General features: G+C 45.5%; 54 protein-coding genes and 1 pseudogene (2 of these 55 running past the window's edge). 32 read left to right on the top strand and 23 right to left on the bottom strand.

The genetic code is table 11. The features are described from left to right. The 5 genes from NSU05_RS05820 to NSU05_RS05800 all read left to right on the top strand — a co-directional run. Positions 1-137, top strand: the 3' end of a protein-coding gene (locus NSU05_RS05820) for a GNAT family N-acetyltransferase (protein WP_015715658.1). The gene continues 313 nt to the left of window position 1, outside the view; the window shows 137 of its 450 coding nt (coding positions 314-450); the start codon falls outside the window, past its left edge; it ends in the stop codon at positions 135-137. A 4-nt stretch (positions 138-141) separates the two neighbouring features. Then, entirely contained in the window at positions 142-990 is an 849-nt protein-coding gene (locus NSU05_RS05815) for a GNAT family N-acetyltransferase (protein ID WP_038428772.1), read from the top strand. A 111-nt stretch (positions 991-1,101) separates the two neighbouring features. Beyond that, positions 1,102-2,370 carry an MFS transporter gene (locus tag NSU05_RS05810; protein WP_038428771.1) on the top strand — a complete coding sequence of 423 codons (1,269 nt, stop codon included), beginning with the start codon at positions 1,102-1,104 and terminating at the stop codon, positions 2,368-2,370. A gap of 8 nt (positions 2,371-2,378) precedes the next feature. Next, entirely contained in the window at positions 2,379-3,494 is a 1,116-nt protein-coding gene (locus NSU05_RS05805; RefSeq protein WP_038428770.1) for a mandelate racemase/muconate lactonizing enzyme family protein, read from the top strand. Between the two features lie 95 nt (positions 3,495-3,589). Then, the gene (locus tag NSU05_RS05800) at positions 3,590-4,219 is read left to right on the top strand and encodes a YitT family protein (RefSeq protein ID WP_009966972.1); all 630 of its coding nucleotides are present in this window, start codon (positions 3,590-3,592) and stop codon (positions 4,217-4,219) included. Positions 4,220-4,263: 44 nt separating this feature from the next. Here the strand turns inward: NSU05_RS05800 and NSU05_RS05795 are convergent, their stop codons facing one another. Continuing rightward, the gene (locus NSU05_RS05795; RefSeq protein ID WP_003233048.1) at positions 4,264-5,022 is read right to left on the bottom strand and encodes a phosphosulfolactate synthase; all 759 of its coding nucleotides are present in this window, start codon (positions 5,020-5,022) and stop codon (positions 4,264-4,266) included. Beyond that, positions 5,019-5,705 (bottom strand): 2-phosphosulfolactate phosphatase, encoded by a 687-nt coding sequence (locus tag NSU05_RS05790; RefSeq protein WP_003233050.1) that lies wholly within the window; start codon positions 5,703-5,705, stop codon positions 5,019-5,021. Before NSU05_RS05790 ends, NSU05_RS05795 begins: the two co-directional genes overlap by 4 nt. 185 nt (positions 5,706-5,890) lie before the next feature. Between NSU05_RS05790 and NSU05_RS05785 the strand changes: the two genes are divergently transcribed. The 3 genes from NSU05_RS05785 (at position 5,891) to cysC (ending at position 8,479) form a co-directional block, all read left to right on the top strand. After that, on the top strand, positions 5,891-6,601 hold the full coding sequence (locus NSU05_RS05785) for a phosphoadenylyl-sulfate reductase (protein WP_015715655.1): 711 nt from the start codon (positions 5,891-5,893) through the stop codon (positions 6,599-6,601). A gap of 112 nt (positions 6,602-6,713) precedes the next feature. Continuing rightward, on the top strand, positions 6,714-7,883 hold the full coding sequence (gene sat, locus NSU05_RS05780; protein ID WP_038428769.1) for a sulfate adenylyltransferase: 1,170 nt from the start codon (positions 6,714-6,716) through the stop codon (positions 7,881-7,883). After that, complete coding sequence (gene cysC / locus NSU05_RS05775) at positions 7,880-8,479, top strand: adenylyl-sulfate kinase (RefSeq protein ID WP_038428768.1); 600 nt, start codon at positions 7,880-7,882, stop codon at positions 8,477-8,479. The genes sat and cysC overlap by 4 nt, the downstream gene beginning before the upstream one ends. Before the next feature lie 27 nt (positions 8,480-8,506). On the opposite strand, the gene NSU05_RS05770 is transcribed toward cysC, so the two are convergent. After that, positions 8,507-9,313, bottom strand: a complete 807-nt coding sequence (locus NSU05_RS05770) for an alpha/beta hydrolase (protein WP_038428767.1) — start codon at positions 9,311-9,313, stop codon at positions 8,507-8,509. Positions 9,314-9,518: 205 nt separating this feature from the next. Here NSU05_RS05770 and NSU05_RS05765 point away from each other — a divergent pair, with 205 nt between their 5' ends. Beyond that, positions 9,519-10,157, top strand: coding sequence for a pentapeptide repeat-containing protein (locus NSU05_RS05765; RefSeq protein ID WP_014479410.1), 639 nt, complete (start codon positions 9,519-9,521; stop codon positions 10,155-10,157). A gap of 7 nt (positions 10,158-10,164) precedes the next feature. Here NSU05_RS05765 and NSU05_RS05760 read toward each other — a convergent pair whose 3' ends face one another. Then, the gene (locus NSU05_RS05760) at positions 10,165-11,619 is read right to left on the bottom strand and encodes a PLP-dependent aminotransferase family protein (RefSeq protein WP_072557141.1); all 1,455 of its coding nucleotides are present in this window, start codon (positions 11,617-11,619) and stop codon (positions 10,165-10,167) included. A 66-nt stretch (positions 11,620-11,685) separates the two neighbouring features. Between NSU05_RS05760 and NSU05_RS05755 the strand changes: the two are divergent. Both NSU05_RS05755 and NSU05_RS05750 read left to right on the top strand, forming a co-directional pair. Beyond that, positions 11,686-12,338 (top strand): annotated as a pseudogene (locus tag NSU05_RS05755) (LysE/ArgO family amino acid transporter). 49 nt (positions 12,339-12,387) lie between these two features. After that, positions 12,388-12,897 carry a DinB family protein gene (locus tag NSU05_RS05750; RefSeq protein ID WP_029317591.1) on the top strand — a complete coding sequence of 170 codons (510 nt, stop codon included), beginning with the start codon at positions 12,388-12,390 and terminating at the stop codon, positions 12,895-12,897. Between the two features lie 52 nt (positions 12,898-12,949). On the opposite strand, the gene iolX is transcribed toward NSU05_RS05750, so the two are convergent. The 3 genes from iolX to NSU05_RS05735 form a co-directional block, all read right to left on the bottom strand. Then, on the bottom strand, positions 12,950-13,978 hold the full coding sequence (gene iolX, locus NSU05_RS05745) for a scyllo-inositol 2-dehydrogenase (protein ID WP_038427588.1): 1,029 nt from the start codon (positions 13,976-13,978) through the stop codon (positions 12,950-12,952). A gap of 208 nt (positions 13,979-14,186) precedes the next feature. After that, the gene (gene degA, locus NSU05_RS05740; protein WP_015715647.1) at positions 14,187-15,200 is read right to left on the bottom strand and encodes a transcriptional regulator DegA; all 1,014 of its coding nucleotides are present in this window, start codon (positions 15,198-15,200) and stop codon (positions 14,187-14,189) included. Positions 15,201-15,217: 17 nt separating this feature from the next. Next, positions 15,218-16,081: an AraC family transcriptional regulator gene (locus NSU05_RS05735; RefSeq protein ID WP_038428766.1), complete on the bottom strand. Its 864-nt coding sequence runs from the start codon at positions 16,079-16,081 to the stop codon at positions 15,218-15,220. Positions 16,082-16,204: 123 nt separating this feature from the next. On the opposite strand from NSU05_RS05735, the gene NSU05_RS05730 reads away from it, so the two are divergent. Beyond that, positions 16,205-17,572, top strand: coding sequence for an MATE family efflux transporter (locus NSU05_RS05730; protein WP_003233074.1), 1,368 nt, complete (start codon positions 16,205-16,207; stop codon positions 17,570-17,572). A 29-nt stretch (positions 17,573-17,601) separates the two neighbouring features. On the opposite strand, the gene farP is transcribed toward NSU05_RS05730, so the two are convergent. Then, on the bottom strand, positions 17,602-18,426 hold the full coding sequence (gene farP / locus NSU05_RS05725) for a farnesyl diphosphate phosphatase (RefSeq protein WP_080010592.1): 825 nt from the start codon (positions 18,424-18,426) through the stop codon (positions 17,602-17,604). A gap of 231 nt (positions 18,427-18,657) precedes the next feature. Here farP and NSU05_RS05720 point away from each other — a divergent pair, with 231 nt between their 5' ends. After that, on the top strand, positions 18,658-19,137 hold the full coding sequence (locus NSU05_RS05720; protein ID WP_021479592.1) for a DinB family protein: 480 nt from the start codon (positions 18,658-18,660) through the stop codon (positions 19,135-19,137). A gap of 129 nt (positions 19,138-19,266) precedes the next feature. Here NSU05_RS05720 and asnB read toward each other — a convergent pair whose 3' ends face one another. Further along, positions 19,267-21,111, bottom strand: coding sequence for an asparagine synthase (glutamine-hydrolyzing) (gene asnB / locus NSU05_RS05715; protein WP_033883622.1), 1,845 nt, complete (start codon positions 21,109-21,111; stop codon positions 19,267-19,269). A gap of 145 nt (positions 21,112-21,256) precedes the next feature. Here asnB and NSU05_RS05710 point away from each other — a divergent pair, with 145 nt between their 5' ends. After that, positions 21,257-21,838 carry a DUF2777 domain-containing protein gene (locus NSU05_RS05710; protein WP_082201000.1) on the top strand — a complete coding sequence of 194 codons (582 nt, stop codon included), beginning with the start codon at positions 21,257-21,259 and terminating at the stop codon, positions 21,836-21,838. Between the two features lie 30 nt (positions 21,839-21,868). Here NSU05_RS05710 and wprA read toward each other — a convergent pair whose 3' ends face one another. From wprA to NSU05_RS05695, 3 genes are all read right to left on the bottom strand, one after another. Next, positions 21,869-24,553, bottom strand: coding sequence for a cell wall-associated protease WprA (wprA, locus tag NSU05_RS05705; protein WP_038428763.1), 2,685 nt, complete (start codon positions 24,551-24,553; stop codon positions 21,869-21,871). A gap of 167 nt (positions 24,554-24,720) precedes the next feature. Next, positions 24,721-25,077, bottom strand: coding sequence for a YisL family protein (locus NSU05_RS05700; RefSeq protein ID WP_003244937.1), 357 nt, complete (start codon positions 25,075-25,077; stop codon positions 24,721-24,723). A gap of 115 nt (positions 25,078-25,192) precedes the next feature. Next, positions 25,193-26,098 carry a fumarylacetoacetate hydrolase family protein gene (locus tag NSU05_RS05695; protein ID WP_003245441.1) on the bottom strand — a complete coding sequence of 302 codons (906 nt, stop codon included), beginning with the start codon at positions 26,096-26,098 and terminating at the stop codon, positions 25,193-25,195. Between the two features lie 154 nt (positions 26,099-26,252). Here NSU05_RS05695 and NSU05_RS05690 point away from each other — a divergent pair, with 154 nt between their 5' ends. From NSU05_RS05690 to NSU05_RS05655, 8 genes are all read left to right on the top strand, one after another. Beyond that, on the top strand, positions 26,253-27,176 hold the full coding sequence (locus NSU05_RS05690) for a CotH kinase family protein (RefSeq protein WP_029726290.1): 924 nt from the start codon (positions 26,253-26,255) through the stop codon (positions 27,174-27,176). Positions 27,177-27,320: 144 nt separating this feature from the next. Next, complete coding sequence (gene yisI / locus NSU05_RS05685) at positions 27,321-27,491, top strand: aspartyl-phosphate phosphatase YisI (protein WP_003233086.1); 171 nt, start codon at positions 27,321-27,323, stop codon at positions 27,489-27,491. A 422-nt stretch (positions 27,492-27,913) separates the two neighbouring features. Further along, positions 27,914-28,135: a spore germination protein gene (locus NSU05_RS05680; RefSeq protein ID WP_003233088.1), complete on the top strand. Its 222-nt coding sequence runs from the start codon at positions 27,914-27,916 to the stop codon at positions 28,133-28,135. Between the two features lie 14 nt (positions 28,136-28,149). Next, positions 28,150-28,383 carry a spore germination protein GerPB gene (gene gerPB, locus NSU05_RS05675; RefSeq protein ID WP_003233090.1) on the top strand — a complete coding sequence of 78 codons (234 nt, stop codon included), beginning with the start codon at positions 28,150-28,152 and terminating at the stop codon, positions 28,381-28,383. 22 nt (positions 28,384-28,405) lie between these two features. Continuing rightward, entirely contained in the window at positions 28,406-29,023 is a 618-nt protein-coding gene (locus NSU05_RS05670; RefSeq protein WP_015252404.1) for a spore germination protein GerPC, read from the top strand. Next, entirely contained in the window at positions 29,020-29,196 is a 177-nt protein-coding gene (gerPD, locus tag NSU05_RS05665) for a spore germination protein GerPD (RefSeq protein WP_003233093.1), read from the top strand. The genes NSU05_RS05670 and gerPD overlap by 4 nt, the downstream gene beginning before the upstream one ends. Then, entirely contained in the window at positions 29,196-29,597 is a 402-nt protein-coding gene (locus NSU05_RS05660; protein ID WP_010886467.1) for a spore germination protein GerPE, read from the top strand. The genes gerPD and NSU05_RS05660 overlap by 1 nt, the downstream gene beginning before the upstream one ends. A gap of 31 nt (positions 29,598-29,628) precedes the next feature. Then, positions 29,629-29,847, top strand: a complete 219-nt coding sequence (locus NSU05_RS05655) for a spore germination protein (RefSeq protein WP_003233096.1) — start codon at positions 29,629-29,631, stop codon at positions 29,845-29,847. Between the two features lie 36 nt (positions 29,848-29,883). Here NSU05_RS05655 and hlpB read toward each other — a convergent pair whose 3' ends face one another. From hlpB to addB, 5 genes are all read right to left on the bottom strand, one after another. Continuing rightward, positions 29,884-30,186 carry an HNH nuclease-like protein HlpB gene (gene hlpB, locus NSU05_RS05650; protein ID WP_015252406.1) on the bottom strand — a complete coding sequence of 101 codons (303 nt, stop codon included), beginning with the start codon at positions 30,184-30,186 and terminating at the stop codon, positions 29,884-29,886. Between the two features lie 13 nt (positions 30,187-30,199). Then, positions 30,200-33,592 carry an exonuclease subunit SbcC gene (gene sbcC / locus NSU05_RS05645; protein WP_038428760.1) on the bottom strand — a complete coding sequence of 1,131 codons (3,393 nt, stop codon included), beginning with the start codon at positions 33,590-33,592 and terminating at the stop codon, positions 30,200-30,202. Next, positions 33,589-34,764 carry an exonuclease subunit SbcD gene (sbcD, locus tag NSU05_RS05640; protein WP_038428758.1) on the bottom strand — a complete coding sequence of 392 codons (1,176 nt, stop codon included), beginning with the start codon at positions 34,762-34,764 and terminating at the stop codon, positions 33,589-33,591. The genes sbcC and sbcD overlap by 4 nt, the downstream gene beginning before the upstream one ends. Before the next feature lie 71 nt (positions 34,765-34,835). After that, positions 34,836-38,534: a helicase-exonuclease AddAB subunit AddA gene (gene addA, locus NSU05_RS05635; RefSeq protein WP_038428757.1), complete on the bottom strand. Its 3,699-nt coding sequence runs from the start codon at positions 38,532-38,534 to the stop codon at positions 34,836-34,838. Beyond that, complete coding sequence (gene addB / locus NSU05_RS05630; protein WP_339204549.1) at positions 38,521-42,021, bottom strand: helicase-exonuclease AddAB subunit AddB; 3,501 nt, start codon at positions 42,019-42,021, stop codon at positions 38,521-38,523. The genes addA and addB overlap by 14 nt, the downstream gene beginning before the upstream one ends. A gap of 183 nt (positions 42,022-42,204) precedes the next feature. On the opposite strand from addB, the gene NSU05_RS05625 reads away from it, so the two are divergent. Together NSU05_RS05625 and NSU05_RS05620 are read left to right on the top strand one after the other, a co-directional pair. After that, a complete protein-coding gene (locus tag NSU05_RS05625) occupies positions 42,205-42,642 on the top strand; it encodes a ferritin family protein (RefSeq protein WP_003245806.1) in 438 nt (145 codons plus the stop codon). A 117-nt stretch (positions 42,643-42,759) separates the two neighbouring features. Beyond that, positions 42,760-43,086: a four-helix bundle copper-binding protein gene (locus NSU05_RS05620; protein ID WP_038428754.1), complete on the top strand. Its 327-nt coding sequence runs from the start codon at positions 42,760-42,762 to the stop codon at positions 43,084-43,086. Positions 43,087-43,115: 29 nt separating this feature from the next. Here NSU05_RS05620 and NSU05_RS05615 read toward each other — a convergent pair whose 3' ends face one another. Further along, positions 43,116-44,843, bottom strand: coding sequence for an SgrR family transcriptional regulator (locus NSU05_RS05615; RefSeq protein ID WP_038428752.1), 1,728 nt, complete (start codon positions 44,841-44,843; stop codon positions 43,116-43,118). 113 nt (positions 44,844-44,956) lie between these two features. Here NSU05_RS05615 and NSU05_RS05610 point away from each other — a divergent pair, with 113 nt between their 5' ends. Together NSU05_RS05610 and NSU05_RS05605 are read left to right on the top strand one after the other, a co-directional pair. Next, positions 44,957-46,162 carry an MFS transporter gene (locus NSU05_RS05610; RefSeq protein WP_038428751.1) on the top strand — a complete coding sequence of 402 codons (1,206 nt, stop codon included), beginning with the start codon at positions 44,957-44,959 and terminating at the stop codon, positions 46,160-46,162. Between the two features lie 106 nt (positions 46,163-46,268). Beyond that, entirely contained in the window at positions 46,269-47,423 is a 1,155-nt protein-coding gene (locus tag NSU05_RS05605; RefSeq protein ID WP_015383286.1) for an AbrB family transcriptional regulator, read from the top strand. Positions 47,424-47,636: 213 nt separating this feature from the next. Here NSU05_RS05605 and ntdR read toward each other — a convergent pair whose 3' ends face one another. Beyond that, positions 47,637-48,626: an NTD biosynthesis operon transcriptional regulator NtdR gene (ntdR, locus tag NSU05_RS05600; RefSeq protein ID WP_029317580.1), complete on the bottom strand. Its 990-nt coding sequence runs from the start codon at positions 48,624-48,626 to the stop codon at positions 47,637-47,639. Between the two features lie 103 nt (positions 48,627-48,729). Between ntdR and ntdA the strand changes: the two genes are divergently transcribed. From ntdA to glcP, 4 genes are all read left to right on the top strand, one after another. Beyond that, complete coding sequence (gene ntdA, locus NSU05_RS05595) at positions 48,730-50,055, top strand: 3-dehydro-glucose-6-phosphate--glutamate transaminase (protein WP_038428749.1); 1,326 nt, start codon at positions 48,730-48,732, stop codon at positions 50,053-50,055. Next, on the top strand, positions 50,027-50,875 hold the full coding sequence (gene ntdB / locus NSU05_RS05590; protein ID WP_038428748.1) for a kanosamine-6-phosphate phosphatase: 849 nt from the start codon (positions 50,027-50,029) through the stop codon (positions 50,873-50,875). Before ntdA ends, ntdB begins: the two co-directional genes overlap by 29 nt. 13 nt (positions 50,876-50,888) lie before the next feature. Then, the gene (gene ntdC, locus NSU05_RS05585) at positions 50,889-51,941 is read left to right on the top strand and encodes a glucose-6-phosphate 3-dehydrogenase NdtC (RefSeq protein WP_024572384.1); all 1,053 of its coding nucleotides are present in this window, start codon (positions 50,889-50,891) and stop codon (positions 51,939-51,941) included. A 71-nt stretch (positions 51,942-52,012) separates the two neighbouring features. Further along, complete coding sequence (gene glcP, locus NSU05_RS05580) at positions 52,013-53,218, top strand: glucose/mannose transporter GlcP (protein ID WP_038428746.1); 1,206 nt, start codon at positions 52,013-52,015, stop codon at positions 53,216-53,218. Positions 53,219-53,364: 146 nt separating this feature from the next. On the opposite strand, the gene NSU05_RS05575 is transcribed toward glcP, so the two are convergent. The 4 genes from NSU05_RS05575 to NSU05_RS05560 all read right to left on the bottom strand — a co-directional run bounded on the left by NSU05_RS05575 (position 53,365) and on the right by NSU05_RS05560 (position 56,780). Beyond that, positions 53,365-53,892, bottom strand: a complete 528-nt coding sequence (locus tag NSU05_RS05575) for a MarR family transcriptional regulator (RefSeq protein ID WP_003245853.1) — start codon at positions 53,890-53,892, stop codon at positions 53,365-53,367. Positions 53,893-53,968: 76 nt separating this feature from the next. Beyond that, positions 53,969-55,468, bottom strand: a complete 1,500-nt coding sequence (locus tag NSU05_RS05570) for a monooxygenase (RefSeq protein ID WP_082200938.1) — start codon at positions 55,466-55,468, stop codon at positions 53,969-53,971. A gap of 180 nt (positions 55,469-55,648) precedes the next feature. After that, positions 55,649-56,155 carry a signal peptidase I gene (lepB, locus tag NSU05_RS05565; RefSeq protein ID WP_003233128.1) on the bottom strand — a complete coding sequence of 169 codons (507 nt, stop codon included), beginning with the start codon at positions 56,153-56,155 and terminating at the stop codon, positions 55,649-55,651. A gap of 1 nt (position 56,156) precedes the next feature. Beyond that, positions 56,157-56,780, bottom strand: a complete 624-nt coding sequence (locus NSU05_RS05560) for a VTT domain-containing protein (RefSeq protein WP_010886465.1) — start codon at positions 56,778-56,780, stop codon at positions 56,157-56,159. Positions 56,781-56,931: 151 nt separating this feature from the next. Between NSU05_RS05560 and NSU05_RS05555 the strand changes: the two genes are divergently transcribed. Together NSU05_RS05555 and NSU05_RS05550 are read left to right on the top strand one after the other, a co-directional pair. Beyond that, positions 56,932-57,303 (top strand): hypothetical protein, encoded by a 372-nt coding sequence (locus NSU05_RS05555; protein WP_014476361.1) that lies wholly within the window; start codon positions 56,932-56,934, stop codon positions 57,301-57,303. A 198-nt stretch (positions 57,304-57,501) separates the two neighbouring features. After that, positions 57,502-57,671, top strand: the 5' portion of a protein-coding gene (locus NSU05_RS05550; protein WP_003224377.1) for a DUF3311 domain-containing protein. Its footprint extends 31 nt past the window's final position; 170 of the gene's 201 nt are visible here — the first part of the coding sequence; it begins with the start codon at positions 57,502-57,504; the stop codon falls past the right edge of the window.

Raw genomic sequence — 57,671 nt, 5'->3', positions numbered from 1 at the left:
CGGTATGGTGCAACGCAAGACACCATGTCAAGGGCTACTATGCCAAGCTTGGCTGGAAGGAACTTGGCGAACCATTTGACATTCCCGGCATTGGCAATCATATTGTCATGTACAAAACACTTAGAACAAGCAGGTGATCTTATGGACGTAGTAGATGAACTGATTAAGCTTCATGAAGAACACGTTTCCGGCTTATTGCGGCTTTGCGGGCAAGCCGGGTGGCCGGATTATGGCGAACAAGAGCTGAAACTGCTTGTTCAGCAGGGACGCTTTTTCGGTTATCAAAATGTCAGCGGTGAGATGATTTCCTGCATCGGCTTGTTTTTGTTTGGCCGTCTTACTTCTATCGGCCTTGTTATCGTTGACAAGGAATATAAACGGCTTGGTCTCGGCAGGCGTATGGTAAACGCCTGTATCACCCAAACGGATGAAAACACAGCCATCAGGCTTTGCGCCACAAAGGAAGGTTTGCCGCTTTATGAAAAAGCAGGTTTTCATACGGCAGGTTCAGTGCGAAAGTACAGCTGTCACAGTTTTCAACCTTATACAAAAAAGCTTGATGCTGAACTGACATCCTTTAGAGAACAAGACTTTCACGACTTAACCGCGGCGGATCTGGCTGCCTTTGGCGGAGATCGATCAAACCTTTTGCAGCAGCTTATTTCTGCTTCATGCGAATGTATCATCGCCCGAAATCAGGACGGACAGCTCATTGGCTACGGACTTTCTGTACAGACACCGGCCAATTTGAAATTCGGCCCCATCATCGCTCCATCATCAGATGTTGCAGCACAGATAATTAACAGGCTGGCGGCCGGCAAACAAGGGCCGATGCGAATTGATATACCGAGTGAACACACGTCTCTGCATGACAGCCTGATAGAAATGGGATTTCGTAAAGATGATGAACCTCCGCTTTTGTTCTATCAGAAAAAAGCGCCTATTCAAAATGGACACTTATATGCTTTGATTTCACAGGCTCTCGGTTAACCCTCTTTTTTCCCGAACAGGTATCTTCTGTTCGGTTTTTTGCTGTCTGATCGCTGAATAAACGAAGCCATCAGGGACATTCTAAGCAGAAGAAAAGGAGTGTGCTCTGAGATGGAATCATCAAAACAAAATAACGGAATGACGATTGTAGCAATCGGTTCAATCCCTTTAATATTAACCCTAGGAAACTCGATGCTTATTCCGATTTTGCCAAAAATGAAATCTGAACTTCATTTATCACAATTTCAAGTCAGTCTCGTGATCACAGTATTTTCCTTGATTGCAGCATTTGCGATTCCGATTGTCGGTTATCTCGCAGACCGATTCTCAAGGAAAGTCATCATTATTCCCTGCTTAATTTTGTATGGTGCCGGCGGTTTGTTAGCCGGGTTTGCGGCAGGTTTTTTTGACAATGCCTATCCTTGGGTCATGGCAGGACGAGCGTTACAGGGAATCGGGGCAGCCGGAACCGGCCCAATTGCCATGGCACTGACGGGAGATCTGTTTAAAGGCGCCCAGGAGAGCAAGGTGCTGGGCCTTGTTGAAGCTTCAAACGGCATGGGGAAAGTGCTTTCACCGATCATTGGCTCGCTTATCGCCCTGCTTGTCTGGTATGGCGCGTTTTTTGCCTTCCCTGTGTTTTGTATCATTTCAATCGTGCTGACTTGGATTTTTATTAAAGAGAAGAAAAAGGAAAAAGAACCGCCACCTATCGGAAAATATGCGAAAGGGCTGTTAAGTGTTTTTAAACATGAAGGCAGATGGCTGTTTACCGCTTATTTAGCCGGTGCGACCTGTTTGTTTACTTTATTCGGCATCCTGTTTTATCTCTCAGATGTTCTTGAAAAAACATACGACACCGACGGCGTGAAAAAAGGCTTGATTTTAGCGATTCCGCTTTTGGTTATGTGTGTGACGTCCTATACAACAGGAAGCAAAATCGGGCAAAAGCAATCGTTAATGAAAAAGCTGATCGTACTTGGATTGGCGTTCATGACCGTATCCTACGCGGCACTGTCATTCATTGAAAATCTTGTCCTCTTTATCAGTGTTCTCGTGCTGAGCAGTATCGGCTCAGGTCTTGTCCTTCCTTGTGTGAACAGTTTCATTACCGGGGCTGTCGGCAAGGAAAGACGGGGATTTGTCACCTCGCTGTACGGATCTGTACGCTTCTTAGGGGTAGCAATCGGCCCTCCGATTTTCGGCCGCCTGATGCAATGGTCCAGACCCGGCATGTTTTTAAGCATTACGGGATTGACTCTCGTTGTCGGCATTCTTGTGATGATGTTAATCCATGTGAAGCAAAATAATGAAGAAACAAAAGAGAAAGAAGACCCTAAAATGGCTGGCAATCGGCTGCAGCCCGCTGAGGAAAGGTAGCACCTAGTTTGAAAATTGTACGAATTGAAACCTTTCCGCTATTGCACCGATTAGAAAAGCCATACGGAGACGCCAACGGGCTTAAACGATATCGGACTTGTTATCTGATCAGGATTATCACCGAAAGCGGGATAGACGGCTGGGGAGAATGTGTTGATTGGCTCCCTGCTCTCCATGTCGGTTTTACGAAACGGATCATCCCGTTTCTTTTAGGAAAACAGGCTGGCAGCCGCCTGTCATTAGTGCGCACGATTCAAAAATGGCACCAGCGGGCGGCCTCCGCTGTAAGCATGGCGCTGACAGAGATTGCAGCCAAAGCTGCGGATTGTTCGGTTTGCGAATTATGGGGCGGGCGATACAGAGAGGAGATTCCTGTGTACGCGTCTTTTCAATCGTACTCAGACTCCCCGCAATGGATCAGCCGCTCAGTCTCCAATGTTGAAGCCCAGTTGAAAAAAGGGTTTGAGCAAATCAAAGTCAAAATTGGCGGGACTTCATTCAAAGAGGATGTCCGGCACATCAATGCGCTGCAGCATACAGCAGGCAGCTCCATTACGATGATTCTGGACGCAAACCAAAGCTACGATACCGCTGCGGCTTTTAAATGGGAGCGCTATTTCTCCGAATGGACGAACATTGGCTGGCTTGAGGAGCCTTTGCCCTTTGATCAGCCGCAGGATTACGCTATGCTTCGAAGCCGTTTGTCTGTTCCTGTTGCCGGCGGAGAAAACATGAAAGGCCCGGCGCAATATGTGCCTCTCCTTTCACAGCGCTGTTTGGATATCATTCAGCCCGATGTCATGCATGTCAACGGAATTGATGAGTTTCGGGACTGCCTCCAGCTCGCGCGTTATTTCGGCGTCAGAGCATCCGCCCATGCATATGACGGATCGCTTTCACGGCTCTATGCTTTATTTGCACAAGCCTGTCTGCCCCCATGGTCTAAAATGAAGTACGATCACATTGAACCGATCGAGTGGGACGTCATGGAGAATCCTTTTACAGATCTCGTCAGCCTGCAGCCTTCAAAAGGAATGGTCCACATCCCGAAAGGAAAAGGCATTGGCACAGAGATCAATATGGAGATCGTCAATCGCTACAAGTGGGATGGCTCAGCCTATTAAGCTGGGCCATTTCTTTATTTTGAGACATAAATAATGGACAGCCTCATAAAATGAAAACAGCGGACAAGTCTTTTCATAAAGGAGCAAATGACTTAATGGCTGAACTGCTGATGAAAGCAAAACTTACGTTTATGATTGTCGTAGGCGGCGTACTACAGGGACTCGGCATGTCCTTGTTTTTATTTCCGCATGATATTCCGACAGGCGGTGCAGCAGGTATTGCGGTGCTATTGCATTATCTGTTTCAAATCCCCCACGGATTTTCAGTGTGGGCTGTGAATGTATCAATGCTTTTTACCGCTTTAAAATGGCTGGAGATGAGAACATTCACCGGCACCCTCGCTTCTATCACCGTCACCTCTGTCTCGGTATTGATCTTTGATGCAGTTTTTCCTGATATCACATCTAACCTGTGGCTTGATCTGGCAAGCGGCGCAGTGTTATTGGGACTCGGAATCGGACTTTTATACAAATATAAAATTTCGAACGGAGGATTCGGAGCCCTTGCTCTGATGATTTCTATCTACCGCGGCGGGAATCCTGGAACGATCCTGCTCATCATGAATTGCATCATTTTTATGGTCACCGCGTCTATTATTGACTGGGGCATCGTCATTCAAGCCCTCATATGCCAGGTGATATCGACAAGAGTCATCGACTTCATCTACAACATCCGCCTGACCTCACTTCCCTATCTCACGCCTATGTACCGCCATAAAAAATAATAGGCAGAGGCTCTCTTCACGACGAGAGCCCCGCAGCCGCTATTTTACAGAAAAAAGGTATCGGATCTTAGCCCTAAACGCAGCGTTTCCAACGCGATGGCATCATGAAATGGAATATTGGCCAGATTCACATTCGGCCCGATTTTTTGAATAAACCCTTGCTGAAGCGTTTTGTTAGGCGCTTCAAAAATCAGCCTGTTGATATCAATATCCGAGGAAATGATGTCGTCAACAATTTGAAACCTGACATCGCCGCTGCTGGAACAGATCCCTCCCGTTCCGCTTTCTCTGGCTTCTGTAATCACTTTTTCCGCGCCCGCTTCCATATCCTCAACGATATATTCAAGCCATTCCTCAGAGCTTTGCCGGCTTGCTAATTCCGCATCCTTGCTGCCCACCTCACTGAGCACAAGAAATTCATCAGAAAAATCGGCAATGTAAGCCGCTTTCTCTTTATTTGTCATCGGGAGCGTACCGTTTGAAATCTCAATATATTCACAGCCGAAATAGGTGCAGTACCGATGAAATTCATTCACTTTTTTCTGGCTTACGTACTTTTCAAACAGTGTGCCGCCAAAGAAAAATGTAATGTCATGTTCTTTCAGTGTGCTGATTTTTTCTTCAAGATCTTTTGTAAGTAATGATGTGCCCCAGCCGAATTTCACAAAATCAATATAGTCGGACGCTCCGGCTATCGCATCTTTGAAAAATTGCAAGGGATAGCCGTTATCAATTAAAATGGACTGCCCGGTTTCTCTCGGCTTGTTTGTTCTCACTGGCAATTCTAGTGAAAAATCATTCATATTATGACCCTCTCTATCGTTGGAACTTCTCCATCTTGTTTCACTTTCATCACGAAATCGCCCGTCAGTTCTTTTGTACAGTAAACGATGTCTTCCGAATCAAACAATGGCTGGCGGCAGTCAAAAAACTTCTCCGCAACAGAAGAGCCTTTTATTCTTTCAATCGCCTCCGCAGCCGTTACCACATTTGTCCCTTCAATGATGCCTTTGATATACTCCGCACATGCCATATCGTCATCACCGGATGGATGGGAAGCCACTATGTTTATGACACAATCGTTTGCGACGAGCTTTTTCACATGCTGTGCCGTTGTTTTGGCATTGGAAAATCCAGTTACGAACAGATGCTTTGCGTTCAGCGCCCCCAATGCTGCTGTGACGCCGTTTGTTGTTTTCTGGATCAGGCTTTTATCCGTCATATTCTGCCCAGCCATACGTTTTGGAGAATTATCTAAATCAAATCCGCTGATACCGACCCCCTTTTCCTCTCCCGTCAAAACATAATCCGGATAGGTGTCTTTCAGCGCAAAGGCTTCATCAGCTGTCCGGACCAACAAAATCTCTTTCGCCCCGCCGATAAACGCATAATGGGCGACCGTAAAGGCTCTGATGACATCAATGACGATGTTAATGTCCGCCGGGGCAAGCGAATGATGATGCCCCTGATAAATGGCAATCGGCATACTACCTCTCCTTGGGCATAAAACCATTTTGCTAAAAAGCATATTCAGCCGGGCTCTTAATGGTTCCGCACCTCATTTTAGCGGGCGCAGCCCCTAAAAACCCTGAACCTTTATGCAAAAAATGAATAGTCTGCCTATAACTCGATCAATAGATAAAAAAAGCAGATGCAAACGGGGGGAAAACATTGAACGAAACCATCACATATGACACATGGAACGACATGCTGTCCAAACGGATAACGGATCAATTGATCGATGAGCTCGATGTGTTGAAATGGGCTTACCGAACGTACGGAGAAAAGATTGTGTATGCCTGCAGCTTTGGCGCAGAAGGAATGGTGCTTCTCGACTTAATATCAAAAATCAACAAAAATGCACACATCATCTTTTTGGATACCGGGCTTCATTTTCAGGAAACATATGAGCTGATCGAGACCGTCAAAGAGCGATATCCGGGATTTGCAATCCAGATGCTCGAACCCGAGCTGAGCTTAACAGAACAGGGGACGAAGTACGGCGGAGAGCTGTGGAAGCATAACCCGAACCTCTGCTGCCAATTGCGGAAAATCGAACCGCTCAAAAAGCACCTGTCCGGCATGACAGCTTGGATTTCAGGACTGCGCCGGGATCAGTCACCAACGAGAAAGCATATTCAATACGTAAACCTGGACCAGAAGTTTGAGCTCATCAAAATTTGCCCGCTTATCCACTGGACATGGGATGACGTTTGGACGTACATCCGCCTGCACAATTTGCCTTATAACAAACTGCACGATCAACATTATCCGAGCATAGGCTGTGAAATGTGTACACTGCCTTCCCCGGACCCGAACGATGAGAGGGCTGGAAGATGGGCCGGACGGGAGAAAACAGAATGCGGCCTGCATCAGGAATAGCGGATGGCAGGTTCTTGATGTGAGAATCGAAATGATGTTGAGACGCTGATGTCAAACTTTCATTAACTGCAGAAAAGAAAACAAGGAAACGTATAAATGGAGGTTGAACACGTTGAATGGAAACGAACCCCATGGAGGGGTATTAATCAACCGCTGTGATCCCGCATGCCATTTTGAAGGGTGCGCGTGCCAAGCAGAGCTGGATCAGCTTGCACTGAGTGATCTGGAGCTTATCGCGATCGGCGGATACAGCCCGTTAACAGGTTTTTTTGGGGAAAAAGATTATCATCGTGTTGTGAAAGAAATGAGGCTGGCAAACGGCTTGCCGTGGAGCCTGCCGATTACGCTGCCTGTCGGAGAAAAAACAGCAAAACAGCTGTCTGCCGGAGATCACGTCAAGCTTGTGAAAGACGGTGTTACCTACGGCATGATCACAGTCACCGATATATACCAGCCTGATAAAACACAAGAAGCACTGTCTGTTTTTAAAACAAACGATCCTGCCCACCCAGGCGTAAAAAAATTGCTGGCGCGCCCGGATTACTATATCGGAGGGCCTATCACGGTCAGCCGCCTGCCTGACAAATCTTTCGAACAGTTTTATGCAACGCCCGCTGAAACAAGAGCCGCCTTTCAAAAACTCGGCTGGAAGACGATTGTCGGCTTTCAAACCAGGAACCCTGTTCACAGAGCGCATGAATACATTCAAAAAACAGCGTTAGAAACGGTCGACGGTCTGCTGCTTCACCCGCTTGTCGGAGAAACAAAGTCAGACGATATCCCCAGCGATATCAGAATGGAGAGCTACCAGGCTTTGCTTAATCACTATTATCCAAAGGATCGTGTCATGTTATCGGTTTTCCCTGCCGCCATGCGTTATGCAGGTCCGCGGGAAGCGATTTTCCATGCGCTCGTCCGAAAAAATTACGGCTGCACCCATTTTATTGTAGGCCGTGATCACGCGGGTGTCGGCAGCTACTATGGAACATACGACGCCCAAAATATTTTTCAATCATTCACAGAGGAAGAGCTGGGCATCAAGCCGCTGTTTTTTGAGCACAGCTTTTATTGCCGAAAATGCGGAAACATGGGCACCTCCAAAACATGTCCGCACAGCCCGAGAGACCACATCCACTTATCAGGCACAAAAGTGAGAGAGCTTCTCCGCCAAGGCAAAAAGCCGCCTAAAGAATTCAGCCGGCCTGAGGTCGCAGCCGTGCTGATCAAGGGACTTCACCAACAGCCTGTTGCCATCAAGCAAAACAGCGGGGAATTGCAATGACACACAATCCGAACATCATTTGGCATCCCGCTGCCATCTCAAAGTCTGACAGACAGTCCTTAAACGGACACAAAAGCTGCGTCCTTTGGTTTACAGGTTTGTCCGGCTCCGGAAAATCGGTGCTGGCCAATGCAGTCGATGAAAAGCTTTACCGCAAGGGCATTCAGAGCTACGTGCTTGACGGTGATAATATCCGCCACGGCTTAAACAAAGATCTTGGATTTCAGACTGGTGACAGGATTGAAAACATCCGCCGGATCGGGGAAGTGGCGAAGCTGTTTGTCGACAGCGGGCAAATGATTTTAACGGCTTTTATTTCTCCATTCAGAGAGGATCGGGACATGGTTAGAGCGCTTTTTCCTAAAGGTGAGTTCTTCGAAATTTATGTGAAGTGCCCACTGCATGTTTGTGAACAGCGCGATCCAAAAGGGCTTTATAAAAAAGCGCGAATCGGAGAGATCAAACATTTCACCGGGATCGATTCTCCGTATGAAGCGCCGCTTTCACCCGATTTCATCATTGAGTCTGACCAGACTTCTATTTCCGATGGAGCTGATCTCATCATTAACGCACTGCAAAACAGAGGAATTATATAAAAAACCCGATCAATGTCGGGTTTTTTCTTATGAATTGGAGAACTGCGCAATCAAACTGTTGATCTTCTCTTTTTCCTCATAAAATGCTCCGTGCCCGCTGTTTGCAAACGGAACCAATTCCGACTGTTTGATGCCGCGCTTCAATTCTTTCGCAAAATCAAACGGCGCAATTCTATCCTTTCTCCCGTGCAGGATCAGCGTCGGCACCTTGATTGCAGCAAGTTCCTTTCTGAGATCTTCGTCTCTTAATGCGATGCCCGAGTGGATCGTCCCGTAGGAGGAAGCCTCCAGCATCAGATTGAGAAACCACTGCCTAAGCTCTGGAGACACTTTTTTCTCAAAAAACTGTTCCCCTAAATCAGCCAGTGTTTTGGGCCGATCAGCTTTGAACAATTCAATCATATCGTCAATATCCTGCTTCCTCATCCCGTACGGATAACCCGGGCGTTTTGTAAACGCGGGGGCCGCCGCAGACAGTAAAATCAGCTTATCAACATCGGCTCCTTCATGCCTTGCCATATAACGGATTGCAATGGCGCCGCCCATTGAAAAACCGGCAAGAATCGCATTCTCAAGCTGCAGCGTATAAATGACTGCTTTCACATCATCGGCCATCGTGTCATAATCGTAGCCTTCCCAAGGGCGGTCAGATTGCCCATATCCCCGTAAATCAACGCCGATAAAACGAAATCCCCTTTTCGGAAGCTCATTCATTTGATATTCAAACATCTTATGATTCAACGGCCACCCGTGCAAAAAGATGATCGGCCTTCCATGTCCGATATCCTCTACAAACAGTGTCACATGCTCCTCGGTTTTGATGTAATGCCCCATTCCGCATTCCTCCTGTTCCCTTTGGCTTTCCCGGCCTGTAAACGCCTTGACGTATAGGAAGCTTTCCATTTATGCTTACAAAACAAGCTGGCTGCTGTACCAAGAAAAGACTCTTCACGATTTACTATATGTATCAATTTCCTTAACGATCTATTAAATTGAACCCGGAAGCCTCTGTTTTTCGGGCAGCAAAGGATGTCATCATATGAATAAAATCGCAATTCAAAAACCAAACATACCGGAAAACCTGCAAACCGCAGATTTTCATGATGCCGTGACGCAGGATGATGTAATCAGCATGCATTTGTTTGAAGATTGTACAATCTGCGGCGAAGATATCGAAAGACTCTGTGTGGAAAAAACGGTATTCAGAAATGTCGTCTTTATCGATGTGTCTTTTCGGCATATTGAACTGACCGATGTGATCTTTGAAAAATGTGATTTATCAAACGCCGATTTCAGCGGGGCTGTCATTCACAGAACTTCAGTTAAGCAGTCAAAAATGGTTGGAATGAATGTGGCGGAAGCAACGCTGCGAAATGTTTCATTCGAGGAATGCCACGGACATTTCAGCTCATTTTCGTACTCAAATATGAAACAAGTTCGATTTGATCACTGTGCTCTTATGCAAAGTGAATGCAGCAATACGGTGCTCCAGCAGACACACTTTGACGGATGCGAATTAGAAGGCGCCAGCTTTACCGGCACGTCCCTTCAAAACATGGACATCAGCACGTGCCGTTTTGAACAGCTTCATGTCTCCCTCGACAAATTGAAAGGCTGCAAAATCGCACCAGAGCACGCGATTGCCTTCGCCAGGGCACTGGGAGCTGTCATCGTATAACCAAAGCTTAGGACATCATCAGGCAGCGTGCTGTTTCAGCTGCCGCTTTAATGCCAGTTTCCAAATCTCCAAGAGATGCATAGGAATATGACAGCCTGATGCTGTTTCGGTCTTCACCGTCATAAATGTAGCCGGGATTCACAAGCACCTGCCGTTTCAGCAATCCATAAAAGAAATGGCTGACAGGCAGGTTTTTGTGAAATGTCACCCAAATATAAAAGCCGCCTGCGGGAATCCGCCACGTGGCAATGTCCCCGGCATACCGCTCAAGAAAATGAACGGCGGCGTCTCTCCTTTCTTTAAGCTTCCTGCGTACCCAAGTCAGATGCTCTTCATAATACCCCTGTGACAGCCACTCGGCAGCCGCCCACTGGGACAGGCCGCTTGATCCGTAGTCTGTCTGCATTTTAATGTCCGCCAGCCTTTCAATAACCGGCTCCGGACCGGCAAGCCAGCCGATTCGCAGACCGGGGCTAACCGTTTTTGAAAACGTGCCCAGATACAGAATATTGCCCTCATGATCCATTGCTTTCAACGGCTGCGGAGGTTTTTCTTCAAACCATAAATCACCGTACGCATCATCCTCAATGATGGGCAGCTGCTCTTTTTTTGACAGGCTGATGATCTCTTTCCTTCGCTGCTCTGACATGACTGTGCCTGTCGGATTATGAAACGACGGAATCGTGTAAAGCAGCTGTCCACCATATTGTTTTCGATTAGAAGAAACAAGCCCCGCTTTGACCCCTTCATCATCCATCGGCAAGCCGCGAAGCCGCATCCCAGCTGATTGAAATACATGCAAGGATTGAAGGTAGGACGGCTTCTCCGTCAAAATGACAGAATCTCGTTTTAAAAGTCCAATTGAGATGAGCTGAAGTGCCTGAAGTGCACCGGACACAATTAAAATTGCAGACGGTGACACATGGATCTTCTTTCCTTTTAAATGGTCGGCCACTGCCTCCCGCAGCTGACGGTTTCCTTTCGGCTGCTCATATCCTAAAGACAGGGCGCCCGGATTGATTTGCTGAAACATCCGTCCAATTGTGTCAGCAGGCACAAGATCCGGTGATAGTTCTCCAGTTCCTAATCTGATGATATCCGCTCTTGGTTCGTTCTGATTAATAGCTTGAATGATGGAAGAATTGGCGCGATGAATGCCCGAACGGACGTAATCGCTCCAATCAAGCGGTGGCTCAGCCGCCAGCACGCTCCAAGTACTGTTTACAACCTTCGTACCGCCGCCTCTTCTTCCCTCTAACAAGCCTTGAGACGTGAGTTCATCTATAGCTGCTGTGACTGTGCTGCGGTTGACTTGAAACATGTCGGCCAGCGTTCTCTGTGAGGGGATTTTCGTCCCTACAGCCCACTCTCCGTGAAGAATCTTGTCTTTCATATATTGTTCGATCTGCCGATGCAGCGGAATATCCGACTTTCGGCTTGGCTGCCATTGCGACAAGGTCATGCCCCCCTTTTTTACACATTATACATTTGGCTGGTTTCTAACCCAACCAAATGGCTGGAGACTTTAGTGACAATCTCTCTTATGATTGAAAAAAAATGTGAAAGGAGCTTTTTCAGCATGAATGCAATCATTCACGGAATTGTGCTCGCGTTTGGCTTAATTTTGCCGCTGGGAGTGCAGAATGTGTTTATTTTTCAGCAAGGCGCGTGGCAAAAGCATATTTGGCGGGCTCTCCCAGCTGTCATCAGTGCTTCAGTCTGCGATACCTTGTTAACGTTGCGGGCGTGTCTGTCATTGTGCAGGAGCTGCCTGTGTTTGAGACAGTCATGATGGCCGGCGGATTTTTATTTTTGCTTTATATGGGCTGGGTGACTTGGAACAGCCGTCCGAACACAAGCCAAAATGAGATACATACGTTCACACCAAAAAAGCAAGCTGCGTTTGCGGCCGCTGTTTCTCTTTTAAACCCGCATGCCATTCTGGACACGATCGGCGTCATCGGCACGAGCTCTCTTCAATATTCGGGGCTTGAGAAATGGCTCTTTATGGCCGCCTGCATCGCTGTGTCTTGGATTTGGTTTATCAGCCTTGCAATAGCGGGCCGGTTGTTTCAGACGATAGATACGAGCGGCAGCCTTATGCTGATGGTAAACAAATGCTCTGCAGCGGTTATGTGGGCAGCGGCAGGATATTTTGGGGTGTCACTCTTTTGCAATTGAAGGAGAAACAGATGAAAAAAACGAATTTCTTAGAAAAGGGGGCATGCTGATGACTGATGCAAAACAGTTTTATGACTATCATTCTTGGGCAAACAAGAAAATATTTACCCATATCGAAAACCTGCCGGAGGAAACTGCCTATCAAGAAGTAAAGAGCGTATTTCCTTCTGTCAGCGACGTGCTGCTTCATATGTGCAGGGCTGACTACATTTGGCTGAATGTTCTTTCGGGAGTGGCCTACCAAGAGATTATAGACAGCGCAGGCAAATTAGAGTCCGCGCAAGGTAATATGGCAGCGATTAAACAGCACGCTGCCGAGCTGGAGTCACAGTATCATGATTTCTTCAGCCGCCAGACGGACTTAGAACAGACCTTCACAATGCAGCATCCGAAACTAGGTACACTGGAATCAACCTATGCAGACACCATCCTGCATGTCGTCAATCACGGCACTTACCACAGAGGAAACGTAACCGCCATGCTGAGACAGCTGGGCCATTCTGGTGCACCTACTGATTATATGTACTATTTATATGAGAAAAGAGAAAGCAAGGGCTAAAAATGTCCTTGCTTTTTTTTGCGGAAAGCCTAAAATGCAACATATTTAGCTTTTACATACCTGTATAAGCGTGCTTCACATCTAGCTGTACCGGCCTGCCGATTCGAAAGGAATTGGTTGCGGCGATACCCACTTCTAAATTGATCGTCGCATCAATATCTGTCACAATCGGTGTTTTTCCATTCCGGACACACTCGGCGAAATGCTGAAGCTCCAAGCAGTAGGCTTCATGAAAACGAGTTTGAAAGTCTGGAATGATATCAAAACTGCTCCCTTTAGCCGATAGGATGGTCACATGTTGATGTCTCAATGTCCCTATGAAAATACTGCCCTCTGTCCCGATAACCTCCGCCCGGATGTCATGTCCGTATGGAGAGGTTCTGCTTGCCTCGACGTCCCCCGCTGCGCCGGAGTCAAATTCAATATACGTCAGCGCCTGATCCACATCGCCATACTGCTCCATAAACGGATTGTTCAGAATCCTGCCGTGTCCTGAAACAGAAGTGATTTCAGCCCCTAGCAAATAACGGGCAATATCATAGTCATGGATGGAACAGTCGATAAAAATTCCACCGCTGTGTTTGATAAATTCTGCGGGAGGCGCGCCTTGGTCGCGCGTAAAGCCTTTATAATAGATAGGTTTGCCGATTTCTCCAGCGTCGATCCGCCGTTTGGCATCTGCGTATGCGGGATCGAACCGTCTCATAAAGCCGACTTGGCAGATGACACCTGTCTCTTTCACTTTTTCAGAAACTGCTTTTGATTCCTCAAGGCTTAATGTCAGCGGTTTTTCAACAAAGATCTGTTTGCCGTTCTCGGCAGCTTTGATGATCATATCACCATGTGTGCTTGTCGGCGTTACGATAATGACAGCATCAATGCCAGGATCTTCTAACACTTCATACGGGTCCTCTGACCATTTTTCGATACCGAGTTCTCTGGCAACCTGCTCCGCTCTCCCTTTTAACGGATCACCGACACAAACCAGCTTTGCCCCCGGCACACTGGTGACGAGATTTTTCGCATGATAATAACCGAGCCTTCCTAATCCCAATACTGCACATCTTACTTGATGTTCCACGTCCCATCCTCTCCTTTATCTCATTTCAGGCTCGCTTTGAGAAAGCGCTTTCTCTTAACAACTAAAAAAACAGCGGTTCTATCCGCTCTGCCATTTTGCGCAAGCGCTTTCTCAAAAGATGATTTCATTTTACACTGCCATTGGTTTACACGCAATATGTTTTTTTTGCTTCAACTGTCATAATGAAAAAACCCGCTCATTAGCGGGCTCATGTGTTGAGCGGTGATGTAGAATGTCTGACTACAAGCTCAGGCGGGAGCACTATTTTTTGTTTCGCCTTTCGTTTTCCCTCTATTGCTTCTGCCAGCAGTTCGATGACGCTCCGCCCCATCTCTTTTATCGGCTGGGCTACGGTTGTCAGGGGCGGAGCCGCCATTTCTGCGAGTATCGTATTATCAAAACCAATGATAGAAAGATCATCCGGCACTTTTATGCCTCTTATTCTCGCAGCTTGTATGGCGGCACAAGCCAATACGTCGTTGAAGGCAAAAATAGCAGTCGGAGCGTTTCTGTCGAGCAATTTTCCCGCTTCTTCCTTGCCGCTTTCCAAGGAAAATCGCGTCTGGATGATAAGTGATTCATCAATGGGCACGCCCGCTTCCTCCATCGCCTGACGGAAGCCTTTGATTCTATTTTTTTCGCCTGTCGTTGACCCGTCTCCGATAATGCAGGCGATGTTCGTGTGGCCGAGTGACAGAAGATGCTTGGCAGCCTCATATCCGCCACGAACGTCATCTATCACAACAATATCCATCGGAAGAAGCGGCTTATCCTGAGAAATCATGGCAATCGGAATGTGTTCACTGGCGATTTCCTCCAAAGCAGACATACTGTCATGGCTTTCAATCCCTGTTGCAAAAATAATGCCATCCACCTTTTTCTGTTTCAGCACAGAAAAATACTTTGTTTCTTTTTTCGGATCGTAATCGGTGCTGCAAATCAACATTTGAAAACCGAGCTCATCCGCTCTTTCCTCAATGCTTTTGGCCAGTTCTCCGTAAAACGGATTTGAAATATCAGGCGCCACGAGAGCAATCATATTCGTTCGTTTTCCCGTTAACGCCGCGGCGTGGACATTGGGCGTGTATGCCATTTCATTCATGACATTCATGACCTTCTGCCGTGTTTTATCGCTGATTCTCCCCGTATTGTTTATCACACGGGACACAGTTGTGATCGAGACACCCGCCGCCTTTGCCACATCGTAAATTGTTGTTTTCATGTTCATCCCTCGTCTGGTTATTGAACTTTCCGGCTGACAATTTTCCGGTATTCAATTGGTGAAATGCCTTCTATCTGCTTAAAGAGTTTTGAAAAGTATGTCGGATCTTCCATTCCGACCATTTCCGCAATAACGCCCATTTTATCATTTGTAGAGGATAAAAGACGCTTCGCTTCCGTCATTCTCACCCGGTTCGTGTATTGTGCCGGAGTTACGCCGAGCACCTGCTGCATGCAGCGGCTCACATAATCCTGATGATAGTGAAGGGCGAGCGACAGATCCTTGATTGTCGTCTTTTCCTTATAGTGCTCCTGTAAGTACCGGGCCGCCTCCCAGGCTACTCGCTCTTTCGCAGACGGTATTTGGAACGCTTCTTTTTGAAGATGCAGCATCAGCTCCTCAAATAAGATTTGCTTTCTGAGCGGCAAATCAGAGTTTTCCGCGGAGTAATCGATCAGCTTTTCAAACTGCTGCGCCATAAACTGCGGGCGCTGCACCTTGCCTTTTCTCGGCAAGGCCAATCCGTAGCGGGCCGGCTCTTCGAAGCTCCCTTTTTCCTGCTGAAGCTCAGACCAGTTGCTGCCTCCCTTTGCCGTAAATTCATATCGATGTTCATCGAAGTGAAGCCAATAGTAGGAGGTTGCTTCATCACTGCCCTTCGTCCCGTAGTGTTCAAGACCGGGAGAAAGCAAGATGTACTCGCCGCCTTCAACAGAAAACGATGTTTCATTTTCCGTTATATATAACGTTCCCTGTTTGACATATATCAGATCAAACACGGAGAATACACGTTTCACATGGGTTTCTCCTTTTTTAAAAACCCCTTCCCCAGCTGCAATAAATACCGGAAAAGGCGGGACTGTAAACAGGATGCGAGGCATTTGAATCATCCTCCTTTTTAAGTCGGATTTTTACAAGAAGTATCGTTTCTATCCCTTTTTATTATAAGGAAATGGAGGTACACTTTAAAACGTTGATTTTATTTACGAAAGGGGTTAGACACTATGAAACAAGCTGTCTTCAAATCAACTGCTTTGAAAAAACCCGCTGACAAAACGTTCTCATTATTTTCGCTTACTTGGCCGATCTTTATTGAGGTCTCATTATATATGTTTATGGGTAATGCCGATACACTGATGCTCAGCCAATACTCGGATAACAGCGTGGCAGCAGTCGGCGTCAGCAACCAGATTTTAAATTTAATTATCGTGATGTTCAGCTTTATCGCAACAGGAACGACCGTTATCATTTCACAATTTCTAGGCTCACGGCAAAAGAAAGAAGCCATGGAAGTCGCTTATGTGTCAATCGGCGCCAACTTCTTCATCAGCCTGGCCATCAGCGCCGTCGTCTTTTTCGCGGCTGTCCCTCTGCTTCATATGATGGGATTATCAGACGCACTGATGCCTGATGCGAAAGTCTTTTTACAAGTTGTCGGAGGTCTGTCCTTTATTCAGGCTTTAATCATGACATTCAGCGCGATCTTAAAAAGCTACGGCTACACAAAAGATACAATGTTTGTCACTATCGGCATGAACATTTTAAACATTGCCGGAAACTTTGTTGTGATTTTCGGTTTGTTCGGCTTTCCTGTTCTCGGCGTTGCCGGTGTGGCCATGTCCACATCTATCGCCCGCGTCATCGGATTAATCGCGATGATTGTGATTGTCAACAAACGCATCCAGCTGAAGATGTCGCTGAAAAAAGTCTTTCATATGCATAAAGAGCATTTGCGCAAGCTGCTGAAAATCGGCATTCCTTCTGCGGGAGAGCAGCTTTCATACAACCTTTCGCAAATGATTGTCACGTATTTTATCGCCATCATGGGCGCGCAGGCGTTGACAACAAAAGTGTATACGCAAAATATTACGATGTTTATTTTGCTGTTCGGCACTGCGATCAGCCAGGGTACACAAATCTTAATCGGCCGTTATATCGGCGGCAAACAATTTGATGCCGCTTATGAGCGCTGCATGAAGAGCTTATATTGGGCACTCGGAATTGCTGCGGCTACCTCTGTTTTGATGACGATCTTTTCAAAAGACCTGATCGGACTCTTCACACAAAGCCCTGACATTATAGCAACTGCAAGCCTATTGATTGCCATGACCATTATTCTTGAACCAGGCCGCTCGTTTAATGTCATTATCATTAACTCTCTGCGGGCTGCGGGGGATGCGAAATTCCCGGTTTACATGGCAATGATTTCAATGTGGGGCATTGGCCTCCCGCTTGCTTATCTTTTCGGCATCCACCTCGGTTTCGGTCTTGCCGGCATTTGGATTTCTTTTATCGCGGATGAATGGGTCCGGGGAATCTTAATGTACAGAAGATGGCGCTCACGTATCTGGATTCAAAAAGGTATGGCGTAACACCCGGCTCAATCAAGGCCGGGTGTTTTTTAGATATCAGACAGAATCTGCTTCACTTCGGTCTCTGTGAGAGCGAAGTGATGTTGAAATACATCGTGCTGCTTCGCCCGGATTTTTTCTAAAACAGCCCGGTGCAAATGAAGAGCGGCTTTCACCGTTTTTTGAGAATACTGCGGAAATAGCGGCAAGGCATCCTGACACTCTTCAAGGTAGGCTTCTGCTTCAAAAGCGATATACTCCCACGTCATTGTGAACGCTTTATTTACGGTGCCTTTTTGGAGATCAGCCTCTGTATAGCCGAATTGCTGCATTACCTGACGGGGAATGCGGTTTTTTTGCTGATCTGTGCCAAGATCACTTAAGAAGCGAACCAGCTGTACGGCCAAGCCTAGAGAGACGGCTGCTTGTTTGAGCTGATCTTGTTTTCGGCGTGTCAGTATCGGCAGCAGCATCAATCCGGCAGCACCGCCCGTCCGATATGCGTACATGAGCAGTTCATCAAGGTCATCATACGGCTTGGCGTCTTCTTTTTGTGCGGCAATAAACTCCCGAAAAGGTTCGCTTTCCAATGTAAAGGTCCGATACGCATGATCAAAAGCCTTCCATAGATGTTGATTACCGTTATTTGTCCTTTGGTAAACATGATCAGCTTTAGCTTCAAATGCGGACAATACCTTTTCGTCTGCACTGGCCGCCGTGTGGCAAAACGACAATACTGCCCAAGAGGCTTGTCTTTGCTTTAGCGGGAGATATGATAATGCTTTGAAACAGGCTGGCGCGTATTCGCCAACAATCTGTCCGCATTGCTGGTAAGCTTCTTTTATCTCTTTCATTTTCTCACTCCTATGTATCACTGCTTCTTCAAGTCTAGTATGTTTTTTCCTAATTGTATATGAAGAAAATGCCGATTCTTACTTTGTAAAAGTAACAAGACGCACAGCATCATCGACGAGATATGCATTATTATTTTTAATGCCATACAACAGGTAGAATGTAAACATTTCTCAATCATCACTTCATTAATAGAGGAATCACGGAAAAAAGGGCTAATTGTTATGATACATGATAGTATTGGAGTGAGTTCAGTGATAAAATTTTTTGAATATAACTGGCAGGTTAGAGATCAATGGTTTACTTGGTGTCATCAACTAACCACTGAAGAATTACTTAAAAACCGTCTTGGCGGAGTAGAGAATATTTTATATACCCTTTTTCATATTATTGATGTGGAATATAGTTGGATTCGTGCTATCCAAGGAAAAGAAGATATCGCTGTTCAGTTCGCTGATTATCAAACACTCAATAAAGTGAAATCTCTCTCAAATACATTCCGAACTGAAATAATTGATGTTTTACAAACACATTCAGATCAAATAAAAGATGAACTTGTAAGCGTTCCTTGGGAGACAGGCGTTTTATATACGCGAGATGAAATATTACACCATATCATCGCTCACGAAATTCACCATATTGGTCAACTTTCTGTATGGGCTAGGGAATTAAAGTTAAGCCCGGTATCAGCTAGTTTTATCGGCAGAACATTAAAACCTATTCATTCTTATTGAAGGAATGCGGGGGCAATTCGATAGTGCTGTTGTACAAAAAAGGATAGATAGAGCATATATTTCCCTGCTCATCTATCCTTCTTATTTAAATCTATACATCTCTGGCTTTTATTCACATTTTCATTGAACCTACCTCTCGTCAATATCAATGCGATACGCTTCAAACCATGTATGAATTTGAGCAAGATGGGCGATCAGCTGGGGCCCCTTCATGAGCTGCCCGAACCACGGCACCTTGAAGGAGGAGCCTTCCGTTTCTAAAAGCTGATCTAATTGTTTTCTGTCCAGTAAGGTATGGAGCACGGAGTCCTTTTGGCTTCTGATCGTTTTCAGCCATTCGCTGACGCCTTTTGTATATTCCGGATGATGTGTTTTCGGATACGGGCTTTTTTTGCGATACAGAATGTCATCAGGCAAAATACCTTCAAGCGCTTTGCGTAAAATGCCTTTTTCCCGATTATCATGCATTTTCATTTCCCACGGAATATTCCAAACATATTCCACAAGCCGGTGATCGGCGAACGGCACCCGCACTTCCAGGCTCGCCCCCATGCTCATGCGATCCTTCCGATCCAAAAGGTTCGTCATAAACCAAAGCATATTTAAATAGAACAGCTGTCTTCTTGCTTTATCCACACCCGTTTCACCATCTAATAATGGCGTTTCTGCCAAGGTTTCTTCATATTTGCCATTTACGTATTCTTTCAGATTCAATTTTTTCTGCCATGAGTCAGAAAGCAGCTTGATCCGCTCCTCCGTTGATCTCATCCATGGAAAGCCAGACTCAACATCTGCCGTATGGAACCACGGGTACCCGCCGAAAATCTCATCCGCGCACTCTCCCGATAGGCTGACGACAAAGTCCTTTTTGATTTCCCGGCAAAACCACAGCAGGGATGAGTCGACATCCGCCATTCCCGGCAAGTCTTTGACCAGTACAGCTTCCTCCAAATGATCAACGAGATCTTTTTGGCTGATGACGCATTTGTGGTGCGTTGTGCCGAAAGCCTCTGTCATTTTTTCAATCCATGGTCCGTCATCATTCGGCTGAAAAGCGCTTGCTTGAAAAAATTTATCGTTCTCTTCGTAATCAATCGAATAAGTATGAAGCGGTGCTTTTCCTTCCTTTTCAAAATGGCCCGCCGCAATCGCTGTAATTGCGCTTGAGTCCAGACCGCCTGATAGGAATGTGCAAACCGGCACATCCGACACAAGCTGCCGCGTCACCGCGTCCTGAAATAACGATCTGACATTGGCAACCGTGTCATCAAAACTGTCCGTATGTTTTTCGCTTTCAACATTCCAATAACGCCAAATATTAAGTCCGTCTTTGGAAAATGTCAGCGCGTGAGCCGGGCGGATTTCTTTTATGCCTTTAAATATGCCAGTGCCCGGGGTTCTGGACGGTCCAAGACCGAAAATTTCAGAAAGTCCCGTTCTGTCCACTCTCGCTTTTATATCAGGGTGCGCGAGGATTGCTTTGATTTCCGAACCGAAGAGAAATGAAGAGCCTTCCTTCGTGTAAAAAAACGGCTTTACGCCGAGACGGTCTCTCGCGGCAAACAACAAATTTCGCTTTTCATCCCACACAGCGAAAGCGAATATGCCATTGAGATGGTCGACACAGTCTTCCTGCCATTCGATGTAGCTGTGCAGAAGCACCTCGGTATCTGACGTACGCTCGAATTGATGGCCCCGCGCCCGCAATTCTTTGCGCAAATCTTCCGTGTTATAAAGCTCGCCATTGTAAATAATGGTGTACGTATCCCCTTTATAGGTACACGCCATCGGCTGGCGTCCGCCTTCAATATCAACAACCGCAAGTCTTTTATGTCCGAATAAAACATGGTGCTCCCCCCAAACGTTTGAATCATCAGGCCCTCGTTTGGAAAGAGTGTCTGTCATTCTGTCCATCGTTTGTTTTTCCTGGACGAGCTGCTTTTTAAAATCGACCCAACCCGTAATTCCACACATGTGACATCAGCTCCAATCCCGTTTCTTTCGTAACAATTTCGTTTCTTTCAGCACCTTAGTAAGTTTATGCATCTATAGGCAGATAGTTGATTTGTCCATAAAAGAGTTGTATGGGACAGGCTTGAATTGGAAAGAAAAGAGAGGAATGAAGAAAAAGGAGACAGCATGGATGAAACGGAAACAATTGTTATATACAGAGGAACGAAAGTGGGAATACGGCACCATCCTCATTGAAGACGGCATCTGCTTAATCGAAAACGGTGAAGGCGATATACTGCTGGCGGACAGTCTCCAACACAGCCCAATCTGGGTCCATCATAAAGGAAAGTGGGAGCAAGCCGGCTTTCAGGACAAGTTGGTTTTGGCATGCGGTGCAGAAAACATCTCCCTTTCCGGCGGAGAACGCATCCGCTATGAGAAATCAGTCAAGCGGCCTCTCATGGCGCTTTTGGATTCGCTTGACGACGAAACCTTTCTCGCATTTCTGCAGCACTTGCACAGCTTCGGCTTATCGGTATTCGATTGCGTCTTTTCTTATAATAAAGGAGTCTTTTCGGATACTTCGGCGGGGCAGGGTGTGTCCTTTTATCACTTTTCAAATGACACCGCACAATGCGCGATGCAGCATCACTACAGCAGCGAAGGGACAGGAGACCGTTTTGAATGGACGGCTTCAAACGGAAAGCGATCCATTATGTATTCAGCAGTCCAACGGGGGCGCAAATAAAAAAGCGGTGCATCGAGCACCGCTTTTTGGTTACTTTTCAACAACCACTTTTGCTTCCTTGCTTTCTTTTTTATCTGTATCCGCAGCCGTGACGTACAGCACCGTTCCGGCTTTTTGTTTTTTGATTTTCACCGAAAACGTTCCTTTTGCGTCAGCTTTGGCAGAAGCAATGACTTTCTTTGATTTGTTTTTCACTCTGATCATCGCTTTGCTGTTTGCCTTCCCTTTTACTGCCGTATCCTTCGTTTTCACCGCGTTTACTTTCGGTGTGCCGGAAGGTTTTCCTTTGACGACGACAACTTTATACGATGTTTTCGCATCGCCTTTTGTTGCTTTCACATACAGTACTTGATCCTGTTTTTGAGTCGCGATATTGACCTTGAACGCATTGTCTTTTCCGGCTTTGGCGCTGCCGAGTTTCTTTTTGCCGTTCATCACCTCGATAAGTGTGCCTTCCTTCGCGTTTCCTCTGACAGCTGTTTGAGTGCTTTCCAGCTTGTTGACCTTAAGCTGTAAATCAGCTGCGCTGACAGCCTTCATGACATTCAGCCGCCCGTAGCCTGAATGCCAGTCTACACCAGGTGTCTTCGGAATTTCAATCGGATCGCCATAATCGTCATACAACTCTTCTTCTCCGCCATCGACACTTTCAAAGGAAATGTCATCTGCCGTCTTTTTCAACATATCCTCAACTTCTGTTCTTTTCAGCTTAGGATTTTGAGCAAACAGCAATCCTGCAGCAGCGGCAGCATACGGCGTCGCCATAGACGTTCCGCTCATGTACGTGACATTTCCGTTCGGTACTAAGCTCGGGATATCAGACCCTGGAGCAGAGATGTCCAGACCTTTTCCATAGTTAGAGAAATCAGCGGTCATATCCATGCGGTTCGTTGCGCCGACTGACATCACATATTTAGAAGATGCTGGATAAGATAAGGCATTTTCTCCATCATTCCCGCTGGCTGCGGCAATCAAGACATTTTTGTCAGCTGCGTACTTCAAAGCAAATTCAAGCACGCGGCTGTAGCCTCCGCCTAAACTTAAATTAATCACCTTTGCTCCTTTGTCAGCAGCATATTTGATGCCGAGAGCAATTTGTTCAGTATCTCCGGAACCTGCGGAATCAAGCACTTTTACCGGGATGATTTTTGCTTTGGCATTCAATCCAGTCATTGAATAGCCGTTATCGCTTTGGGCCGCAATAATGCCTGCGACATGCGTCCCATGCCCCTGATCATCCATTGCATTGTTATTCCGTCCGACAAAATTGTGTCCGAGATCTGTTCTTACTTTTCCTTTTAAATCAGCAAGCGTGCTGTCTACGCCTGTGTCTACTACTGCAATGAGTGTATCGTTAAGCTTGCGTTTGGACAGCAATGTGTTGGCAGGCTCATATTTCACATCCGCATTTTTGACACCCCCGTTTTCACCGTTGTTTTTAAGCGGCCATTGATAAGGGTACTGAATGTCGTTTGCCAGGCTTTTGTATTCCTGCACGGGTTCCGCAAACTCTACATTGGACATCTTGGATAGTGTCGCAGCAGCGCTTTTGACCCTTTTGGCGCTTGCCGTATATGCGCCGTTCTGTTTCTCATCTTTCGGAAGTTCAAATGAATACAGATTGTCAAACAGTTTCTTTGCCTTTTTCACATTGGATATGTCTTTTTTCGATTGCGCGCTTGCAGAAAAGCCCTTCATTTCATTATGTACGGATGAGAGGCTTTTATTGTCCTTCACCTTGAAAATAACCTTTGTTGTCTGAACTTCACTTTTTGCTGCAATATGGTTTTCTGTTAAAATGGCTCCGGCTGTTTTGCCTTGCAGCTGCTTCATATTTAGTCGGTCCGCTTGTTTCTTTATCTCCTCTTTAAGGAATGACGGGACTGATTGTAAAGCTTTATCATATAGCCGGTTGATTGCTTTTTGATCCTTTTCAGTGACCTTATGCGAAGATGATGCTCCGTTTTCTGACACATCGTCAAATAACGGCTTTAATGTCACAAGATCCTGATAGATTTCATTTCTTGCTGTTTTATTGAGTGCGAGCTTTGCAACGATAAACGGTGCTGCTTTGTAATAAAGGCTTGTCAGTTCTTTGCCTTCTGCTGTTTGGCTCAGCTGCTCATCACGAATCGCTCTCAGCTTATCCAGGATGCCTTTTCCTGATTTCTTCTGATCGACACTCATTTCAACCGGACAAGCTTCTTCCTCTTCTAAATCTGACGGCTGTTTTTTGGTGCCTTTATACCCAATCGTATACTTGGCTTCTGCAGCTGCTTCTGCCGTTCCGCCGTCCTCTGGCTCTTCTTCTCCGAGGTATTCAACTTTTACATAGTAAGGGCCGCTCCACGCGTATGGAAAAATGACTTCGCTTTTTCCATCCTCCGCTGTGAAAGAACGGTACATCTCAAACGTCTCATCTTTAAGCGCTTTTTCCTTACTTGGATATACAGATACATTCAGTACTGAATCACTCTTTACGGTCAGTGCCATATGTGAGTTTTTCTGAATATCCGTTGCTCCCGGGGTCACTTTGTACCATTTCACCTGTTCCGGCTCCTTCATGGCGCCTGTCTGCTCTTTGCCGTTTTCCAGAGCAGCCGCCTGATCGATCGCGCCGGCCGCTGCAGCTTTGGTTCCCGGAGAAAAAAGGCTGAAAATCAGTGCAAAAATAAGCACTGCCGCCACAACCGAGCTGAATTTTCTGCGTTTCATGTTATCCCTCCTGCAAAATAATGAATCTCCTTGAAGGTATCATAATTTCATAGGACGAGATACCGCTTACAGGGAATTTTAAGGTTATTTTAAATGATTTGGAATATGAGGGGATAAATATAAAAAAACCCAACTCTATCAAAGAGCCGGGTTCATAGGTTTTTCTATTAAAACAATTGAAAACCAATTGGCAAATGCAGACCGAGCAGCACTGTCAGCAAAAGGACAATGACGAAGCCGACCCACAGGCCTCCTGTTGATTTTTCTTTTTTCTTGCGGATGAGCAGCATTTCCATCAGGCCGATGGTGATAATGCCCAGAATCATTTTGCCGGCGTATTCTCCGTTCCAGTTGGCGAAACGGACAAACAGCTCAGCTCCTGTCAAAATAATAAGGATATAGAATAACCGCAGAATCATATGAGTGATTTTTGCGCCCTTTGCACTTCCTGACGAATACAGCGAGTAGCTGACGAAAAGCAGAATCAGCGCTACCACCCATGTCGTAATATGTAGGTGTGTCATATATGTTCCCCCTATCAGATAAATTACCCCACTTATAGTACCATGAACTTGTCCTCTGCCACAAAGATGATTATCAGAAAAAACGGGCGGGTCCGGGTCCGCCCTCCAGTTTTATTCAGCCAATTTGGTTTGACAGCGTTCCGATCGGATCAATTGTAATATCAATTTTGTCACCTGACCGCAAGAATTTTGGAGGAGTAAACCCCTTGCCGACACCAGATGGCGTACCGGTGGCAATAATGTCGCCCGCTTCAAGCGTCATCCCCTTTGAGAGGGTTTCAATTAATTCCGGAATGGAAAAGATCATATCGCTTGCCGAACCGGATTGACGCAGCTCGCCGTTGACTCTTGTTTCAACCTTGAGGCGCTCTGGCTCCTGAATAGATGATTTATGTACAAGCACGGGCCCCATCGGACATGTCGTATCCAAGCTTTTTCCGATAAAAAACTGCTTATGCCTTTTTTGCAGATCACGCGCCGTGATATCATTCACAATCGTATATCCGAAAACATGGTCATATGCATCTTCTTTTGAAATGCGGGTCCCGCTTTTTCCGATCACGACAGCAAGTTCTCCCTCATAATCAAGCTGGGAGGTAACCTCTTCATGGCTCTTTACGATATCACCATGCCCCGTAACCGTTACCGGCGATTTTGTAAATACCATCGGATGCTCCGGAATATCAGCCTCGCTCCCCATTTCAATCGCGTGATCCCGGTAGTTTTTGCCGATGCAGATGATATTTTTTGATGGCTTCGGAATGGGTGCATGGAGCTTCACCTCAGATAATGAATACATAAATGATCCCAGCTCATCATTCGGTTTCTTTGCCCACTCGGCCAGCTGCCTTGCATGCGCAACGAATTTATCCCCTTCTGCGATACATTCAATCAGCGATCCCGGAATCGTCTCAAGTTCAAACAGTTTTTTTTCAGCCTTTTGCAAATCCATAATTTTCTCATCGTCAATGATCAGGCCGACAAACATTCGGTTGTAAAGTTCCCCTGTCGCAAATTTCATGTTATTCCTCCATCATCTTTTAAATCAGAATGCTCCTTCATGTATTCTCTGTCGAATGCTGAAATCCCTTTTTCTCCTTTCCGTTTTCATTTCGTTTCAGGACGGGCTTGCTCTACATATCATACAAATGTCGTTTTGAGAAGGAGGAAAGAATATGGAGCGCGTGCATTTATTTTTTCATCGGGAGCAGCTGAAAAGGAAAGGTACAGCCAAGGGGCTTTTCGTAACAGATCGATCTGTTTCTCCCATTCTTCTCACACAGCGTGACAGAGCGGAAAAGGCATCCTATGAAATCAGCTGGGAAAAGTCTCTGCTTGGTGAAAGGACACTTTTTTTGAATGCAGAACAGGATGATCCGTCCCTGATGCGGCGCAGACTCGCCTATTGTTTTTTTGACCAGATCGGCGTACCTGCTCCCGTTGCCTCGTACAGCTTTCTGACCATCAATGGCCAGCCTGAAGGCATTTATTTGAACATCAAGAACCATCAGCCAGCCGGTAAAAGGAGTTACGGAGTGAAGACGGCCGATCCAAGGGTTCCATTGTCCCTTTTTAACAATGATTTCTCGGCATTCTTACATGAATTTTTCATACTGATCCGCACAGCCGGAGATGACGAATTGGCTGAAAGGATTAAATTGTATCTGGATGTCAAGCTGTTTTTTTTGTGGCTGATCGGCAACGCCTGCACCAATCAAGGCTTTTACTACACATTTTGTTTAAACGAATCCGGTCGGCTTTACGTTTCCCCGATGGAGACAAGATCGCTTGCCGTACAAGAATGGTATGAAGAAGACCCGCTTCTGACAAAAGGAAAGACGCTTTCGTCAAGGCTTCTATCCATTCCCGCCTTCAGGTCGCAATATCACACCTTAATGAAAAACGTGCTGAAGCGGTCGTTTACTATTGAACGATTATCTCCTCTCATCAACGAATGGCACCTTGACATTTGTCAAAGTGCTGCTGATGATCCTTTTATCAAAAAAAGCCCCTTTCAGATCGAAAAGGAGCAGACAAACATACTTAGAGAAATTGAGGAACGGCAGGACTTTTTGCAAGCACACTTAGCAAGACTTTAGTCCTTTCTCCATTAAAAAGGCCGCAGCAAAAATTGTCGCTTTTTTAGTCAAATTGACGAAAGGCAACCTTTTGAGCCAAAATAGGTTATACTAACGATATCCTGTATTTATATCAAAATAAAATCTAGAATTGGAGATAGCGTAATGAACAGTAAAATTGAAGAAATGAGGATCACACTAATTGAAACCGCACAAAAATACGGCATGAATTCAAAAGAAACGATTCAATGCAGCCAAGAGCTGGATATCCTGCTGAATACCCGGATTAAAGAAGAAATGATTTTTGGGAGATATCTTGAAAACTCCCGTATGTAAATCATTTTCTATAACAATTAGAATACACCACATGTAACTCCGCTTTTTGCTCAGCACTTCTGGGATATACCTCAGGGCGAGAATGTGCCCGCCCAAAAATCGAATACCGCAGCACGACATACTCCAAAAAGCATTCTACACGCAAAAACACCAAAGAAATAAACAAAAATCACCCTAGGCGGATAGCGGCATCCTTCGCCGCATTTCCGCTCAATTTATACCCAACATCCTCTTTTGCCATGTTTAAACATAACGGCCCGAAAAAATAAAACGCTTTCATCAAGAGCCGATATGTCCCCTTTAAATTTCTCTCACACATATGTGCGTTTGTCATAAGCTATCGTGAATAGCCCAATTGAAATCAGAATTGTCATTTCACTTTACCTGTCTTTTTTTAATTTTTCAACAAAGGATGTGCTCGTATGCCGGCCATTGTCGGAGCGTTTAAAATTAATGCGATTGGTACGAGCGGAGTCGTTCACATCGGGGACTGCATTACGATTTCTCCTCAGGCTCAGGTCAGAACGTTTGCCGGTGCTGGCAGCTTTAATACCGGCGACAGCCTCAAGGTGATGAATTATCAAAACGCGACGAATGTGTATGACAATGATGCGGTTGATCAGCCGATCGTGGCCAATGCGTAAAAGGAGTGAGGCTCATGAACTTCTATATTAATCAAACCATTCAAATCAACTATCTCCGGCTGGAATCAATCAGCAACTCCTCCATTCTGCAAATCGGGAGCGCCGGATCAATCAAGTCACTGTCAAATTTGTATAATACAGGAAGCTATGTAGAACCGGCACCTGAAGTTTCTGGCTCAGGGCAACCGCTCCAGCTGCAGGAGCCCGACACAGGTTCATTGGTCCCGCTCCAGCCTCCTGGCCGTTAATCATATGAAAGAGGTGAAGAACATGTATGATCAATCTGTTTCCTCTTACCTGCAAAACTTGAATTCCTTCGTTCAGCAGCAGGCGATTCACATTCAGCAGCTCGAACGTCAGCTGAAAGAGATTCAAACTGAAATGAATACGATGAAACAGCGGCCGGCCACTACCATTGAGCGTGTGGAGTATAAATTTGATCAGCTGAAAATCGAAAGGCTCGACGGAACTTTGAATATCGGCTTAAATCCGACTGACCCGAACAGCGTCCAAAACTTTGACGTCAGCCAGTCGACACCGCAAATCGGGATGATGCAGCAGGAAGAGAGCGCTCAGCTCATGCAGCAGATCCGCCAGAATGTCGACATGTACTTAACCGAGGAAATCCCAGATATTTTGGAACAGCTTGAAAATCAATATGACAGCAGACTTGACGATACAAACAGACATCATGTTATTGAAGACATCAGAAAACAAATGGACAGCAGGATTCACTATTATATGTCCCATATCAAAAAAGAAGAACATACACCGCCTGCACAATATGCAGAACATATCGCTGAGCATGTGAAGCGTGATGTCATCCGCGCTGTAGAACACTTTCTGGAGCATATTCCATCAGAAATGAAAGGAGATGAGCAAGCATGATCTTTACAGTCATCAACCGCAGCTTGGAAGTCGGGGACATCCGGATGAACGGTGTGTCCAGTTCCTCCGTTTTCCACATCGGAGACACTGAATCCATCTACCTGTCTTCTATTTTTGATACACCGCCTGAATCTCTTATTATTGGGCCGTTTGCTCCGCTTGCGCCAGAATAATGCTTAAACGCATATCGCGCATCAGACTAGTTAAGTTTAATTCCCTCGGGATCGCAAGTGTGTTTCAAGTTGGCGACACAAATGAAATCGATATGAGTGTAAAAGTATTTGCTGTGCAGCGTTCTCTGTCCACGTTTTACCATAATGAAGGCTCATTTAACAAAAAGGAGTATCAGATCTTTCAGCAGCAGGCCGTGAAGCCGCTCCCCGAAACAGGTGTACAAAGCGCTTTTTGCCACGAGGTGCCGGCTATTTATGTTCGCAGCATCAAAATTCAAGGGGTCTCAGCCTCTTCTGTTTTACATGCCGGATCAGCTTCGCTTATTCGCGGTGATGCGAGACTCAAACATATCAGACAGATTCAGTCTCCGCGCTCACAATCGCCCGCCAAGAACATATAATAAACAGAGACTTCGATAAAGGGTGTCGTTTATGCCAGCAATTGTCGGGCCTATAGCTATCAATTCCATATCGGGCGGAGTCGTAAACTTTGGTGATTCCTTTTACCTTTCTCCGAAAAGCTCTTCAAAATCTGCGCTCGGTTCGGGAGCAGGAAACACGGGAGATTTCCTTCTATTAAATAACGCAGTCAACGCGACAAATTATATAGACCCCGATGTCAACGATCAGGATATGGTTGGAAACGGATAAAAGCAGCCGCTCTGCAAAGAGAGGGCTGCTTTTTAGTCATTTTTTCTTTTTTCGTTCATTTGATTTCTTTGTTTTGATCAGCTTCTCAGGCGGCTGTTTTCTGATCCATTTGACAAACCGGGCAAGCTCTGGATCGCTTCTGAGTTCAGCCATTCCGTTTAAACGTACGGCGAGCTCTTGATTGGTATATAAGGCATGAATCTGTTTATGGCAAGGAATACAGAGCATCGCTGTCGGCAAAAACGTTCCGCCTTCCTCTTTCGGTGTGAGATGATGCTCTGTCAGCTGGACATTGCTCCGGCCGCACAGCTCACATATTCCGGCAGTCTGCTTTGCCATATCCGCTCCTCCCTTACATCAACTCAAGTGATACCCGCGTACCGCGGCCGCTCGGTTCAGCCGGATGGACGATCAGCTTTTTCGGAAGCCGTGCACGCAGTTCCTGCACATGGCTGATGACACCGACAGCCAGATTGTCTGACTGAAGTTTTTCCAAGGCCGTTACAACCGTATCAAGCAGATCTTGATCCAGTGTGCCGAAGCCTTCATCTAAGAAAAAGAACTGAAGCGGGTATTCCCCGCGAAGCTGAATCTGCGCAGACAGCGCAAGAGCAAGTGAAAGCGAGGTGAGGAAGGTCTCTCCTCCAGACAAACTGGAAACCGGGCGTCTTACGCCTCCATTCGCATCATCCCGCATCACGAAGCCGCCTTCTGAATCTACTTCGATGGCATAGCGCTGTCTTGTCAGCATACTGAGTCTTGCTGAAGCGTCCCTCGCAACGCTTTCAAGCTGCTCCTCAGCTAAAAATTCGACGAAGGTATTGCCTTTAAACACAGCTTGCAGCTTGTCCAGCCTGTCGATATGCGTCTGCCATTTTTTCAGTTCAGCTTCAATTTCATTAAACCGTTTATGATGGTCGCGAATGACAGCCAGTGCTTTTGCTGCCGCGCCTTTTTCCTCAATAGCAGCGCCAAATGCGTCCTCAGCTTCTTGTAATGCTGCAACGGTTTCGTTCCATTCGCTCTCTGATAATGCTCTGCCGGCAAGTATCTCTGCTACTCGTTTTAAGTTTGCAGCATTTTGCTTCAGTTTATCCATAAACTGGTCTATGCCGGTTTTCATCTTTTCAAGTTCATCGGCTGGGATGAGACTTTGTTCAACCTCCTCAGTCCGGGTAATGGAGGTGTTTTTTGTATGCTCAAGCCAAGCAGCTTTTGCTTTTTCGAATCTGCCCTTCGCCTCTTGAAGAGTGAGCTCGCTTGCAGAAGCCCGGCTTTTCGCTTGGTTGAGCTTCATTTGGGCACTTTGCAGTTCTTCATATAAAGATTGTTCTTTTTCCTTTAACAGCTTTAGATCCTGCTGGACAGAGCGGAATTTGATTTGAATCGAATCTCCTTTTGCATAATCTCCGAGTTCGTGCTCATAATCAGCTATCACGCTCTTGATGCGTTCAGCCGCATAATGAAGCTCCAGCTTTTCCCGCTCAAGCCGGTGTCCCGATTCCCGCAGTTTTTCCTTTTGTGCTTCATGCTCAGCAAGAAACGCGATACTCTTCTCAATTCGTTTTTCACATTCTTCTGCAGCCCGGTCCTTTTCTTCAATGGCTTGCTGCCATTTTTCTGCTTCGTCCACAGATTGATTCTGAAATGCTTCTTTAAACATGTTCAGACTGCTGTCCATTGAGGATTGAAGCTCGCTGATGATGCTTTCAATACGGTCAGCTTCTCTTTTTTCAAAACCGATTTTTTCATTAAGCTGCTCGGCCTTTTTTAAAGATTCCTGATAGGCGCCGATCATTTGTGCCATTCGTGTCTTAACAGAAAGAATGTCCTGCTTGATTCGTTTCCATTCGAATTTGGCAGTTTCAAATGCTTCATACACCGGCTGATGTTCGAAGGAAGCTGCCGCTTCAAGGTTCTGTGCTTGAATTGTCTGCAAAAACGGACACTGTTCAATAAAGCGCGCGGACTGTTCTTCAAGCGTAATTTTGGCTGAAAGAATCTCCTGGCTGAGAGCTGCAGCTTCCGTCAATAACACATCTGTCCGTTTGATGTCCTCTTCAAGATGGCTGTCGGCTTCATACGTTTCATGTACTGAGGCAGATGGATCATGATCGGTTGAACCGCATACCGGGCAAGGCTTTCCGGCAGTCAGCTTTTGGGCTAACTCTTTTGTCAGCAGTGCCACCCTTGCTTTTTCACGCTGTAAGTGAAGCGTGTGTTGACTCTTTCTAGCCTCTTCCGTCATACGTGTTAATGAGCGTTCCGTTTCGCACACCAAATGGTACACAGTTTGTACAGCCTCATATGCCTGAATGATGTTGTTTTCTTCCGCTTCCGTCTTTCGAACGAGTGTATTCTTCTCTTCATTCATCTTCTGAAGCACGAGGTTCAATTCGTCACTTCGTTTTTTCTCTTTTTTGATTTGCTCCTCGGTTTGTCTGATGCGCAATGCCATTTCTGCGGCCTGCTGGCAGCTTTTTCGCTCATCGGATGTCACCTGCAGGGATTTGAGCTGCTGCTTCAATTCTGTCTGTCTGTTTTGCCCTCGTGTCAGGCGGTCTGTTACGGTCTCTAATTCATTCATGACAGATTGAAGAGCCTCTTCTTTCTGCCGGAGGTCAGCCTTTTTGCGCTCTTCCTCTTGCTTGGCCTCACTCAGTTTGATTTCGATTTCCTGCAAGCGTGAAAGCTGTTCCTGTTTGGCTAAAAGCTCAGGCTCTTTCTCGCTTTTATGCTGGCGCCACGCTTCATACTCTTCATGTTTTTGCTGAAAGAAAGCTGTCCGGTCTGCTAAATCCTTTTGGGCTAGCGTTTGTTCCTTTTCAGCTTGCTCCTCATGCTGGATCGCTTCTGCGTACCGGTCCGCATAGGGCTTAAGGGCTGCTGCTGTTTCTGCTTCCAGCAGGCGTTTTTGCATGCTGTCTATATGCGGCTGTTCTTCTGCGAGACGTTTTTTCTCTGCTTCATAAGCGGATTTTTCCTTTTGGACATTCCATATCTCCTGATGCTCTGTAAACCGCTCCTTCGCCTGATCACGGTTCTTCCTCATCGCTTCCAGCCGGGCTTCAGCTTGTTCGAGAGCCTTTTCAGCCTGCTCCACTGCCTCTGAGCTCGCCTCACCGAGACCGGACTGTTCAGCAAGCATTTCATTTTTTCTCGCATTGGCTTCCTGCGCCTGCCGTCTCAGCTTTTTCACAAGCCTGTCTCCATATTGCTCCAAATTAAATAAACGCTGAAGCATATGCCTGCGCTCTGCCCCTTTTAAAGACAGAAATTCAGCAAATTTCCCTTGGGGCAGCACCACCGCTCTCGTAAAATCGTCGATCGTCAGCCCTAAGAGCTCCTCAACTCTTTTATTCACTTCGCTGGCTTTATCAGCCAGCACCGTATGCTCGTCCTTGATTTCGATGAAGCGGCAAAGTGCCGTTTTTACCTTCATTTCATCCGTTCTCTTAAACACACGCTCGACTTTGTATGAGATTTGGTGATTCGTCTGAAGCGCAAAGGTAAAGGAAACAGACAGCGTATCTTCCGCCTGGTTTAAGATACCGTGCGTATTATTCGCCGCCCGTTCCACCTTTCCGTATAAAGCAAGCGTCATTGCGTCGAGAATAGAGGATTTACCGCTTCCTGTCGGGCCGAAAATGCCGAAAACACCGGCACCGGAAAGGCCTTCAAAATCTATCGTCTGCTCCTCTCTAAAGCTGTGGAGCCCCTTAATGCTTAAGGCGATCGGCTTCATTTCGCATCCTCCTCTTCAACGCCTGATGCAAGCTCTAAAAACAGCTTCACCATTTCTTCATCCGGCACCGCACCGCCAGTTTGTTTTTCATAAAATTTCTTAAAGCGGTCCTCGATTGAGACATGTTTAACCTCGATCCGTTCCCGGTCTTTGTTCTGTTCTTCAAAAACCGGCCTGATATGGATAAAGCCCGGGTGCGCCTTCCGCAGCCTGTGAATCTCTTCAAGTGACAGCTGGTCCGCGACACGGATTTCCAGGTCAATCCAAGCATTCTGATCTCTGCCTTCATCCAGCCAGCTGTACACCTCACTTAATCCATTTGCCGCTTTCCACTTCACAAGTGGCTTGCCGCTTGATAATAACACCTCTTGCCAAGTGGCATCTTCCTCAGGCTTTGCGTCCACAATTGTCACTGATTTAGCGTAGCCCGCTTCAGAAAAGCTGTAGGCGAGCGGAGATCCTGAATAACGCGCAAGCGTCCGCGCCCGCTTGATCGTTTGCGGTCGATGCAAATGGCCGAGCGCAACGTAAGCGGCATCTGCCGGCAGGCTTTCAGCAGCCACCGTGTATGCACCGCCGACTTCAATCGGCCGCTCTGAATCGGTTTGGTTTCCGCCTGCCACATAAATATGGCTGGCGGCAATCTTCACTGCATCGTTCCGGAACCGGCTTGTCATATGCTCAAACGCCTGCCTGATTTTCACATCATAGTGATCACGGAGCAGCTTTTCATCAAACGTATCGGATAGCACTTCATTTAACCGCGCTTCAGATGGGTACGCCAGCGCTCCAACCGCCAAAAGCTCTCCTGCTGAAGGCACTTCAATATGAATCGGCTCTGTTGTCGGATAACCGATTAAATGAATGCCGTTTTCATGTGTCAGCGGTGAAGCGGCGGACAAACGGTCAGGATTATCGTGGTTTCCGGCAATGACTACGATCGGGCGCTTTCCTCTGTCGCTAAGCGCAGACAGGCTTTCATAAAACAGCTGCTCGGCTAAAGCTGGCGGGTTTACGGTGTCAAATGCATCCCCCGCCATTACAATGGCATCGATCTGCTCATCCTTTACAATCGTATTCATTTCATCCAGCACATCGGCCTGTTCACTCAGCCTGCTTCTTCCTTCAAGCGTTTTTCCAAGATGCCAGTCAGCCGTATGTAAAATCCGCAAATGCTTTCACCTCTCTTTTATATAGAAAACGAGATCCGCTCCGCCTGAAATTCCGGAGCTTATGGATCTCGCTATAATGTCAGAATGTGCCCTCCGTCAAAGAAATAAAGCGCACATCCCTTTACCTTTGTTTTTGCAATTTGCTCCACTGCCTTCGTGTACAGCTGAATTTGCGTTTCATATCGTTTCTTCAAGATCGGGGCCGCTCCTTCAAATCCATGCTGGAATTTGCCCTCAATCCGGTCCGACTTATAATCCAATAGATATAATCCGTCCTCAGTTTCATAGAGACAGTCAATGATACCCTGCACTAAAAGCGGCTCATCTGCCTCCTGTGCATCAGGATAGATCTCCTTGGCCGGAAGCGCTAAGCTGAATGGTATTTCCCTGTCCTTCCACTTTGCGCCGATCAGCTGTCCGCCGATTTCTGTATGGAAAAATTGCACGATTTCTTCTATATCAATAGCGTCTTTTTGTTCTTCAGTGAGAAGCTCTTTTTCATAAAGCCTGTGAACCGTCTGCTCAGCTTCTTCTATCGACGGCACATGTGACAGCGGGATATGCTGCATAACCGTATGCATGGCAGTCCCTTTCTCTGCCGCTGTCAGGCCTTTTTTCATCATAAAAGCGGGACGTCTGTACAGAATGCTTCCATCAGCCGGTTTTACAGGGGCCCTGCCGCTGTATTCATCCTCGTACTCTCTTTTTCTCTTGATCTCAGAAACTGATTGCTTTGTCCGAATTTGCGTCACTTCTTGATGCGGGTAGGTCCAGCTCAGCTGCTCGCGGGCTTTTTCATCAAACGCAAACGAGCCGGGAACTGGTTCACCTCGGCGGATCGCTTCTAGGCGCTCGCTTTTTTCTTCCATTCTTTCTTCCAGATCATCATCAAGCAAATCATAGGAATGGATCATTTGAACGGCAAAACGAGCCGGGTGATCTGAGATGTCAGCGTGTGCTGGCACGCCAGCCAAATCCTCCAAGTCTCTGTGCCTGGCAAGAGCCGGCCCGATGAAATCTAGATACGTTTTCGCCTGATAGCGGTCAAATTCTGGCAGAAGCCAATCAGTTTGGGACGCGGATGCCTGCCATTTTGCAAGCTGTTTCTGATGATCCTTACATGAGCCAATCAGAAACAGCTTTTCCTTCGCTCTCGTTAATGCAACATAGAGAACACGCAATTCCTCTGACAGCAGCTCCCTGCGCATTTTTTTCTTCATCGCAATGAGCGGAAGTGTCGGATAGCTGATGCGTAATTGCGGATGAATATACTTCGTGCCAAATCCGAGCTCCTTATCCAGCAGGTACGATTTGTTCAAATCCATCATGTTGAAATTCCGTCCGAGACCCGCTGCAAACACGACTGGAAATTCGAGCCCTTTGCTGCTGTGGATCGTCATTAAGCGGACAACATCCTCCTGCTCGCTGAGCGCTCTCGCCGTACCAAGATCATCGCCCCGCTCCTGCATGCGTTCGATAAACCGCAGGAAACGGAACAAGCCGCGAAATGCCGTTGATTCATATTGACGCGCCCTGTCATAAAGAACACGCAAATTGGCCTGGCGCTGTTTTCCGCCCGGCATGCCGCCGACATAATCCATATATTTGGTGTCGCGGTACACTTCCCAAATCAGCTCAGATACTGAGTGGTTTTTCGAAAACGCGCGCCACTTTTGCAGATGTCCGTAAAACGTATTTAGCTTTTGATAAAGCTCATCGTTCCGGTCACCAGCAGCCAGGTAGTCTTTCATCGCCTCATAGTACGGCGCTTTTTTATTTTCAAGCCGGATCAAAGACAGCTCGTTTTCATCTGCTCCGACAATCGGTGAGCGCAGAACAGAGGCAAGCGGTATATCCTGATACGGATTATCAATCACCTTCAGCACAGAAAGCGCGACGGCGACTTCGACCGCTTCAAAATAGCCTGACGTTAAATTGGCGTAAACCGGTATGCCCTGTGCTCTCAGCTCCTCCATGATTTGCGGAGCCCACGGCATCGAACGGAGCAAAATCACGATATCTCGGTATTGAATATTGCGATGTGTTTTCTTTTTTCCGTCATACACCTTAAATGGCGATGAAATCAGCTTGCGAATTTCCTTAGCGATGGCTTTTGCCTCAAACTGCACCGTTTCAAGCTCTTCTGCTTCCTCGCTTGCATCCGTATCTTCTGCGTTGTCGATCAGCAGCAGCTCTGTTTCCGTCTCGTCATTGTCCGGATACGCTGCACCAAGCTTCAGCTCAGCCTGCTCGTCATAATCGACCTCACCGATTTTGCCGCCCATCAGCTGTTTAAATAAAAAGTTTGTGCTGTCTAAAATATCAGCCCGGCTTCGGAAATTTTTATTTAAATCGATTTTCCGCCCCGTGCCTTCTCCGCTCTCTGTAAACCGTTTGTATTTAGAGAGGAAAAGAAGCGGCTCCGCAAGCCTGAATCGATAAATCGACTGTTTGACATCTCCTACCATAAACAGGTTGCCAGTCTCCTCCGGCCTGCTTGTGACGAGCTGCAGAATCGATTCCTGCACGAGGTTGGTATCCTGATATTCGTCAACGAGCACCTCATGAAACTGTTCCTGATAAAACCTTGCAGCCTCGCTCGGCTCACATTCACCTTTGTCATTCTCAGCTGTCAAAATCGCTAAACAGTAATGCTCCAAATCAGAAAAATCGATGATTGATTTTTCCTGTTTCGCAGCTTCGAATCGTTTTCCATAGCTGATGACAAGCTGTACGAGCGTTTCAATGACAGGCTTCATCTCGGCTAGGCTTTTCAAGTGCTGTTCAGGACTTCGCGTGAAGTAGTCGGTTTTGAGCTTTTCAAGCAGTTTTTTTGCGCCGTTTCTCAAATCTGTCGCCTCATCAAGGAGCGCTGGATCGAACTCATCCCCTTTTACTGCTTTGGCACGCTTAAAAGAGACGGCGGGCACCCGCTTATATAGTTCACTGAAATCGTCCTGATGCTGAATCAGTTCATCAATCTGCGCAAGATCATCAAGAAAATTGTCAGCACGCGGCGCCGGGCCGCCCGGCGCTTTCGTCAGCTCAAGCGCGCGCAAGAGCTTTTCCTTCGCCCCGTTAAGCACCATTGCAATATCTTCTTTGACATATTGATAAAACGGCAGCTCCTCGATGGCGCTCTTTTCTGATACATCATACAAATGAACAAAGCTTTCCAGCCACGCCCCCGGGTTGGGATGGGATCGGGAATACTCGTACACCTGTTTAACGAGAAATTGCAGATCCAGATCATGCCGGTCTGTCGTATAGCGGTCAACAAGCTCAAAAAACGCCTTTTCGCCCTTTGCATATTCGTCTTCAAACAGCTCGTCAAGCACTTCATCCCCGATCAGCTCGCCTTCCGTCTGATCAGCTATCCGAAAGCCCGGATCAAGATCGATCAAGTAGTAATATTTCTTCAGCACTTGCAGGCAAAAGGAATGGAGCGTCGAAATGCTGGCCCGGTTTAAAAGAGACAGCTGGCGTCTAATATGCAGCGAGCCGGGGCGCTGTACAAGCTCTTTTTCCAAGGCTTCTGCGATTCGGTGCTTCATCTCTGCCGCTGAGGCGTTTGTAAATGTCACAACGAGAAGACGGTCTACATCTATTGGGTTTTCCTCCGCGGTGATTTTCCGAATCATTCGTTCAACGAGCACAGCGGTTTTACCAGAGCCCGCAGCCGCTGCCACAAGAATATCCTGGCCGGTTGAAACAATGGCATTCCATTGGTCATCTGTCCATGTGCTGTCTGCCGGTTTAGGAATGTTCATTGCCATCCGCCTCCTTTTTTATCCACTCAAGTATTGTCTTGTCCTTTTCAGCCTTTAATGGGCGATACTCGTTTTCTTCCAGTGATTCATCAAATTGGCATACTGATTTGAACGCACAGTATGTGCACGGCGTCTTGTTCTTCATTTTGTACGGCTCAATGGATACGCGCCCGTCGGTGATTTGTTCGCCCGCTTCTTGGAAGGTGCGGCGCACATGCTTTGTCAAAAGATCAAATTCCTTTTCACCGACTGCTGCTGAGTCTGATCTGAGAGAGCCGTCTTTTTTCAAGCCGGCGTTTATGATATTTGAACGTCCCTCTTGAAGGGTTGTATCCATGAGGCGAACCACTTCCTGATCACCGAGGAGCAAGCCCTTCATTTTAAATTTCTTAAAGATCTCCTGTTCAATCTCGTCAAGCCCAAGCGGGAGATTAGATTGAATCATCGGGTCATGAATATGGAAATACAGCACTCCGGCAGGCGTCGCCCTCATCCCGAGCCAGTCAGCTGAATGTGTAATCGATAAATCAAGGTACGTCAGCATTTGCAGTGCCAATCCGTAATATACTTCCGCTAAGTCAAGGCCTTTGTCGCTTGATTTATAATCGACAATCCTGAGGAGCAGGCCTTTTGAGCTTTCAGCCTTATCAACACGGTCAATTCGCCCGACGAGTTCCATCGTACAGCCGTTTTTCAGTTGAAAGGTCAGCGGCGGAAGCGGCCCTTTTCCTCCAAAGCCCAGTTCAAGCCCGATCGGTACGAATCCGCTCGCTTTCGCATGCTCGCTTAAAATGCCGGACACACGTGTCACAATTTTTTGCAGTTTTTCCTTCACATAATAATGCCGGTTTGAGCTGAGCAGAATTTCCTTTTGCAGTTTCGGTGCCAGCCGCTCTACCGCATCATAGGAAAACAGCTCGCACTGCTCCTTCGTTAAATCGCGCCAATCCAGCTTTTGCTCACGCAGCCTGTCCGAAATCAGCTTTAAGCTGGAATGAAACAGCTGGCCGATATCCGGTGCTTCAAGCTTGAAGAATTGCCGTTCCTTCAAATGCAGCCCGTGTGACGCAAAATGGGAAAACGGGCATGCGTTAAAGGTTTCCATTCTCGATACACTGCCCTGAATGCGTTCACCATAGAGCTGTCTCGACACGCTGCGTTCAAGCTGCTTCACTTCATTCCGGAAAAACAGGCTTGAGAACAGCTTTTTCGATTGCAGCCTGTCCTGCTCACTCATCAGCACATTGTACGTGCTCCACCAGACGTCGCTGATGTCGTATTCCCGAGTCCATAACCTGAGCTGGCTCGCGGTAAAGGACTGTGCCACGCTTTTATTCACAACATACATCAGCTGTTCCTCATCGCTGACCTGTTCAGGTTCATTTGTTAACAGGCGCTCCTTATGATGCGGAAACAGTTCTTCCAGCCGCTTAACGATCATCGACGGCAAAAGCGTTTTTCCTTCCGCATCAGCAATCGGATACGATACGTAAAGCCGGTCAGACGGACTTGAAAACGCCATGTAGATGAGGAAGTGCTCATCAAGCAAACGCTCTCGTCCGCCTGAGGATAGCTCAACCCCAATCGTTTTCAGCCATTCCCGGTCATCATCCGACAGGACCCCGTTTTCATCAGGGCGTGCCGGCAGAACGCCGTCGTTTGCCCCGAGCACAAAGGTGCAGGAGGTGCCATACATTCTGGACAAATCCATATTGCCGAAAAACACCTGGTCAAGCGCAGGCGGAATAAGAGAAAATGTAAGCGACTCCGCGCCGGCTTCTATCATTTGCTGAAACAAATCAAGAGAAATCTCATCATCTCCCATCATTTCAACAAACTCCTCAAGCAGCTGAATGACTGCGTCCCACGCCTGCTGATGCTGCTGCGCTTCAATGATTCTGCCGTCATCCTCAGCACGCTGCCTTTCCTGATCCAGCTTCAGCGGCACATCCGTCTCTTCTAAATAACGATAGAGCGCCTCCGCCTTCTCTTGAACCGTCTTCGCTTTTTTCATGCGTTTTTGAAGCTGAAAAAGCGGCGGAACAATCCAATCGCGGGTGTCATTCAACATGTTTTCCATTTCGATTTCCTGATCAGTCTGTGCAAAATCATCATCCAATGACACAAAACGCCTGTATTGGAAACGATCGCCCTTTGTCCAGCGGTCGCCTTTAATACCATAGGCGATACAGTAATTTTCGAGCTGATCGACCTGTTCTCTCACTTTGGCCTTCGGTTCATTGAGCGGGAATAGCAGTTCGGTTTTCACGCAGCGAAACACCGCTTCATAACGCCAATTCCCTTTCAGAACATCAAGGCTTGACCGGATAAATTCGATTAACGGGTGTTTCAGCATAGATGCTTTTCCGTCAATGAAATAAGGAATCTCGTAATCTGCGAAAACTTCCTTCACCATATCCTTGTAGTCTTCCGGCTGGCGCGCAAGAATGGCTACATCCTTATAGCGATATCCCTTCTCTCTGACTAGGGCGTGAATTTCCCGGGCAATGCCTTCCAGCTCAGCTCGTCTGTTTGCGGCCTGCATCACAGTAAGGGCTTCTTGTTTTTCTGCGTATGGAATGGCCGGACGCGCTTCATACTGCGCCTCTAGATGCGCCAATTCCGGCGTCTTTGTATGCCGCTCAGTCCCGCTCAGCTCTTTATACGTAATGTCCAAATTCAGTTCCTTCGCCTTCTGATGCAGGCGGTAATAGGTTTTCCCCGTCATTCTGAACAATTCCAGTTCATGCGGCTCCCGCTCATATGACGGCTTGTCCGCTGTGAGCGAAAACGTGATATGCTCCGCATGAACCATAAGCTGCTCCAACACCCTGAATTCCTGCGGGGTAAACTGATAAAAGCCATCCACATAGATATGGGCGCCTTTTATATCTTCCGCAAGCGGGATATGCTCTGCCAGCAATGTCAAATAATCCTCAGAGTGAAGATATTGATCTGCGAGGCTTTTTTCCATTTGCTGATACAGAATTGATAAGTCATGGAGCTTTTCAGATAAAACACGTTCTCCGCGATACTCGGAAGCCGTTCCGCTTTCCGCCATCCGGCGGATATCCTCCGGTTCCAGACAATAGCGCTTAAACTCTGTCAGCATCCGCTCAACCTGTGCGGTAAACCCGCTTTTGTCACTCGCTTTTTGATAGACTTTGAACTCCTGTTTATGCTCCTCAATGAGCTTCCGCAGGAGCATTTGTACGCCGGTGCTCGTCAGAAACGGCCTGCTCATTCCTCCCGTATGCTGGAGGATGCGCCAGGCCAATCGTGAAAAACTGAACACTTGAGCGCGTATCATCCCGCCCATATCTGGCGTTTTAGCAAGCTCGTATTCCATTAAAAACGTCATTTGATCCGGGACTAGAAAAATGATCGGCTTCCCGAATGGAGCCCGGCGCAATTCATCCTGAATGCTGTCGATGATCAGCTTCGTTTTTCCACTCCCGGACCTGCCTACTAAAAACTCTGCTCCCAAATTAGAAGACCCCTCTCTTTTTATCTCTATATATTTTATCGAATGTTGACGAAAATGACCAATCTGATCTATTGGTAAAAACGGCCTTTTCACATATAAAAAGCTGATTATCTCCGCACATCTCTCCCTGCCCAACATATGCTTTTACAGAAGCCCAATTCCTAAGAATGGAGTTGAATCCCCTTGCATTACAGCTACTATCCCTATCCGGTGCCATACCGGGAAGATCCTGTTTTGATTCGGAATTTGCAGAAGGCCATCAACGGAGAATTCAGTGCCATTCAATGCTACCGCAAGCTTGCCGAACTCGCCCACAGCGATGAGGTCAGAAAACAGATTGAAGAAATCAGGCGTGACGAGATTCGCCACCTCCGTGAATTTTCCACACTGTATGGTTCAATTACCGGCAAACACATCATGCCGAAACAAACGGAAGAATGCCCGGACAATTTCACAAGAGGACTGGACGCCGCTTTTAAAGATGAACAAGAAACCGTCGACTTTTACTTGCGTGCGGCCGAGGAAACGTCAAACCTAAAAGCGAAAGGCGTCTTTACGCGCGCAGCACGTGATGAACAAAATCACGCTGTCTGGTTCCTATACTATCTGATGGAACGTTAGATATACCCGTTCAGGGTATATGTACATATCCCCTTAGCTAAAAACACACTCCCCTGTTTTTTTCAAATGCAGCCGGGAAACATAAAACCATAAACTGCCATACAGGGGGAATCAACCATGGAGCAATATTCTGAAGCTTGTATTGAGGCTTGCATCGATTGCATGAAAGCTTGCAATCATTGTTTCACTAAATGCTTGGAAGAAAGCGTGCAGCATCATCTCAGCAGATGCATCCGGCTTGACAGGGAATGCGCGGATATTTGCGCGCTGGCGGTCAAAGCCATGCAAACGGACAGCCCGTTTATGAAAGAAATTTGTGCACTTTGCGCCGATATTTGTGAAGCATGCGGCACTGAATGCGGAAAGCACGATCATGATCATTGCCAAGCATGTGCGAAAGCCTGCTTCGCCTGTGCTGAACAATGCCGCAGCATGGCAGCGTAAAAAAGAGGGTTCAAAAAAGAACCCTCTTTTTATTTGGACAGCCATACGGAGTACAAATCAATCCATCCCTCTTCATCAAGCACCAGGCCTTTTACATTTTTACTTGATGTCACCTGGAGCACATTTTGATACAGCGGAATCGCATTCAGCTCCTGTATCATCTGCCGGTCAATGTCACGTAAGATGTTGATTCTCGAACAACGGTCAGGCATGGAAAACATCTGCTCTGTCATTCCTGAGCATATCTGTGTCAGCTTTTCAGATAGATGCTGATACAAGAAACTGTTCTCCGACAGCAGCAAATGCAGAAAACCAAACTCGCTGTCTTGATAAAACGTCGCACTGTCATGAATGATATCCGCCATCTGCACGATTTCCGGCCGTCGCAGATCAGCAGCATCACAGAATTGAAGTGTAAGCCTGATACCGTGCTGGGCGCAAATATTTTGAATCCATTCGGCGTCCTCAAGATGATCCGTTTCCGAAAAGGTATAAAGCACGATTGTTTCGCCCTCGTATCCGCTTTTCTTCAACAATTCAGATGGCGAAACGACCTCCCACTCAAAAGAACTCGGTTGCAAAAAGGACGTAACCGGGATTCTTCGGTGCCCTCCCGCTTCACGAACGAGCCGTTCAGAGGAAATCAGCAGCCGGAGCGCTTTTCTAAAGCTTCGGTGCTGAAGAGGCCCCTTCTTTTTTAGATTAAGCGACAAATACTGAACATGCCGCTCATCAAAAACAGTTTGCTGCTCAGGGCATGTTTGTTTTTCTTGAATGGTAAAACCGTTCATCTCTCCGGCTTGCTCAGAAAAAACAAACTCAACGCGATCCAGATAGGGGCGTCCCTTGAAGTAGCGCTCATTGGCTTCAAGCACAAGCATCCCGCTGTGTTGCTGATTCACCTGAAAAGGCCCTGTTCCATTTTTCCCGCCGCCCTGTTCTGCCGGCAGTATGGACAGCCGTTCATCACAAAGAGCATACGGCAAAAGCGCATTCGGCTTATCGAGTATGAGTTCCACACAATAAGGGCCCTTTTCTAAGACTTGTTTCACTCCGTGCAGAAGCCATTTATACGGGTTGTCAGCCAGTTCCAAAAAGCGCTGAAATGTAAACGCAACGTCCCGCGATGTCAGCGGCTGTCCATTATGAAATGACACACCTTTTCGAAGAAAAAATCTCCATTGTTTTTTTCCGACCTCTTCCCATCCATGAACCAAATGAGGCTTCGGCTCCTGCATATCCGAATCAAACGTGAAGAGTGTATCAAATATCTGTTTGACGAAATGGCCCTCAGACCGCAAAAATATTTGGCATGGATCCAAACTGCTGACAGATTCGGGCGTGATGAACAGCCGCAGAACATCCTTCGCCCCATTCTCGCCTGTCTCCGTCACAAATCCGAATACCTCTGAAAGCCACATGTTATATTCGTTTTGAAGCCCCGGAAACGCGGACTGATACTGCTGAAGCAGCTCCTTTGCCTTTTTAAGCTTTCCTGACATGGTATATTCCTTGGCAGTTTGAAGAAGCAATTCCTCAGGCCTCCGAAGAAACGCGATTTTAGATTTACGGCCGCGCCCCGCCCCTCTTTCCCGGATAATCCAATTGCTGTTCTCCAGCTTATGTAAAATGAGCTTTGCATTTCTTTCTGTACAACATAAACAGTCGGCAATCTCAGTGAGCGTCATTTCGTTCATTTGCCCATACTCGGCGCAGCCTGTTTTTACAAGCGCCACGTAGTGCTCTATCAGCTTCAATCCCCGCACCTCCCGACAAAAGGGGAACTTTTATCTCTTCTTTTCTTCACTTTTTGGGCCGCCGCCCCTTCTATACACTACTACTATATCAAACAGCGAAAGGCGGCGATCACATGTTGACCAGTTTTCACTCTATAAAATCGAGATATACCGCTCCCGTTCGGCTCCGCTTTTTCGGCGAATTGCTGACAAGCCTGACAGGTGCAATGATGGGACCTTTTATGGTGCTGTATCTGCATGAACAATTAAACGGCAGTATCATGATGCCATTGCTGATCATCAGCCTTCAGCCATTTGCTGATATTTTCCTGACGCTCGCTGCAGGAAAGGCGGCGGACCGGCTTGGGCGGCGCACAGCGATTTTGACCGCATTGCTTCTTCAATCAACGGCAATGACAGGGTTTGTATTTGCTGAGCATGCGTATGTTTTCGCTATTCTCTATGTCATGAATGGCATCGGAAGATCGTTGTACATTCCCGCTTCCCGCGCCCAAATCGCTGAAAGCACGCCGGAAAGCAGACGTTCGGAAGTGTTTGCGGTCATCAATGCGATCTATTCAGCGGGCCTGACGGCAGGGCCGCTAGTGGGGATGCTGCTGTACAATCATAACCCCGTGTGGATATTCGCATTAGATGCTGCGGCATTGTTTATCTACTTTCTGATCGCTGCACTGAAACTGCCTGAGACAAAGCCGCTACACCCAGCTGTTACCCCGAAAATGTCCGCGAGCTTTACGATATACAGGCCTGTCCTGCTTCTTTTGCTGCTTTCTCTCCCCATCAGCATGTTATATGCACAAACAGAAACAACATACAGGCTGTTCAGCAAAAACATGTTTTCTGATTATCTGTCCATGCTGACCATCTATTCAGCAGCAAAAGCTTTATTCAGCTGTGTTCTCCAAGTACCTCTTGTCAAAGGGACCGAAAAGCTTTCAATGAAAACGATCCTCTTCATTACTTATATTTGCTACTCCCTTGCGGCTGCCGGTTTTGCATGCTCAACCTCGCTGACAATGCTTTTAGTGACGGCAGCGGTGATGACGGTTGGCGAAAGCATCGGGCTAACCCACATCCAGACCTTCATATCAAAATTGGCGCCGCCTCATTTGCTGGGCCGGTTTTATGCTGTCTATGGTCTGCATTGGGATATATCCCGCTCAATCGGACCGCTGGCAGGCGGGCTAATCCTGACATCATTTGGCGGAGAAGTGATTTTTTACGCTCTTGCCGTGTGTCTGCTGACAGCGGGTTTATCTCTGACTTACACAATAGAAAAGCTCGAACACAAGGTCATAAGAAAAGTGAATCGCTTATAGAAAATAATTCATAATTTCTTTATCAACAAAAATATACTATAGTAATAAATACATTCACTACGTGAACAATTGGAGTGTTACGTGAAAAAGGAAGAAGGGTTTTACATTGAAGAAAGACGAAAATCTCCTCAAAGATCTATGGTTTATCGCAATCAGTGCAGCCGGGGGGTTTATTCTTTCATTAACCGGGATATCAATTGGATGGATGATCGGAACACTGATTGTCGCCTGCTGCCTCGCCATGATACGGCCGGCATGGCTGATGATGGCACCAGACCAAAAAGGAATTAACCGACGATGGCTCGCCCTCGGGCAGATGATCCTCGGCATCGAATTGGGCCAAAAGCTGAATTTATCCGTTCTCTCTGTTCTCAAAGACCATTGGTTTTCAGTCGGCGTTATGCTGATATTGTCTATCCTGCTGGCCATGCTGTCAGGATATGTGCTTTGGCGTTTCAGCAAAACGGATATGATGACTAGCTTTGTCGGCACCGCTCCCGGCGGGCTTTCCGCCATGCCGAGCATCGCACAGGAAGTAGGCGCCAATACCGCTATAGTCAGCCTCGTTCAAATGATGCGTGTGCTGCTCGTGGTGCTTTCCATTCCGTTTTTAGTCATTCTGATCTATACAAAACAAGATCGTACCGCAAGTGCCGCAGCAGAGACGATTTCTTCTGCAACGACAGATTTTAGGCTCGCTCCCGTTTTGTGGACCGTCATTCTTATTCTCGCTGCCTGGGGAGCTTGCAAAGCTGCGAAATTTTTAAAATTTCCAGCTCCATGGCTGCTCGGCAGCATGCTCGGTGTAGCAATTGTACATGTTGGCGGAGCTGCGGTGACAGGGCACGACATGACGGCATGGTGGCCGTCACAAGCTAACCATGTATCACAAGTATTTCTCGGGGCAACGATCGGCTCTAAGATGTACAAAAGCATGTTTGCCGGCGTCACCCGTATTATCATCGTCGGGTTTGTCTCGTCCGTCGGTTTAATCGCAGCAATGTTTTTGAGCGCCGTGATCGTTTCCGAGCTGACAGGAATTTCGCTCATCACTTCTGTTCTGGCATTTGCGCCCGGCGGGATTGCAGAGATGGCGACGACGTCAGTTACCTTACATGCTGATTCCACCTTTGTCGTTGCGGTTCAGGTCATTCGCGTCATTCTGGTTATTGCCCTGCTGCCGCCGTTTTATCGCCTGCTTCACCATCTTCATGGTGAAAAAAAAGACAAAAAGAGCTCAATCAGCGGCAGTAATGCCTAGTTGAAAAAAGGGTTCAAGAACTTTTAATTCGCAAACCATCGAGATGGGGAAATATAAGCGGATATTTCGTTGTTAATGGATCAGATTTGAAGTGAGTGCTGCCAGAGGCCGAAATGAAAGAAATAATTGACGACTTACGATTGAAAAAGAGGTTAAAATGAATAACCTCTTTTTCTTATATAAAGATATAAAATAATAAAGGGAAATCTATCGTTACGTTGATTCTCTTATAATAAGCTTTGTTGGCAGTTTAATAATTCTTCTGTTTAATGAGGCATTACCCGAAATGGACTCGATGATTTTCAACACAGCCTGTTGGCCTAATTCTATTACGGGGATATCAATTGTTGTTATGGTCGGAGTAACGACTTGGCAAATCAATTGGTTGTCAAAACCAATTACAGCTAAGTCTTCTGGAACTTTAAAGCCATTTTTCATCGCCTGTTTAATAATCCCTGCGGCGACTTGATCATTTCCTGTAAATATTGCTGAGGGTCTGTCCTTTAGATCCTTTATCTTATGAAAAACACGAAAGCCATCCTCGATATTAAACATTTCGCCGAATATCCATTCGCTTCTATGATGTAAATTGTAATCTTGTAAAGCTTTCAAGTAACCCTCTTTCCTCTGACATTGAGCTTCGCTATATGGAGTATCAAAACAAAACCCAATTTTTTCATGCCCTCTTTCAATTAAATGTACTACCCCCATGTATGCGGCTTCAAATTCATCATACCCAATTATCGTGATGTCCGCTGAGTGATGATATTCATTACATAATAAGATAGGACCATACTTTAAGAAAGGGGATATCTGATCCCATTCATTTTCTAAAGTTCCAAGAATAATACCATCCACTTCTTTATGCTTCAATAACTCTAACAATTCTAGCTCTGTCTGTTTGTCATAAAAGGTCTGAAATACAATTACCTTGTAATTCTTAAACAGTGCTTCATGAGAGACCCCTTTTATTAATTGAGCAAAAAATGGATGGTCGATACTCGGAACCGATAAAGCTATCGTTTGTGTCTTATTTCTCCTAAAATTCCGAGCTAAATAATTGGGAGTGTAGTCAAGTTCGTTAATTGCCTTTAAGATCATATCTCTTTTTTCTTTCGACACATACGGATGATTATTCAATACTCTTGACACTGTGGTTTTAGACACATTGCATAATTTTGCTATTTCATCAATTGTAGGCATATTTTCCCTTCCTTAAAAAAGTTGTTGACATGTTACCGATTTCAGAAACTAGGATAAATTTGTAATAAATTTTTAGATTATAAAATCATTGGAGGTACTGTTCATGCAAAAACAGGTTAAGATTTCAGGTAAAAGCAAAGAAAACATGTCACTACTAAAACACTTAAAAGGTGACATACAAGGAAAAGAACTTGTTATTGAAGACAGTATTGTAAACGAGCGCTGGAAACAAGTATTAAAGGAAAAGATAGATATTGAACATGATCTTTTCAACTATCAAAAAAATCGTGAAATCAGTAAAGTCCCTTTTTTGCCTGTAGACAGATTAATAACCAATGATGAAGTGGAAGATATCTTAAATACATTAACTGAAGTTTTGCCAACTGGAAAATTTACGAGTGGTTCCTATTTAGAGCAATTCGAAAAAGTTTTATCTACATATTTACATAAAAGGTATGTAATTGCAACCAGCAGTGGAACCGATGCTATTATGATAGGTTTATTGGCTTTAGGATTAAACCCAGGGGATGAAGTTATCATGCCGGCTAATAGCTTTTCAGCTACTGAAAATGCTGTGTTAGCTTTGGGAGGCGTTCCTATCTATGTAGATATTAACCCACAAACATTCTGCATCGATCCTGACAAAATTGAAGAAGCAATAACTCCTTATACAAAGTTTATTCTACCTGTGCATTTATACGGAAAACATTCAGACATGCAGCATATCCGTCAAATCGCAAATCGTTATAAATTAAAAGTAATTGAAGATGCCTGCCAAGGAATTGGACTGACAGACTTAGGAAAGTATGCAGACATCACTACATTAAGTTTTAATCCCTATAAGAATTTTGGTGTATGTGGCAAGGCTGGAGCAATAGCAACTGATAATGAAGAACTCGCTAAAAAATGCATTCAATTTAGTTATCATGGTTTTGAAGTAAATGTGAAAAATAAGAAAGTCATCAATTTTGGATTTAATTCAAAAATGGACAATTTACAGGCAGCAATTGGTTTAGAGAGAATGAAGTACCTTTCATTAAACAACTTCAAAAGACTGTTCTTGGCGGATAGATATATTACCCAATTAGCAGAGTTGCAGAATAAAGGCTATATTGAATTACCAGAATTAAGTGAAGATCATGTATGGCATCTGTTTCCTATTAAGGTAAGAACAGAAGATAGGGCAGATATCATGACTAAATTAAATGAAGATTTTGGTGTTCAAACAGATGTATATTATCCAATACTGTCTCATATGCAAAAAACTCCTTTAGTACAGGACAAGTATGCAGGACTCCAATTGGTTCATACGGAAAAGGCTCATAGTCAGGTACTGCATTTGCCTTTATATCCGTCATTTACTTTAGAAGAACAAGACAGAGTAATGGAGGGACTGTTTCATGTTATTAAGCAAGAAATCGGAGTATAAAACGTTATCCACGGTTGAACATCCTCAGTATATTGTTTTTTGTGATTTTGATGAAACGTATTTTCCGCATACAATCGACGAACAAAAACAACAAGACATCTATGAACTCGAAGACTATCTAGAACAAAAAAGTAAAGATGGGAAGCTAATAATCGGATGGGTTACTGGGAGCAGTATAGAATCTATTCTCGATAAAATGGGAAGAGGAAAATTTAGATATTTTCCGCATTTTATAGCAAGTGATCTTGGAACTGAAATTACGTACTTTTCAGAGCATAACTTCGGTCAGCAAGATAACAAGTGGAACAGTCGCATTAATGAAGGGTTTAGTAAAGAAAAGGTTGAAAAACTTGTGAAACAGCTACATGAAAATCATAACATTCTTTTGAATCCTCAAACTCAATTAGGAAAGTCACGGTATAAGCATAACTTCTACTATCAGGAACAAGATGAAATAAACGACAAGAAAAACCTATTAGCAATTGAAAAAATCTGCGAGGAATATGGCGTTTCAGTAAATATAAATCGGTGTAATCCCTTAGCAGGCGATCCAGAAGACAGCTATGATGTAGATTTTATCCCCATAGGGACAGGAAAGAATGAAATTGTAACGTTTATGTTAGAGAAATACAACCTAAATACCGAAAGAGCTATCGCATTTGGGGATAGTGGAAATGATGTTCGTATGTTACAGACAGTAGGGAATGGATATCTGCTAAAAAATGCAACACAGGAAGCCAAAAACTTGCACAACCTTATAACTGATAGTGAGTACTCAAAAGGAATTACTAATACCTTAAAAAAATTAATTGGATCATGAGGAGGAAATAAAAATGAAGAAGATAGGCATCATAGGTGCAGGTGGTATTGCAAGAGCGCATGCAACTGCTTTATCTACAATAAAAAATGCAGAGTTAGTAGGGGTATATGACATAAATCAACAAAATGCAGAAAGCTTTGTGAAAACTTTCGGCGGGAAGTCATTTGAAAACGTAGATGAACTAATTGATGCCTCAGAAGGTTTAATTGTAGCATCACCAAACTTTTGCCATAAAGAACATGCTTTGCAAGCATTAGCAAAACATAAGCATGTATTGTGTGAAAAGCCTATGGCTATTTCTCTTGAAGAAGCAAGCATAATGAAAGATACCGCTGAAAGGTTGAGCGTAAGAGCTAGTATGGGATTTAATTATAGATATTTATCTTACGTAAATATCTTAAAAAGCTTAATTATCAATAATGAATTAGGTAACATACTGTCCATAAAAGTACACTTCAAGAAAAATAGTGCACTTAGACGTAAGAAGTTTACTTGGAGAGATGACGCTAACAGTAAGAAGACGAGTGGATCATTGGGGGATCTGGGTATTCACCTTATTGACATGGTATGGTATTTGTTCGAGAGTGATTTCATCACAGAATCAGTAAGGGCAAAAATGAACACAAATGTAAAAACAAAAGAGGATAAACAGGTACTTGTAGATGACTATGCAGAAATTTATGGCCAGCTGAAGAACAAGGTATTTGTAAATATCATCACATCAAAATGTTCTGTACCTGAAGACTGTGGTTTTAGCATTGAGGTAGTTGGACACAAAAAAGAGTTTAAATACCACACAGGTAATCCTCACGTTTACAAGCTCATAGATGGCTTGAACGTGGTAGACTGCCCAGTACCGCAAAGCCTATTAAACGATCCGCCAAACGAGTTTTATGGATGGGCTGATTCTTTTAGAAGCGAGTTAATCAATTGGATTGCATCAACTCAGAATGATTGGGTTGAGATCCCTTCTTTTAGTGATGGTTTTAGATCTCAGGAAGTGTTAGAAATGTTCTTTGAGAAAGACAGCAACTCTCAACCCATGTCTGTTTCAGCAGTCAACTAGTATTTCAAAGAGAGAAGTTACTAAAAAAGCAGGAATTTACTTTCCTGCTTTTTCATATAGGGGTGTAATGAATGTTAAGAGGGACATATTTATTTGGATATGCTTTCTTTTTTACAGTAGGTATTATCCATATATCAACAGGGAGTTTGACGCCATTTCTATTAGAGGCTTTTAACAAGACAACAGATGATATTTCGGTCATAATCTTTTTTCAGTTTACCGGATTTCTAAGCGGAGTATTAATCGCACCTTTAATGATTAAGAAATACAGTCATTTTAGGACACTTACTTTAGCTTTGACAATAATGCTTGTAGCGTTAAGTATCTTTTTTCTAACCAAGGATTGGTATTATATTATTGTAATGGCTTTTCTCTTAGGATATGGGGCAGGCACATTAGAAACGACAGTTGGTTCGTTTGTTATTGCTAATTTCGAAAGTAATGCAGAAAAAATGAGTAAGCTGGAAGTTCTCTTTGGATTAGGCGCTTTATCTTTCCCATTATTAATTAATTCCTTCATAGATATCAATAACTGGTTTTTACCGTATTACTGTATATTCACCTTTTTATTCGTCCTATTTGTAGGGTGGTTAATTTTCTTGTCCAAGAACCGAAAGTACGCTAAGAATGCCAACCAACAAGTGACCTTTCCAGATGGAGGAGCATTTCAATACTTTATAGGAGATAGAAAAAAATCAAAGCAATTAGGCTTTTTTGTATTTTTTGCTTTCCTATATGCTGGAATCGAAACAAATTTTGCCAACTTTTTACCTTCAATCATGATAAACCAAGACAATGAACAAATTAGTCTTATAAGTGTCTCCTTTTTCTGGGTAGGGATCATCATAGGAAGAATATTGATTGGTTTCGTAAGTAGAAGGCTTGATTTTTCCAAATACCTTCTTTTTAGCTGTAGTTGTTTAATTGTTTTGTTGATTGCCTTCTCTTATATAAGTAACCCAATACTTCAATTGAGTGGTACATTTTTGATTGGCCTAAGTATAGCGGGGATATTTCCCATTGCTTTAACACTAGCATCAATCATTATTCAGAAGTACGTTGACGAAGTTACAAGTTTATTTATTGCCTCGGCAAGTTTCGGAGGAGCGATCATCTCTTTCTTAATTGGATGGAGTTTAAACCAGGATACGATCTTATTAACCATGGGAATATTTACAACTATGGCGGTCATTCTAGTAGGTATTTCTGTAAAGATTAGGAGAACTAAAACAGAAGACCCTATTTCACTTGAAAACAAAGCATCAAAAACACAGTAGAAAATGTGTAAATTAAAGATACTAATAGACATATCGTATAAGCAGGGCAAATTCCTGAACATCTCTTCAAGAGGAAAACTGATTTACGTTACAGCCTTGAAAAAGAAGGAAGAAACGCGAAAAACACGCACCGCAGTGCGTGTTTTTTATTTAAAAATGCTCGGAAGACCCCCTTCAATTTCTTCTGACGACGGATACCATTTTGTCACCAGATCCCGAAACAGCCGTTCCGCAAAAAGAATCTCTTCCTCGGTATAGCGGTCAAAAAATGACAGAAAACGCTGTTCAGCCTTCTGATGATAATATTTGTGCAAACTGTGCAGCTTTTTTCCAGCAGGCGTCAATCGGAAGTAGACCTCCTTTTTATTATCGCTGAGCTGTGTTCTGTGAAGGAAGCCTGCGCCAAGCAATTTTGTGCTGATGCGTGATACAGTCGCTTTTGTCGTATTCATTTTTTCTGCTATCGACGTGACATTAATTGGTTCATTGTCCCCGACACAGGATAGAACATGAATTTCTGTCATCGTCAATTGAGATTTACTCCCGTGCTCTACATCCAGCTTCCTCAATTCGTCAGATAAAAAGGCTTTAATAAGCCCCTCCCATTTCTCCTGCTGATGAATGAGCTCCGCATACAATTCAAAAAGATTGCGTTTCGTATGATCTGTGTTCATCGGGTTTTCCATCCTTTTTCATTCGATTGTTTCTTCTATCATACCGTTTTGTTACAGATGAAACAATCGAATTGAATTATACTCGGCTGGTGACGGAAAACCAGCGGCTGATTCCTTTTTGAATCACCTCGGCACAATCGGGCGCTGATGCATCCACCGCCCAGGCTACATGTCCATCGGGACGAATCAATATGGTATGCACATCCTGCAACTTTTCATTCGGCTCTGCAAGCGAGGCGGTTACCGTACGTAAGCCTTTCACTTCGATATGATCATCAGCTTCCTGCCTCAATGACAGCAAAACGAATGTCCCGTTTTGTAGAAAGCTGTACAGCCGTTCCGAATTGCCGTCGGAAAGAATCAGCTCCGTGTCAGGGAGCCTTGCCCCGTTCAACCGATTCGGCGGCATGGTACCATCAGCTTCATATCTGACATCGAGTGCAGAAATTTGCCCTGCTACATATCGATTCACATCAGGGAAGGCCAGCAGCTCCGACATCATGCTTCGCAAATGGAGGCCTGCTTGAGTGAAATCGATCAGCTTTGTCTGTGCCTCCGTGTTTCTGAGGAGCCCTTCAGCTGCCGGGTGCCGCTCGTCATGGTAGCTGTCCAAAAGCCATGAAGGCGCAGAACCTTTGATGGCCGCCGCCAGTTTCCACCCAAGGTTCATTGCATCCTGAAGGCCGGCATTCAGTCCTTGCCCGCCCGCCGGAAAATGAATATGCGCGGCATCACCCGCAAGAAAGATTCTACCGTCCCGATACCGTTTCGCTTGGCGCGCGACGTTCCCGAACCGCGACATCCACGAAGGGTCGCTTAAACCAAAGTCAGTTCCGCAAATTCGCAGGAGGTCAGCTTTCAGCTCTTCCTCAGTCACAGGCACATCTTTCGGCGTTTGCGTGCGATAAGGGCTGATCACAACGACACGATATCGGTCTGAAGATAACGGAACAATCATAACACCGCCCTCTTTTGTGCAAAGGGACAGCACGCCTGACGCCGGCGGAGAAAGGAGCGCCACATCCCCAAGCGCAGCGGTGACAGTGCTGTCTGTTCCCGGAAACTCAATTTTCGCCTGTTTCCGGACGGTACTCCCGGCGCCATCTGCCCCAACGGCAAACTTGCTTGTGATCGTCCGTACACTGCCGTCCCGATCCTTAAAAATTGTTTGGACCGCTTCCCCGTTTTGCGTAACCGCCAGCGCCTCGGCACCCCGAAACACCTCTGTTCCCAGGCTTCGTGCATGATCTTCAAGAAGCTTTTCTGTTTTGGACTGCGGGAGCAAAAGCGTGTAAGGACAGCTCGTATCCAAGCCTGAAAAATCCAGACGGGTATCCAGCATTGAAAAATGTCCGGTAGGTATCTTGCTTCCCTTGGATACGAACCGCTCTAAAATCCCTCTCATCTCAAGAAGCTCCAGCGTTCGGGGGTGCAGCGTCAACGCCTTGGAATGCGGAACAGGTTTTTCAAGCCGTTCAATCACACATGTTCCCACTCCGGCCATTGCAAGCTCAGAAGCCAGCATAAATCCAACCGGCCCTCCTCCTATAATCACTGCTTCATATTTCATCATCATTCACCACTCCTTTTGTTTCATGAAAAACGAACAAAAACCAATAAAAACGGCCCTCCAGTCAAAAAAATATATAAATTTTGTTACACAGGTAACAAATTTTATTATAGCTCCTTACAAATTTTTCTTCAACACATTTTTCCAAACGGCATACAAAAAGACGCCTCTTCAATTAGCGTCTTTTTATTCGGCATCAGAAATCACACCGACAATATTTTTTTCTCTTATCGGACCAAAATGCCGGCTGTCGAAGCTGTATATGCGATTATCTCCAACGACAAAATATTTTCCTTTCGGCACCTTGCTTGTTCCCGTCACATCTTTCAAAGAAAAATCACCCGTTACATGGCTGCCGGCAGAAACAGATTTCAAATGCTTCAAAAATGGCTCAGCAACCTGCTTTCCGTTCACATACAGCTGATCATCTTTATATTTGATCGTTTCACCGGGCAAGCCGATTACCCGTTTAATCAGCACTTTATGATCAGGGCCTTTAAAAAGGACGATGTCAAAACGATGGATGGTTTTAAATCGATGCGAAAATTTATTGACCAACAATTCGTTTCCTTCCTGGAAGGTCGGGTTCATACTGACGCCTTCTACCTTGTAATCAATAAAGACAGCATTTTTAACCTGAATGGCGAGAACAACGGACACTACACCGGCAAGAAACCAAAACCGTTTTTTCATGTTACTGTCTCCCTCCATCATGCTCACGCTGACTGGCTCTTACATGCAGATACCGCTCCACCTTTTTGCCGACATACCATAAGACAGTGATCACCAATACGGCGATGACCGTTCGAATCGGCTGTGTAATCAGCGCGTGCAGATCATATCCGATGAAGCTGATCATAAAAATCATGACAAGCTTCCCCGAGGCTGCCGCCAAAATAAACGGCCGCGTTCCGATCCTTGACAAACCAGCAACAACATTCACCGCGGCTGACGGTGTAAATGGAAAACAAAGCAGAAGAAACATGGGACCGAAGCCGTGTCTTTCCACCCATAACATCAGCTTTCTGACAGACGGATGACTGCGGATAAATCCAAGCAATTTTCTCTGTCCGTATTGACGGACAATCAAAAAGACGAGAATGGAACCAGCAGTTGATCCCGCCCAGGACAGGATGAATCCTTCCCACAAGCCAAACGAGTTCGTATTCGCCACCACAAACACGATCAGCGGCAAAAACGGGAGAAATGCTTCAATTAAAGGCAGCAGCACAGCAATGAGCGGACCGAAAGCCCTATAGCTTTGAAATAATTCAGTTAAATGTTCTTGTGTCAAATAGGATAAAAAATGCTCCAACATTTATACTCCTTACCGGGTTTGTCTATCCTTATTCTACACATTATCAGCAGAAAACTAAAAAGTTTTGGTGATTTTTTCTGTCTTGAAACATTTCACCAGCCGATATAGAATACAAATAGAACAAACGTTCCCTTAGAAAGAAGGAGTCAACATGCCAAATCTGCAGGAGGAAATATACGATTTAATTGAACGGGCTCTCTTTTTGCCCATGGCCATTACGATTTTTAACCGTGATCTCGCCGGAATTGAAGAAAGCACATTAAAATTGAAGCATCCTTATAAACAGCTTATCAGCGAATCATTAAAAATAGCACAAAAGGATTTGATGGAGGTCAGAAAAGAACTGAGGAAAAGAAAAATTGCAATCCGCGAGACGGAACGCGATGAAGCCTTTACGCTCTATACATTTGTCATCGACGGTTATGAAGAAAACCATCGCTATTTTAATCCGCGAATCCGTGAGCAGGTCAGCGAATTATTAACATACTATCTATTTGCCCCGGACAGACTCCGAGCCTTTTGAATCATACTGCCCGTTCCCTCTTCGGGCGATTCAGAGCATTAATTTCAGACAATTCACACTATACAAACAAAATAAATTTATTTATAATTCGAACCACAGCCTTTCACCCTAAAAAGTGACATGTGCTGCCATATCTGCGACATCATTTTCAGTACGCTTGGGCTTGTACACCCCAATCCTAAATAGAAGGAGGATTCTATGAAACTGATTCACGTTCTTGCCGCTTTGCCCTTTATCGGTATCTTACTCGGCATCCCTTTTGCAAATAAGGTGACCCCCTACGTGTTCGGCATGCCGTTTATTCTTGCCTATATTGTGATGTGGGCTCTTTTGACCTCTGCGCTGATGGCGATTGTGTATGTCCTCGA

This window comes from Bacillus sp. EU52 (genome assembly GCF_037964975.1).
Lineage (GTDB): Bacteria > Bacillota > Bacilli > Bacillales > Bacillaceae > Bacillus > Bacillus subtilis.
The sequence above is the reverse complement of the archived record's forward strand: the minus strand, read 5'-3'. Positions and strand labels throughout refer to the sequence as shown.

Excerpts from the sequence above, each read along its gene's own strand:
- NSU05_RS05815 (WP_038428772.1), top strand. The coding sequence starts at position 142 with ATGGACGTAGTAGATGAACTGATTAAGCTTCATGAAGAACACGTTTCC.
- NSU05_RS05810 (WP_038428771.1), top strand. The coding sequence starts at position 1,102 with ATGGAATCATCAAAACAAAATAACGGAATGACGATTGTAGCAATCGGT.
- NSU05_RS05800 (WP_009966972.1), top strand. The coding sequence starts at position 3,590 with ATGGCTGAACTGCTGATGAAAGCAAAACTTACGTTTATGATTGTCGTA.
- NSU05_RS05795 (WP_003233048.1), bottom strand. The coding sequence starts at position 5,022 with ATGAATGATTTTTCACTAGAATTGCCAGTGAGAACAAACAAGCCGAGA.
- NSU05_RS05790 (WP_003233050.1), bottom strand. The coding sequence starts at position 5,705 with ATGCCGATTGCCATTTATCAGGGGCATCATCATTCGCTTGCCCCGGCG.
- cysC (WP_038428768.1), top strand. The coding sequence starts at position 7,880 with ATGACACACAATCCGAACATCATTTGGCATCCCGCTGCCATCTCAAAG.
- NSU05_RS05770 (WP_038428767.1), bottom strand. The coding sequence starts at position 9,313 with ATGGGGCATTACATCAAAACCGAGGAGCATGTGACACTGTTTGTAGAG.
- NSU05_RS05765 (WP_014479410.1), top strand. The coding sequence starts at position 9,519 with ATGAATAAAATCGCAATTCAAAAACCAAACATACCGGAAAACCTGCAA.
- NSU05_RS05760 (WP_072557141.1), bottom strand. The coding sequence starts at position 11,619 with ATGACCTTGTCGCAATGGCAGCCAAGCCGAAAGTCGGATATTCCGCTG.
- NSU05_RS05750 (WP_029317591.1), top strand. The coding sequence starts at position 12,388 with ATGACTGATGCAAAACAGTTTTATGACTATCATTCTTGGGCAAACAAG.
- degA (WP_015715647.1), bottom strand. The coding sequence starts at position 15,200 with ATGAAAACAACAATTTACGATGTGGCAAAGGCGGCGGGTGTCTCGATC.
- NSU05_RS05735 (WP_038428766.1), bottom strand. The coding sequence starts at position 16,081 with ATGCCTCGCATCCTGTTTACAGTCCCGCCTTTTCCGGTATTTATTGCA.
- NSU05_RS05730 (WP_003233074.1), top strand. The coding sequence starts at position 16,205 with ATGAAACAAGCTGTCTTCAAATCAACTGCTTTGAAAAAACCCGCTGAC.
- asnB (WP_033883622.1), bottom strand. The coding sequence starts at position 21,111 with ATGTGTGGAATTACGGGTTGGGTCGATTTTAAAAAGCAGCTCGTCCAG.
- NSU05_RS05710 (WP_082201000.1), top strand. The coding sequence starts at position 21,257 with ATGAAGAAAAAGGAGACAGCATGGATGAAACGGAAACAATTGTTATAT.
- wprA (WP_038428763.1), bottom strand. The coding sequence starts at position 24,553 with ATGAAACGCAGAAAATTCAGCTCGGTTGTGGCGGCAGTGCTTATTTTT.
- NSU05_RS05700 (WP_003244937.1), bottom strand. The coding sequence starts at position 25,077 with ATGACACACCTACATATTACGACATGGGTGGTAGCGCTGATTCTGCTT.
- NSU05_RS05695 (WP_003245441.1), bottom strand. The coding sequence starts at position 26,098 with ATGAAATTTGCGACAGGGGAACTTTACAACCGAATGTTTGTCGGCCTG.
- NSU05_RS05690 (WP_029726290.1), top strand. The coding sequence starts at position 26,253 with ATGGAGCGCGTGCATTTATTTTTTCATCGGGAGCAGCTGAAAAGGAAA.
- yisI (WP_003233086.1), top strand. The coding sequence starts at position 27,321 with ATGAACAGTAAAATTGAAGAAATGAGGATCACACTAATTGAAACCGCA.
- NSU05_RS05680 (WP_003233088.1), top strand. The coding sequence starts at position 27,914 with ATGCCGGCCATTGTCGGAGCGTTTAAAATTAATGCGATTGGTACGAGC.
- gerPB (WP_003233090.1), top strand. The coding sequence starts at position 28,150 with ATGAACTTCTATATTAATCAAACCATTCAAATCAACTATCTCCGGCTG.
- NSU05_RS05670 (WP_015252404.1), top strand. The coding sequence starts at position 28,406 with ATGTATGATCAATCTGTTTCCTCTTACCTGCAAAACTTGAATTCCTTC.
- gerPD (WP_003233093.1), top strand. The coding sequence starts at position 29,020 with ATGATCTTTACAGTCATCAACCGCAGCTTGGAAGTCGGGGACATCCGG.
- NSU05_RS05660 (WP_010886467.1), top strand. The coding sequence starts at position 29,196 with ATGCTTAAACGCATATCGCGCATCAGACTAGTTAAGTTTAATTCCCTC.
- NSU05_RS05655 (WP_003233096.1), top strand. The coding sequence starts at position 29,629 with ATGCCAGCAATTGTCGGGCCTATAGCTATCAATTCCATATCGGGCGGA.
- hlpB (WP_015252406.1), bottom strand. The coding sequence starts at position 30,186 with ATGGCAAAGCAGACTGCCGGAATATGTGAGCTGTGCGGCCGGAGCAAT.
- sbcC (WP_038428760.1), bottom strand. The coding sequence starts at position 33,592 with ATGAAGCCGATCGCCTTAAGCATTAAGGGGCTCCACAGCTTTAGAGAG.
- addA (WP_038428757.1), bottom strand. The coding sequence starts at position 38,534 with ATGAACATTCCTAAACCGGCAGACAGCACATGGACAGATGACCAATGG.
- NSU05_RS05620 (WP_038428754.1), top strand. The coding sequence starts at position 42,760 with ATGGAGCAATATTCTGAAGCTTGTATTGAGGCTTGCATCGATTGCATG.
- NSU05_RS05610 (WP_038428751.1), top strand. The coding sequence starts at position 44,957 with ATGTTGACCAGTTTTCACTCTATAAAATCGAGATATACCGCTCCCGTT.
- ntdR (WP_029317580.1), bottom strand. The coding sequence starts at position 48,626 with ATGCCTACAATTGATGAAATAGCAAAATTATGCAATGTGTCTAAAACC.
- ntdA (WP_038428749.1), top strand. The coding sequence starts at position 48,730 with ATGCAAAAACAGGTTAAGATTTCAGGTAAAAGCAAAGAAAACATGTCA.
- ntdB (WP_038428748.1), top strand. The coding sequence starts at position 50,027 with ATGTTATTAAGCAAGAAATCGGAGTATAAAACGTTATCCACGGTTGAA.
- ntdC (WP_024572384.1), top strand. The coding sequence starts at position 50,889 with ATGAAGAAGATAGGCATCATAGGTGCAGGTGGTATTGCAAGAGCGCAT.
- glcP (WP_038428746.1), top strand. The coding sequence starts at position 52,013 with ATGTTAAGAGGGACATATTTATTTGGATATGCTTTCTTTTTTACAGTA.
- NSU05_RS05575 (WP_003245853.1), bottom strand. The coding sequence starts at position 53,892 with ATGAACACAGATCATACGAAACGCAATCTTTTTGAATTGTATGCGGAG.
- NSU05_RS05570 (WP_082200938.1), bottom strand. The coding sequence starts at position 55,468 with ATGATGATGAAATATGAAGCAGTGATTATAGGAGGAGGGCCGGTTGGA.
- lepB (WP_003233128.1), bottom strand. The coding sequence starts at position 56,155 with ATGAAAAAACGGTTTTGGTTTCTTGCCGGTGTAGTGTCCGTTGTTCTC.
- NSU05_RS05560 (WP_010886465.1), bottom strand. The coding sequence starts at position 56,780 with ATGTTGGAGCATTTTTTATCCTATTTGACACAAGAACATTTAACTGAA.
- NSU05_RS05555 (WP_014476361.1), top strand. The coding sequence starts at position 56,932 with ATGCCAAATCTGCAGGAGGAAATATACGATTTAATTGAACGGGCTCTC.